Raw genomic sequence first — 47,535 nt, 5'->3', positions numbered from 1 at the left:
CGGGCCCCCCGGCCCCCCCCGGCCGGCCCGCCGTTCCCTCTAGTGAGGCGTACGCCGTAGCTCCAGCCGTTCCTTCTCCGACAGTCCGCCCCAGACGCCGAAGCGCATGTCGTTGGTCAGGGCGTAGTCGAGACAGGTGGCACGGATGGGGCACATACCGCAGATCCGTTTGGCCTCACGTACCGAGCTGCCGGGCTCGGGGAAGAAGAAGTCGCCTCCGGTCTGCGCACACAGGGCCTCTTGTTGCCAGGCGAGTTCGGGCGACGCGATGGTGTCGATGGGCATGGCCGAAAGCGTGCCGACCGTCGAAAAACGTTCGATCAACGCCGGATCAACGCGCCACGCCGACCACCGCCGACCACCGCCGACCACCGCACGAACGATGCCCGCGCGGACGCCGGAACGCACGGCGGCGCACGGAGACGTGTCACGCGGAGGCGCGGCGTACCAGCGTCGTCGGGAGGATCACACCGGCGGGGTCGCCTCCCACGGTGTCGTGCGTGCGGGCGGTGCGGTCGAGTCCGCTCAGGAGGATCCGGGCCATCAGCCGGCCCATCTCCAGGATGTCCTGGCGGACCGTGGTCAGCGGGGGGTCGGTCTGCTCGGCGAACGGCAGCATGTCGTCGAAGCCGACCACCGCCACGTCGTCCGGCACCCGCCGCCCGTGCTCGCGCAGCACCCGCAGCGCGCCCGCCGCCGTGAGGTCGTTGGCGGCGAAGACCGCGTCCAGATCGGGTCGGCGCTCCAGGAGTTCCCGCATCGCCCGCTCGCCACCGGCCACGGTGAAGTCGCCCTCCGCCACGAGCCGCGGATCGCCGTCGGCCACGGCGTCCCGGAAGCCGTCCAGCCGGTCCACCGCCGAGGTCTGGTCCAGGGCGCCGGTGATGTGCGCGACCCGGCCGCGGCCGAGGCCGAGCAGGTGCCGTACGGCGTCGCGGGCGCCGCCCCGGTTGTCGCTGTCGACGTACACGACGCCGTCCCCGCCGCCGGACCAGCCGGGCCGGCCGCCGAACACCGTCGGGACGCCCGCGCGCTGGATCAGTTCGGGCAGCGGGTCGTCGAGGTGGAGCGAGAACACCAGCGCGCCGTCGACATGGCCGCCGGCCAGGTAGCGGGCGACCCGGGCGTGGTCGGCCCGGCCCTCGGTGAGCAGCAGCACGAGCTGGTTGTCGTGTGCCGTCAGCTCCTTGCTGATGCCGCGCAGTTGGCGGGCGAAGAAGGGGTCGGCGAAGACCCGGCTCTCCGGTTCGGCGACGATGACGGCGATGGCGTCGTGGCGGTTGGTCACCAGGCTGCGGGCCGCCCGGTTGGGCACGTAGCCGAGTTCGTCCACCGCCTGCCGGACCCGCTCGGCCAGGGGCTCGGTGACGCCGTCGGCGCCGTTGACCACGCGGGAGACGGTGGCCCGCGAGACCCCGGCCCGCGCGGCCACGGCCTCCAGCGTGGGGCGCGGCACTGTCTCGGTCACGTCGGCGGCTCCTCACCTGCGGCTGCGGATCAGGATAGCCCCGGTCGCGGCAGAGGTGAGAGCGCTCTCGCGGGTGCCGCCCGTCAGTGCTCGTGCGCCTCGCCCTCCCCCGCGGCCCCGTGGCCGTGCTCGTGCGGGTCGTGGCCGGGGATCGTGCCGTCCGGCTTCTTCACCAGGAACATCCCGGTCATCCCCATGTCGGAGTGGCTCTGGACGTGGCAGTGGTACATCCAGGCGCCCGCCCCCACCCCCTCCCCCGCGATGATCTGGAAGCCGAAGGAGTCCGCCGGACCCACGATCTTGTTGTCGATGACCTGGCTCGGGTCGTCGGGGCCGGTGAGCATGCCGGTCCGGTTGTCGGCCCAGCGGTGACCGTGCATGTGGAAGGTGTGGTAGTACTCGCCGTGCGTGATCATGACGATCTCGACGCGGTCGCCGACGGTGGCCTCGAAGTCGGGGCCGGTGTGGGCGGGCCTGTTGTTGATCGTCATGTCGTTGAAGACGATCGTGTGCGTCCGGTCCGGCAGGACGTCTCCCTTGCGCCGCACGATCACCGGGCCGTACAGGCCGTTGCGGATGCCGCCGGTGCCGTGTTCCGTGCCGACGACGTGGTCGTGGTAGTGCCAGTAGCCGGCACTGCCGGACCGCCAGGTGCCGTCCGGGCGCCGTCCGGGTCTGTGGGTGCGCCAGGTGTAGGTGCGGGTGTCGCCGGGTGCGACGTCACTGCGGTTCATCTTGGTGCCGTCGCTGGAGATCTCGTAGTCCAGGCCGTGGACGTGCAGGCTCACCGGCACGTCCATGGTGTTCTCGAACTCGATGTGCAGCGTGTCGCCTTCGTTGAGCTCGATCAGGGGGCCGGGGACGGACGCCTTGCCCTTCTCCAGGCCGTAGCCCATCCCTCCGCCGTCCAGTCGCTCGGCGTACAGCTTGATGCGCCTCACCTCGCCGCCGGCGGGCGCGGTCTTCGCCGGCGTGGAGGCGCTGACCGCCTCGGACCCCAGGGACATCGATGTCGCGACGACCGCGCCGCCCAGCAGCACCCGCCGGTTGAAGTCGCGTCTTTGCATGCCGAACTCTCCCTACTGGTAAGGGACTTGGTGGTGCGGACCTGTGAGAGACGTGAGCACAATGGCTGTGATGTTGCTGTCATGAACCTGGGAAACCGTACCGGCCACCCTCGCGTTTATCCACACTCAGGACAAAGTTCGTTTCATTTCGACCATAGGTATTGGCGTGTGGCACAAAGAGGTCTAGCTTCCTTGACGCTGTCGCTGCGACCGAGGAGGGGTGGGTGGCCACATGCGGTTCACATCGCATCAAGAACCCATGCGCTTAAAGGGGTTGAGCACCAGAGGTGCCAGAAGCACGAGAAGGACCGGAGCGGGGCGACGGGCGTGGGCGGCGACCGTCACCGCCGGAGTCGTCGCCGCCGGACTGCTGTCGGGCCCCGCCGCCAGCGCGCGCCCGGACGACGACCCGGTCCTGACAACGATGTCGATCAAGTCGCCTCCGGGCGGCGCGGACGTGCGGGTGCTGCTCTTCCACGGTTCCGCCGCGGCCGGCGACGAGTCGCCGGTGGTGAACGCCGGGATCGAGGCGATCGAGAAGATCGGGCTGTCCGGCCCGGCGAACCAGCGCTTCGAGGTCACCGCGACGGACGACGCCTCGGTCTTCACCAACGACAAGAGGCTGGGCCGCTTCAACACCATCGTGTTCCTCACCGGTGGCGGGGACGTCCTCGACCCGGCCCAGGAGGCGGGCCTGGAGGCCTACATGGAGGCCGGCGGCGGATTCCTCGGCATTCATGACGCGGCCCGCGCGGAGCCGTACTCGGACTGGTTCACCGGCCTCATCGGCGCCCGCCCGGCCGCGTCCGGCCCGGCGGGCGCCCAGCGAGCGACCGTCGAGGTCGGCGACCGGCGGCATCCGGCGACCAAGAGCCTGCCACAGGAGTGGAAACGGCCCGACAAGTGGCTGAACTGGACGAAGAACCCGTCCGGCGAGGTGCACACCGTGGCCAGGGTCCGCGAGTCGACCTACCAGCCCGGAGCGAGCGCCAACGGCGCTGACCACCCGGTGAGTTGGTGCCGCGACTACGACGGCGGCCGGTCCTTCTACACCGGGATGGGCGGCACGGTGTCGTCGTACGACGAGACCGACTTCCGTGACCATCTGCGCGGCGCCCTGCTGTGGACCACGCGGCTCGTCCAGGCGGACTGCAAGGCGACGATCAACGGCAACTACGCGGCGGAGCGGCTCACCCGGCCCAACCAGCCGGGCCAGAACGACCAGATCGGCGAGCCGCACGGACTGGTCACCGCTCCCGACGGCCGAGTCTTCTACATCGGCCGCGGCGGCGCCGACTCCTCCCAGCCGGTGATCACCGACTGGAACAACCCCGACATCGGCAAGGGCAAGGGCGAGATCCACGTCTACGACCCGAAGACCGGGAAGGTGAGCCTGGCCGGCGCACTCACCGTCTTCGGGAACAAGGGCGGCGGCGACGAACTGGTCAAGGTCGAGGAGGGACTGCTGGGCATCGAACTGGACCCGGCGTTCGAGCGGAACGGGTGGGTGTATCTGCACTACACCCCTCACTCGGAGATCGACCGCGTCAAGCGCATGGCCGACCGCCGGGTCTCCCGCTTCACGTTCGACGAGTCCACCGGCAAGCTGGACCTGCGCAGCGAGAAGGTGCTGCTCGACTGGCCGGTGCAGATCCACAGTTGCTGCCATGCGGGCGGCGGGCTGGCCTGGGACTCCAAGGGCAACCTGTACATCGCCACCGGTGACAACAACTCCAGTGGCTTCAGCGACGGTTACTCGGGCAACAACCCCGAGCCGAACTTCAAGGGCGTCTCCTTCGCGGACGCGCGCCGCACGGCCGGCAACACCAACAACCTCAACGGCAAGATCCTGCGCATCCACCCGGAGCCGGACGGGACGTACACGCTCCCCGAGGGCAATCTGTTCACCGGCAAGGAGAGTGCCGAGGGCGGCGGCAAGACGCGCGGCGAGATCTATGTGATGGGTGTGCGCAACCCGGCGCGCATCTTCGTCGACCCGGTGACCGACGTGCTCCACGCCGGCTGGGTCGGCCCGGACGCGGGGCAGCCGTCGACGACCTGGGGCCCGGCCAAGTACGACACCTTCGCCGCGATCACCAAGGCGTCCAACCGCGGCTGGCCGTACTGCATGGGCGACAAGCAGCCCTACCGGGACCGCAATCTGCCCGATCCGTCCCAGCCGCTGGGCTGGTACGACTGCGACCGCCCGAAGAACGAGTCGCCGAACAACGACGGTCTGGTCAACCTGCCTCCGGTGACCGGCAACAACATCTGGTACTCGCCGCAGGGCGGCGGCCCGGTCTTCCCCCGGGACGGGAACGGCGTCCCCTCCTACAAACAGGAGGAGACCACCTACAAGCTGCCCTGGCTCAAGGGCGGCGGGCAGGCCGCGATGAACGGGCCCGTCTACCGCTTCGACGAGGCGAACGGCAGCGACACCAAGTGGCCGGCCTACTGGGACGGCAAGTGGTTCGTCGGCGACTTCTACGACGCCGACCAGCCGCGCAACGCGGTGCTCATGAACCCGAAGACCCAGGGCGACGGCGGGCTGCCGGTGCACTCGGAGTCCCTGAAGAAGATCGTGCCGATCGGAAACGACGGCATCAAGAACCTGATGGACTGGAAGTTCGGTCCGGACGGCGCGCTGTACGTCCTCGACTACGGCCGCGGCTTCTTCACCTCGGACGCCAAGTCCGCGCTGTGGCGGGTCACCTACACGGGCGGCGGCCCGACCCCGGCCGCCGGTCAGCTGGCGAGGGGAACCCAGTGATACGGCAACGCAGAATCTGGGCCGCCCTGCTGGCCGCCCTGCTCATGGCGCTCGGGCTGCAGAGCATCTCCGTGGCCGACGACACCGAGGCCCCCGGGGCCAAGGCGGCGGACCAGGTACTCACCTGGACCGCGGGCAACGACATCGACAAGTACCTCTCGGCACCGGCGACCGCGGTGGCCGGACCGGCGACGATCGTCTTCGAGAACAGCGTGGCCACCGGCAACACCACTGGTATGCCGCACACGTTGACGTTCGTCACCTCGGACCCCGAGTTCAACGACGACGTCCAGCTCAACATCCTGGCCAACCCCGACGACGCCCAGAAAGGCCGGTACACCGCCGAGGTCACGCTCACCCCGGGCCGCTACTTCTACCACTGCACGATCCCCGGCCACGGCCAGATGCAGGGCATCCTGGTGGTGTCCGAGGGCAGCGGTGAGGACACCACGGCGCCCGAGGCGACCGCGGAGGTGACCGGCGCGCAGAACGCCGAGGGCGCCTACGTCGGTTCGGCGAGTGTCGCCGTCACGGCGACCGACGGGGGCTCGGGCGTCGACCGGATCGAGTACGCGATCGGCGCCGACGGCGCCTGGCAGCCGTACACCGCGCCGGTCGTCGTCGACCAGGTCGGTACGCACACGGTGCGCTACCGCGCCCTGGACAGGGCGGGCAACGTCTCGGCGGAGCGGAGCGTCGGGTTCACCGTCGTCGCCCCGCCGACGGACGACACCACCGCACCGGAGACCTCGGCGACGGTGGACGGTGAGAAGAACGCCGACGGCGCGTACATCGACATGGCGACCGTCACCGTCACCGCCTCCGACACGGGCTCCGGTGTCAACACCATCGAGTACGCGATCGGTTCCGGCGCCTGGCGGGCGTACACCGGCCCGGTGATGGTCCATCAGGTCGGTACGCACACCGTGCGCTACCGCGCCACGGACAAGGCGGGCAACGCGGCGGCCGAGAAGAGCGTCGAGTTCACCGTCGTCCCCGCGCCCCCGCAGGACACCACCCCGCCGGTGACCGGCGTGACCGTCGCGGGCTCGAAGAACTCCGACGGGGCGTACGTCGGCAGCGCGAAGGTGACCGTCAGCGCCACCGACGGGCAAGGGTCCGGCGTCGCCGGCATCGAGTACTCGCTCGACGGCGGGCCCTACCTGGCGTACACGGCGCCCGTGGTCGTCGACCGGGTGGGCAGGCACACCCTGGCGTACCGGGCGAGCGACAAGGCGGGCAACACCTCCGCCCCGCTCACGGTGAGCTTCACGGTCGTGTCGGGCCAGGTCCCCCCGCCGCCCTGCCCGGAGTTCGACGAGCGGCTGACGGTGTTCGTCGGCGAGGTCGACTCGGGTGTGCCCAACCGGGTCACCGACAACCGGTGCCGGATCGGCGAGTTGATCGAGGACGAGAAGGAGTGGACGTCCCACGCGCTGTTCCTGAAGCACGTCGAGGGCGTGCTGGACAAGCTCGAGAAGGAAGGAGTCGTCGACCGGCGGGAGCACCGGGCGATCAACACGGCGGCCGGCCAGTCCGGGATCGGCAAGCCGGGCCAGACCGAGGGCTACCGCACGATCCTCGACGGCAGTGCGGAGTCGTTCGCCAAGTGGCAGCAGGTGGGCGGGGGTTCGTTTGGGCTGAACCCGGACGGGTCGATCACCTCCGGCACCACCAGGGCCGGACTCGGCATGCTGTGGTTCCCCGAGCGCAAGTACGGCGACTTCTCGCTGAAGCTGCAGTGGCGGGACGACGCACCGGGCACCGGCAACGCCAACTCCGGTGTGTTCGTGCGGTTCCCGCAGGTGCACGACCATCCGGAGGAGACGCGGCCGGAGTGGGTCGCCATCAAGTACGGGCACGAGGTGCAGGTGTTCGACTCCCCCACCGGCGACATGTACAAGACGGGCTCGGTCTACGGCTTCGACCGGGTGGGCCTGGCCGGTGCGGGCGTGACGCAGAAGGGCACCTGGAACGACTACGAGATCCGCGTGGTGGGCCAGCACTACTCGGTCCACCGCAACGGTGTGCTGATCAACGAGTTCGACAACACCGGTGGCCAGGACTTCACCCCGCCGCGCTCGGACGACCCGGGCACGGACGGGCGGCGGTTCGCCTCCGGCTACGTCGGGCTCCAGGTCCACGGCACCACCGACGTGGTCTCGTACCGGGACGTCCGGATCAAGGAACTGCCGTGAGACGGCACTGACCAAGGAGCCGAGCCGAGTTGAGCTGATCAACGGTCAGGAAGCCGCGGGTCCGGGCTTCCTGACCCGGTTCGGCCCGGCCCCGACCGGGTTCCCCCGGCGTCTTTCCGGCGTCTTCGGCCTCACGGCTGCATGAGCACCTTGACCGCGCCGTCCTGCTTGCGCTGGAACATCTCGTAGGCCCGGGGCGCGTCCGACAGCGGCACGCGGTGGGTGGCGAAGTCCTCGACGCCGAGGGGGTCGTCGTCCGTGAGGTGGGGGATGATCTCGTCGCTCCAGCGGCGTACGTTCGCCTGCCCCATGCGCATCTGGATCTGCTTGTCGAACAGGGTGAGCATGGGCATCGGGTCGGCCATGCCGCCGTAGACGCCGGTGATCGAGATGGTGCCGCCGCGGCGCACCATCTCGATCGCGGTGTGGAGGGCGGCGAGCCGGTCGACGCTGAAGCGTTCCGCCATGGGACCGCTCAGTTTGCGGGGCAGCAGCGCGGAGGCGTTCTGCACCATGCGGGCCGCCGCGCTGCCGTGCGCCTCGGTGCCGACGGCGTCGATCACGGCGTCGGGCCCACGCCCGTCGGTCTGGTCGCGCAGGGCCGTGACGAGTTCCTTCTCGTCGTCGAAGGAGCGCAGGTCGAAGGTCTCCACGCCCCGGTCACGCGCCCGGTGCAGGCGTTCCGGGACCAGATCCACACCGAAGACCCGGCCGGCTCCCTTGAGCCGGGCGATCCTGCAGGCCATGTCACCGATGGGACCGAGGCCGAGCACGGCGATGCTGCCGCCCTTCGGGACATCGGCGTAGGCGACCGCCTGCCAGGCGGTGGGCAGCACGTCGGAGAGGTAGACGAACCGGTCGTCGGGCGGCCCCTGGGGGACCTTGATGGGGCCGTACTGGGCCTGCGGGACCCGCAGGTACTCGGCCTGGCCGCCCGGCACCGCGCCGTAGAGGCGGGTGTAGCCGAACAGGGCCGCGCCCATGCCCTCGGCGCTGACCTGAGTGGTCTCGCACTGGGTGGGCAGGCCGGTGAGACACATCCAGCAGTTGCCGCAGGCGATCTGGAACGGCACCACGACCCGGTCGCCGACCTGGAGGTCCGGCACGGCGGCACCGACCTCCTCGACGATGCCCATCGGCTCGTGGCCGAGGATGTCGCCCGGGGTCATGAACGGGGTGAGCACCTCGTACAGATGCAGGTCGGAGCCGCACAGGCCGGTGGAGGTGATCCGGATGACGGCGTCCGTGGGTTCCTCGATCCGGGGATCGGGCACGTTCTCCACCCTGACGTCCCGCTTTCCCTGCCAGGTCACTGCCCTCATCGCCGCCCGCTCCCTTCGTGGTGGCCGGTGTGCCGTTGCCGCTGTGCTTCTTCGTGGCTTCTTCGTGCGGGGTCCCGGGTACCCGAGCGGTCCGTGTCGAACCGCGCGCCCCTGGGCCGATCGGCGGAAGCCACCGCGCGGGACCGCCATCGATCAGGCATAGCCACCGACGATCAGAAAAGCGCAAAATCAAGACAACTGATGGTTCAGGGCGGGCAGGGTGGCGACGGTGGGCATGGGACGAGGGACGCGCACACGACGCGCGGCACGTGCGCGACGCGCGGCACGTACACGGCGCACGGCAACGGCGAGAGCACTGCTGACGGTGTTCCTGGCGGCCGGTCTGGCGGCCGGCTGCACGGCCCCGGACGGACCGGTCGACGACGGGCGCGGAAAACCCGGGCCGTCGCCGCTCGAGCCGCGGCCGGACGGGACCGGCAGCCCTCCGGTGCTCGCCGTGAAGCTCGACAACGCTCCCGCGGCCCGGCCGCAGACGGGCCTGGACGCGGCGGACGTGGTGTACGTCGAGCAGGTCGAGGGCGGGCTGAGCCGGCTGATGGCGGTCTACGCCGCCCGGCTGCCCGAGTCCGTGGGGCCGGTGCGCAGCGCCCGGGAGGCCGATCTGGAGCTGCTGCGCCAGTTCGACCGGCCGATCCTGGCGTTCTCCGGGGCGCAGAGCAGACTGCTGCCGCTGATCGACGAGGCTCCGCTGGAGGCCCTGACCCCGGGGACGCCCGGCTCGAAGGCGGGTGTCTACGACCGGGCCACCGACCGGGCCTCCCCGCACAACCTCTACCTGCACCCCCGGCGGCTCCTGGACGACCCGCCCGGCCGATCCGCGCTGACCACCGGCTTCCACCACGGTCCGCCGCCCCGGGGCGGCACACCCGAGGCCACGCACACGGTGCGCTATCCGGCGGCCCGCTTCGCCTTCACCTGGTCCGACTCCCGCGACCGCTGGCTGGTCTCGATGGACGGTGATCCCGCAGTCACCCCGCGGGGCGAGCGGCTGGCGCCCGCGACCGTCGTCGTGCAGTACGTGACCGTTCGCCCCTCCGACTACCGCGACCGCCTCGGCAACAACACGCCGTACACCGAGACGGTGGGCTCCGGGGAGGCCACCGTGCTGCGCGACGGGCGCGCCCACGAGGTCCGCTGGAGCCGGCCGGACGCCACGGACGGCACCTCGTTCACGACGAACGACGGCGCTCCGGTGAACTTCGCGCGGGGGCAGGTGTGGGTGGTCTACGCGAAGGCCCCCTGATCAGTGCGGGGCCGTCACCCGGCGTCGCGACCGCGCCGCCGCCTCACCGGTCCGACGGGACGACGGGACGGCGCAGCCCCTCGGCCGCGTCCGCCACCCGGCGGATCAGCTCGAAGAAGGCGGCCTGCTCGTCGTCGCCCAGCGGGGCCAGGAAGACCTGGTTCATCCGGGCGGTGCGCACCACCAGCTTGCGGTGGGCGCGCAGGCCGTCGTCCGTGAGCCGGAGCAGGAAGCGGCGGCCGTCCTGCGGATCACGGACCTTGTCGAGCAGGTCCCGCCGGAGGAGCCGGCCGATCACCTCGGCGATGGTGGACCGGTCGAGCCCCACCCGCTCCCCCACCGTGCGCTGGTCCAGGCCGGGCTCGGCGACGAGCGCGTTGAGGACCGCGAACTGCGGCGAGGTGATCTCCTCGGAGACCATCGTGTTCCACAGCAGGTGGTGCGCCTGCTGGAGCCGCCGGGCCAGGTGCCCGGGATGGCTGGTGAGGTCCACCGCTGCCATGTACGCCCCCACTGCCTCTGTCGTTTCGTTGGTGCACTGAACAATACCTGCGCGAGGGCTGGCCTGTCTGCGCTTTCTGAAGACATCGCCTCCTGAAGACATCGTCGCTGGACAGAAGAGGGTATTGACGCCTCGGCCCAGCGATGGCAGCGTGAAGGACTGCTGCGAAAATACTCAGCGCCCTGATTATCTCGGTACCGACGACACGCGGCCGCGGACCGGTGCGCGTCCGGTCGGCCGGACTGGAAGGGATGGGGTTTCCTGATGGACAAGGTGTTGGCCTCTGCGGCGGAGGCAGTGGCGGAGGTGGTCGAGGGGATCACCGCCCCGACCGGAGCCGGACCGACCGTTGTGGAGGGACTGTCGTGACGAACGCACTCACCCAGCACGACATCGACCAGGAGATCGCGGCCGAGCACGCCGCGTACGAGAAGCGGGTGGCGGGCGGCGCCCCGGTCGAGCACCATCCGCGCCGCGACTACGCCCCGTACCGCTCCTCGGTGCTGCGCCACCCCGAGCAGCCGGCGATCGCCGTCGACGTGTCCAAGGACCCGGAGCTGGTGGAGCTGTCCTCCCCCGCCTGGGGTGAACGGGACATCACCGTGGTCGACAACGACCTCACGCGCCACCACGACGGCGAGCCCATCGGTGAGCGCATCACCGTCTCCGGGCGGCTGCTGGACCGCGACGGGCGTCCCGTGCGCGGCCAGCTGGTGGAGATCTGGCAGGCCAACTCGGCCGGGCGGTACGCCCATCAGCGGGAACAGCACGACGCCCCGCTGGATCCCAACTTCACCGGCGCCGGCCGCACCCTGACCGACGCCGACGGCTTCTACCGCTTCACGACCATCCAGCCGGGTCCGTACCCGTGGCGCAACCACGTCAACGCGTGGCGCCCGGCGCACATCCACTTCTCCGTCTTCGGGTCGGCGTTCACCCAGCGGCTGGTGACGCAGATGTACTTCCCCAACGACCCGCTCTTCCCCTACGACCCGATCCTGCAGTCGGTGACCGACGACGCGGCCCGCCGGCGGCTGGTGGCGACCTACGACCACAGCCTGTCGGTGCCGGAGTTCTCCCTCGGCTACCACTGGGACATCGTGCTCGACGGACCGCGGGCCACCTGGATGGAAGAAGGGCGCTGACCATCATGACGAAGATCGACACGAACAGCCCGGAGAACGTGCTGCCCACCCCCTCGCACACCGTCGGCCCGTTCTACGGCTACGCGCTGCCCTTCCGCGGCGGCGAGGACATCGCACCGCTCGGCCACCCGGAGACCGTCACCGTGCACGGGTACGTGTACGACGGCGAGGGCAAGCCGCTGCCGGACGCACTGCTGGAGGTGTGGGGCGCCGATCCGGAGGGCAATCTGCCGACGGCCGACGGCTCGATGCGGCGGGACCCGGCGAGCGGCGACTTCCTGGGCCGCAACGGGGTGGAGTTCACCGGCTTCGGCCGGATCCAGACCGATGCCGACGGCCACTGGTACGTGCGCACGCTGCGGCCGGGGGCGCGGGGACAGCACGCGCCGTACCTCAGTGTGTGCGTGTTCGCGCGGGGCCTGCTGAAGCATCTGTTCACCCGGATCCACCTGCCCGGCGACGAGGCCGTGCTCGCGGCGGACCCGCTGCTGTCCCGGCTCGACGCGGACCGCCGCTCCACGCTGATCGCGGTGGACGAGGGCCACGGGACGTACCGTTTCGACATCCGCCTTCAGGGCGAGGGCGAGACGGTCTTCCTGGAGTTCCAGTGACATCACCCGATACCGGTACCGGCCTACTCGCCCCCGGGTGGGCCGGTTCCCCGGCCGCCGCCGAGACCGGTGACGACGCCGTCCTGCGGGCGTTGCTGGACGCCGAGGCCGCGCTGACCCGGGCGCAGGCGGCCGCGGGGCTCGTCCCCGCCGAAGCCGCGGCGGCGGTCACGGAGGTGGCCGCCGACCCCGGGCGCTTCGACCCCGCGTCCCTCGCCGAGCGTGCGCGGGGCGGCGGGAACCCGGTGATCCCGCTGGTCGCGGACCTGACCCGGGCGGTCGGCGAGGAGCACGGTCCCTCCGTGCACCGGGGTGCGACCAGCCAGGACATCATGGACACGGCGATGATGCTGGTCGCCCACCGTGCCCTGGGCCCGCTCCTCGACGACCTCGACCGCGGCCAGCGGGCGTTGGCCGTCCTCGCCGCCGAGCACCGCGACACGGTGCTGCCGGGGCGGACGCTGACCCAGCACGCGGTGCCGACGACGTTCGGGCTGAAGGCCGCCGGGTGGCGGTCGCTGGTGCTCGACGCCCGCGACCGTGCGACGGCCGTACGCGCCTCGCTGCCGGCCCAACTCGGCGGTGCCGCCGGGACCCTGGCGGCCTTCACGGCGTACGGGGCGACGGACGCGACCGCGCTTCCCGCGCTCTACGCCCGGGAGCTCGGACTGTGCCCGCCCGCTCTCCCCTGGCACACGCTGCGCACTCCGATCGCCGATCTCGCCGGCGCCCTCGCCTTCACCGCCGGGGCGCTGGGCAAGCTCGCGACGGACGTGCTCACCTCCTCCCGCACCGAGATCGCGGAGCTCTCCGAGGGCAGCGGTGGCGGCTCCTCGGCCATGCCGCACAAGTCCAACCCGGTGCGTTCGACGCTGATCGCGGCGGCGGCCCGGCGCGCACCGCAGCTCGCGGCCACGCTGTACGGCTCGCTGGTGGCCGAGGACGAGCGGCCGGCCGGTGCCTGGCACGCCGAGTGGGAACCGCTGCGGGACCTGCTCCGCCTGACCGGTGGAGCGGCCCGGGACGCCGCCGAACTCTCCGAGGGGCTGCGGGTGCACGCGGACGTGATGCGTGGACACCTCGGCCTCACCCACGGGTTGATCGTCTCCGAGCGGCTGTCCGCGGAGCTGGCGCCCGTACTCGGTCGCGGCCGGGCGAAGGAACTGCTCACCCGCCTGGCGCGGCGCGCCTACACCGAGGGCCGCGATCTCGGTGAACTCCTCGCCGAACAGATCGAGTCGGCCGAACTGCCGGAACTGAAGGACATCGACCTCGCCGCCGCGACCGACCCCGCCCGTTACACCGGCTCTGCCGGACCTCTCACCGACCGTGCACTGGAGCGCTCGTGACCGACACCGTCCTCAACCACCTTGCCGAGGGGCCCAGTTCCGCTCCCCCGCTGCTGCTCGGCCCTTCGTTGGGCACGTCGTACGCCCTGTGGGACAAGGTGGCGCCCGAGCTGTCGATCACGCACCGGGTGGTCCGCTGGGATCTGCCGGGGCACGGCGGTTCGGCGGCCGGACTGATCGGTCCCGGCGCGACCGTCGGTGAGCTGGCGGATCTGGTGATCGGGCTCGCCGACACGCTCGGCATCGAGCGGTTCGCCTATGCGGGCGTGTCGCTGGGCGGAGCGGTGGGGCTGGAACTGGCCGTGCGTCACCCGGAGCGGGTGGCGTCGCTGGCCGTGATCTGTTCCTCGGCGCACTTCAACGGCGCGAAGGCATGGGAGGAGCGGGCGGCGCTGGTACGGAGCGAGGGGCTTTCGGGACTCGCGGAGAATGCGGACGCCCGCTGGTTCACCCCCGGCTTCACGGTGCCGGAGCTGGTCCGCGACCACCGGGACGCCGATCCCGGGGCGTATGCCGCCTGCTGCGACGCGCTGGCCGCGTTCGATCTGCGGGAGCACCTCGCACAGATCCGGGTGCCGACCCTGCTGGTGGCCGGCCGGGAGGACCCGGCGACGCCCCCGGCGCATCTGCGCGAGATCGCCGACGCGGTGCCGGGTGCGGGGCTCGTGGAGATCCCGGGCGCCTCTCATCTGGCGCCGGCGGAGCGCCCCGAGGCGGTGCTGACGGCGCTGCGGGCCCACTTCGGCGGGGACGCGCTCAGCGGGATGCGGGTACGGCGCGAGGTTCTCGGGGACGCGCACGTGGACCGGGCCCAGGCCCGGCAGACGCCGTTCACCGCGCAGTTCCAGGACTTCATCTCGCGCTACGCCTGGGGCGAGATCTGGACCGATCCGACGCTCACCCGCCGCGAACGCAGCATGATCACGCTCACCGCGCTGGTCGCGCACGGCCACTACGACGAGCTGGCCATGCACGTCCGCGCGGCACTGCGCAACGGGCTCACCCCCGAGGAGATCGGGGCGGTGCTGATGCAGACGGCGGTGTACTGCGGCGTACCGGCGGCCAACTCGGCCTTCGCGACGGCCCAGCGGGTACTGGCGGAGGAGGCCGACGGCACGTCGTGACGGGCCGGGGCCCGTGAAGGGGCGGGGCGTTACAGCCGGTTGGCCGGGCCCCGCCCGGTGGCCGGAGCCGGCGTGGCGGTCGGCGCCCGTCCGGTGACCGAGGCCAGTTCGGCCCGAGCCCGCGCGGCCAGCCCGTCCGCGCCGCAGGACCGGGCGAGCGCCAGACCGCGCTCCAGGTCGGTCTTCGAGCGGGCGAGGATGCCGTACTCGACGCGGGCGGTGGCATGTTCGTACTGGCAGGGTGAGGACTCCAGGTAGGCGACGGCCCGGGCGGCGAGCCGCACCGCTCGCTGGCCGGTCTCCAGAGCGGCGGCACAGCGCAGGGCCTCTCCCACGGCGGTGTCCGTGCCGAAGCGTTCGGCCCGCCTGCGGTACTCCACGGCGAGCCGGGCGGCACGGGTCGGGTCCGCCCCGGCGAGGGCGCGGGCGAGGTCGGCGGCCCAGAAGACGTGGACGGGGTTGTGGTGGCCGCGGGAGGCCGCCGCCTTCTCGGCGGCCTCCAGTTCGTTGACACCGTCCTCGGTGCGGCCGACCGCGAGCAGCAGTCTGCCGCGCACCGAGCGGGGGTCGGGAAGCACGATGGTGGACGGGTAGGGCGGTGCGAACCCGTGCCGTTCGGCGACCGCCCGGGCTTCGTCCACGTGCCCGCGGGCGAGCAGGGTGTCGACCAGGTTGCAGGTCGCCGTCCAGTACAGGGGCAGACCGCGGCCGACGCGTTCGGCCAGGCGCAGGGACTCGCGCAACGATTTCTCCGCCGCCGCCAGGCGGCCCCGCCTGCGGTGCCCGAGACCGACGTAGGCGTGGGCGAGGGCCAGGTGGCCGCCGCTCCAGCCCGCCGTCTCGTAGGCGCGCAAGGCCTCGTTGTAGAGGCTTTCGGCGCGGTCGAGGCGGTCGGTGTAGGCGTAGACCCCGGCCAGCATCAGCAGCAGTTCGACACCCCATTCGGAGTCGGTCCAGCCGAGGCCGGGCGCGAGGCGGCCGTTGACCAGGGCGCGGTCGCAGATCTCGGCGACCTCCTCGGCGTTCTCGCCGCGCATCATGGCGTCGAAGCCGCGCAGGATGAGCAGCGCGCGCTCGGAGTTGTCACGGCCGGTGCAGGTGGCGGCGAGGGCGGCCAGGCGTTCGCTGCGGCCGGGTGCGGTGGCCTCGCCGGCGTGGATGCCCTCCCACATGAACTGCACGGCCTGCAGCCGCATCCGGGCGGGTCCCGGCTCCAGTCGGGCGGCCTCCGCCTCGACGGTGCGGAGGGCCTCCTCCATCTGGTTGTTGTGCAGCAGCGCCTGCGAGAGCCGGACCACGGCGTCCACCCGTGCCTCGCCTTCGAGGCCTGGCATGCCGAGCGCGGTCCGCAGGTGGCCGATGGTCCGGGCGGGTGCGGTGAGGAAGGTGGCGCGGCCCAGTTCGTAGAGCACGTGCGCGTGGACCTCGGGGCGGGGCGGTTCCTCCAGTGCGCGTTCCAGGCAGCGGCGGGCCGCGTCCGGGGCGCCGGTGGCGAGGTGTTCGCGGGCGGCCTCACGCAGTTGCCACACGAGTTCCTCGTCGTCGTCCGGATGTACCTCGAGGAGGTGCCGGGAGGCGGACGCGGCGCCGCGTCCGGAATCGGTGACGATCCGGGCGGCGATGCCGTGCATGGCCCGGCGCAGGGCGTCGGGGATGGAGTTGTAGACGGCGGTGGCGATGAGCGGGTGGACGAACTCGAGGTCGGCCGCTCCGGTGCGGCCGGTGCCGGGGTCGGGGACGGTGAGGATGCGGTCGCCGCGCAGGAGTTCGGCGCAGCGGACGGCGTCGTCACGGTTCAGGGTGGCGAGCCGGGCCACCAGGTCGACGGTGATGTCGGTGCCGAGGATGGCAGCGGCCCAGGCGAACCGGGTGGAGTCTATGCCCAGGTGTTCCAGGCGGGCCACGACTCCGCCGCCGCGGGCGGAGCGGTTCAGTGCGCGCAGTTCGCCCGCGTGGGTCTCGACGGGTTCGAGTTCGCTGTCCTGGACCTTGGCGAGGAGCTCGACGGTCTCGTACGGGTTGCCGCCGGTGACGGCCCACACCTCGCGGCAGAACGCGGCGTCCGCGTTCTCGCCCAGGGTGGCGCGGGTGAGCCCGGCCGTGGCGAGCGGGGTCAGGGCGCTGAGGACGGTGACGGGGTGCTCGGCCGCCTCGGCGACGGCGTCCAGGTGGCGGGCGCTCACCCCGGAGACCTCGCCCGGCCTGCGGGCGACCACGACGAGGACGGGCACCTCCGCCAGGCGTTCGGCGAGGACGGCGAGCCAGTGCAGGGTCTCCTGGTCGGCCCAGTGGGCGTCGTCGACGGTCAGCACCAGCGGCCAGTCCCGGCGGGCCAGCCGGCGCACCGCGGCGACCAGCCCCTCGCAGACCTCCTGCGGGTCGATGTGCCGGTCGCCGGGCTCCGCGACGCCGAGGGCGGGGCCGGCGATGTCGTACCAGTCGCCGAGGTACTCACGGGTCTCCTCCGGCAGCATCGACAGCAGTGCGGGCTGGAGGAGTTGGCGTACGACGTTGAAGGGGACGGAGCGCAGGGTCTCGCCGCCGCGGGCCGACCAGACGGTGCAGCCGCGCTGTTCGGCGATGCGCCGGGTCTCGGCGAGCAGCGTGGTCTTGCCGAGCCCCGCCTCGCCCCGGAGCACCAACAGGCCGCCGGGTGAGGACCGGTCCGCGCACAGGGTGTCGACCACCGCGGTGATGGCGGCGACCTCCTCGTCCCGCTCCCAGAGGGAGGGCGAGGCCGCGACCGTGGGCCGTACCTCCGTCATCCCGCTGCCTCCCCAAGTCGCCCGAACGACGTACAGGCGTCGAGCGTAGTCCTCCGACAGCCCTGATGGAGCAGTACCGCGCCCGCTCTTGCCGTGACGGGTGACACGCGGTACAGAGGTCGACGCGTCCTGCCGCTCACCTGGGGGTCCGGAGGGCCCGAAGGTCAACACTTGTCAATGGAGGGGATGGTGACGGGGCGTCGGATCAATTCCGCAGGGGCGCTCCGGGGAAGGGAAGGCCTGCGGTGAAGCGGCGGCACGCCGGTCCTGCGTGAGGTGCACCAAGGGTGGTCGGCCGGGGCGGGGGCGGCCGACCACCGGAGGTGACGGACCTCTCTTCCCCGGTCTTCTCCGGTCTCATCCGGCTTTCATCGACGCCTCATACGGTGGGGGCATGACGCAGGCGACTCCTCCCGGGTGGTATCCCGACCCCGGGCAGACGAATGACGGACCGGCCACCGAGCGCTGGTGGGACGGCACTGCCTGGACGGACCAGGTCCGTCCGACGGGTTCGGCACCCGTCTGGGGCCCTCCGGCACCGGGCACGGCGGCCCATCCGGCGTACCCGGCCAATCCGGCGTACCCGGTGCACCCGGGATACCCCGGGGTCGTGCAGTCCGGCCCGGGTTCCGGCCGGGGGCGCGGGCTGCGGATCGGCATCGCCGTGGCGGCGGCCGTCGCGGTGCTGGCGGGCATCGGGGGCGGCGTGTACGCGCTGACCGACGACAGCGGGAGTGGTGACTCCGCGGCCTCACGGGGGCCGGGCGGACGGGACGGCGGCCCCGGTGGCTCGGAAGGCGGTCCGAAGGGTGGTCCCGACGGGGAGGGGCCCGGCCCGGACGCCTCTCAGCCGCCACGGGTCGAGAGCGGGTCGGTGACCGACGGGCTGAGCGGAATCAGCCTGCCCATCCCGGACGGCTGGTACGGCCAGGAGGGCCGGGTGGGCGCCCAGATCATGTCGGAGGACACCTACGAATGCCCCGGCAACACCTCCAGCACCTGCACCAAGGGCGGGGCCTACTCGGCACCGGCGCCGGCCCTCGGTGTCCGCGGCTCCACCGCCGAGGAGGTCGCCAAGGCGGACATCGCCGCCAACGCCGAGGAGTCGTACGGCGGCGATTCCTACGGGAGGATCACCTCGCACGAGGTCCTCGAGTCGAAGGCGGTGGACGTCGCCGGGCAGAAGGGCTACCTGGTGCGCTGGAAGGCGGTCACCAGCAAGGGCTCCGACGGGTACGTCCAGTCGCTGGCCCTTCCCTCCCCCGCGCAGCCGAAGCAGATCGTCGTGATCCGCTTCGGTCTGGACACCGACCAGAAGCAGTCGGTCCTCGACGACATCATCGAGGGCATCGAGGAAACGGAGGGCCGCGGCGGCAACGGCCAGGACATTTGACCCGCTGACGCGACGGCCGGGTGGCGCTCAAGCGGTGAGGAGCAGGATGCCGAGAACCAGGAGCGCCACTGCCTTGACGGCCTCGAACGCCCCGTGGTGCCAGTGGGCGTGGGAGCGGGGCAGTCGCTCTCCGGCAAGCACCCGGTCGGACCGGCGGTCGAGCCGGGCCGGATCACACCGAGTCGAGCTGTCGGCACCACGGCCGCCACGACGGCGGGCACGGCCACCGAGGTGCTGGGCTCACCGGCCGCCACGGCGACAAGGGTGGTCGCGACGAGGGCGAGCTCGACGAGACCGAGCGCCCGGAAGACGACACCGCCGACACCGGGGCCGATCTGGATGGTCACCCCGGTGCCCGGAGCTTCGACGGCGTCTCCAGGAAGGGGATCGCCGGCACCATGCCGAGCCGGACGAGAACGGCGGCGCCCGCGGCGGCGGCCGATACGGAGTTCACTGCCGGACTGCCCTTCCTCTACGCGGCGCGCGCATGGACGAAATGGGCGTGACAGACGTCGGGTTCGGCGAACGGCTCCAGTCGGTCGGCGGCGACGGGTGCGTCCAGTTCGGCCAACGCGCCCTTCATCAGGCCCAGATGGAGCGGGCAGACGATCTGCCGGTACTCCTCGGCGAGTTCGAGAAACGGACAGTGCCGCAGACGAATGACGTCGGGCACGTCATCGGGCACGTCGTTCACCGGGTCCACCGAGTTCACAGGGTTCACAGGGTTCACAGGGTTCACAGGATCGAAGCCGAGGTCGGCGAGGAGTCCGACCAGCCGGTCGACGACTTCACGGCCGGTCACGGTGTGGAAGGGCGGTGCCGGGTCGACCAGATGCCGCCCCCAGGCCCGGCCGGCCGCCATGGCCTCCGCCTCGGCGTCGGCGCCGGTCGACGCGAGCCGGCTGAGCAGCATCCGGGCCAGCAGTCGGTACTCACGCCGCCCTCCACGGTCCATTCCGCGACGCGGCGCATACACCGCACGGGGGCGCCCCCGCCCGGACGAAACCTCCGGAGTCCGCTCCACCACCCCGCGCGTCACCAGCGAATCCAGGTGGAAGCGCGCCGTGTTGGCGTGAACCCCCACCTGCTCCGCCACCTCGTTGACCCCGAGCGGCGCGCCGGCGGCGCGCAGCACTTCGAGCACGCTACGGCGGCGCGGGGTCATCGGATCGTTTCCCCCGGCGCGTTCCCCGGAGGTCACGTCGCGCCGTCCTGCGGCGGCAGCGCGGCGATCAGCGGGTGGTCCCGCTCGATCAGCCCCAGCTTGGAGGCGCCGCCGGGCGAGCCGAGGTCGTCGAAGAACTCGACGTTCGCCTTGTAGTAGTCCTTCCACTCCTCGGGAGTGTCGTCCTCGTAGAAGATGGCCTCGACCGGGCAGACCGGTTCACAGGCGCCGCAGTCGACGCATTCGTCCGGGTGGATGTACAAGGACCGCCGGCCCTCGTAGATGCAGTCGACCGGGCACTCCTCGATGCACGCCTTGTCCTTCACGTCGACACAAGGCTGCGCGATGACGTAGGTCACGACGTCCTCCTCCCCGAATTTTCACGAATCTCACTTGTAAGAATAGTTCCTCACGGCATCGGCCCACCACCGGTGACGGCCGGGAATTACAGGGACCAGGGCCCTGCCCGGACGAAGCAGCCGGTTCGCCCCGGGACCGGACGGTCAGCGCGTGTCGCGCGTCATCTCGTCCACGACGAATCCGAGACCGGTGCCGAGCATCCAGGCGTCCTCGGCCGACGCGGCGCCACGCGCCCGAGCTCGACGGGCAGACGCACGGGGACTCCCGGTGGGGGTGTGAAGCGCGATCGCGCAGGCCCGTCCGGCGCACCGCGAGCGGGCACACCGGGCGCCCTCGCCTTTCGACCTTCCCTTGAGAGGGATACCGTTCAAGGGCAAAAGGGTCCATATCCTGACATTTGCATATACGCGGCACCCTGGAGGAGCTGTGGAACTCTTTCCCCCGCTGCCCTACGCCGAATGGCGGGCGACCAAGGAGACGCTGCACCGGTTCGCGCAGGTGGTCGGAAAGGTGCGGCTCGCGGCGTCGCCGCGCCGCAACCACTGGTGGAACGTTCCCTACCATCTCACCGGACGTGGCATCACCACTCGCCCGATGGGACTGGACGACCAGGGCCGCTTCTTCTGCGTCGACTTCGACTTCGTCGACCACAGGCTCCTCGTCACGACCGGCTCGGGTCGCGAGGTCTCGTTCCCGCTGCCCGGCCTCTCGGTGGCCGACTTCTACCGGCGGTTGCAGTCCGCGCTCACCGAACTCGACGTCTCCGTGCGCATCGGGCTGCCGCACCCCTTCGACCTGCCGGATTCCGACCGCCCCTTCGACGAGGACACGGAACACCGCGCCTACGACCAGGAGTCGGTGAACCGCTACTGGGTCATCCTGTCCCAGGTCAACCTGGTCCTGGAGGAGTACGCCGCCGAGTGGTGCGGGAAGACGAGTCCGGTGCACCACTTCTGGCACACCTTCGACATCGCGGTGACCAGGTTCTCCGACACCGTCGTCCCCCACTCCGAATCCGTCGATCCGGTCACCAGGGAGGCGTACTCCCGCGAGGTGATCAGTGCGGGTTTCTGGTTCGGCGACCCGGCCTTCCCCCGGGCGGCGTTCTACTCCTACACCGCGCCCGAACCGACCGGCCTGGCACGCCGTCCTCTGCAGCCCGCGGCCGCTTCGTGGGTCGAACGCGGCACCGGCAGCAGTCTGGCGGTCCTCGAGTACGAGAAGGCCAGGACCGCGTCCTCGCCGCGCGCCGACGTACTCGCCTTCCTGCGGAGTGCCTACCGGGCCGGCGCGGAGACGGCGGGCTGGGACATCGAACGGAACGCCTGCCCGGGAGGCGTGACCGACCCCGTCGCCGCACAGCGGGCCTGAGCCGGGTCGGCCCCGCGCTTCGCCGGACCGCGGACCCGTGTGTACGAGCAGATCCGGGCGGCGAAGCGCGGGGCGGCCGAGGCCGTGCGGAAGGACGTCAGGAGAGATATGCCTCCACTTCGCTGAACTGGGCTGCCGGCCAGCCGGTGTTGCCGGTGACGTGCAGTCGGAGGTGGCGCAGGTCGGTGCCGTCCGGCAGTGTCACGGTGACCGTGTTGCCGGTGGCCGGGTCGAAGCGGTACTCCTTCGCGGCGAGGACCGTCGTGTACGCGGAGCCGTCGGTGCTGCCCTGGACGGCGAGGGTCTGGGTGCGGGTCTGCCACACGGGCTGCGGGGGCAGTTTCAGCACCAGTCGCCGGACGGCCCGGCTGGAGCCGAGGTCCACGGTCAGGGACTGCGGGAAGGCGTGGTTGGCGGACTCCCAGTAGGTGTTCGCGTCGCCGTCGACCGCCTTGGTCGGCGTGTAGACGTCCTGGGAGCCGGTGGCGGTCGCGGGGCGGCCCTGGGCGAGGTTGCGGTCCGGGTCGGGGTCGGGGTTGCCCCCGCCGGGCTTCGGCCAGGTGGAGCAGTCCGACCAGGTGCTGTCCCAGCCGGAGTTGCCGCCGCCGTCGGTGAGGGTGAAGGTGCCCGAACCGGCCGGATAGGGGCAGTTGTAGATGCCGGCCGAACCGATGCCGGTGGCGGTGACGTTCCGGAAGGTGGCGGCGCCCGGTGTCTCGGCCTGGACGACGACCGTACCGGCCCCGTCGACGGTGGCGCCGTCGACGGTGATGTTCTTCGCGGCGTGTCCGCGCCCGCTGCCGGAGACGAACTCGAAGGCGCTGTACGGGCTGTCGGTGATGGTGGTGCCGGTGATCCTGACCTGTGCCTCGATGGCGCTGTCGTAGGAGTCGACTCGTAGGGCGCCCATGGGGTGGTTCCAGTTGGGGTTCATGGCACCGGTGCGGACCAGGGTGTTGCCGTCGACGGTGATCGTCCCGGCCAGCGGGTGGAACGGATCGAGGAACTTCTGGTTGGAGATCGCGATACCGCTGCCCAGCGCGTTGGTGTCGGCGATCAGGTTGCCCCTGACGGTGATGTCGGTGCCGCCGTAGATCGCGATGCCGTTGGCGAGGTTCGGCTGCGAGATGGTGTTGTTCTCGAAACTGCTGTTGCTGTTGGGCCCGTACAGCGACCACATGGCGAGCGAGTCGTCGCCCTGGTTGCGCAGGAAGTTGCCGCGGACCTTCACCCCGCGTGCGTTGCCGTTGAGGTTGAGGCCGTCCGCCGTCATGTCGAGGAAGCGGCTGTCCTGCACGACCAGGTTGTCGTTGTTGCCGGTCAGCCAGAGGCCCACCTTGAGGTGCTGGAGCCACATGCCGGATACGGACGAGTTCGGGCCGAGCGAGCCGTTGACGAAGTTGTCGGGGGCGGAGTCGACCCGCTCGGTGACCTCACCGATGACGGCGAAGTCCTTGATGTGGACGTTGCCGGCGGAATTCGACTGGTCGATGAAGCGGGAGGAGCGCACGACGGAGTGCCAGTGGCCCGCGCCCTGGAGGGTGACGTTCTGGACGCCGCCCAGTGCGGAGGTGAGCCGGTACTCGCCCTGCGGTATCCAGACCACCCCACCCTGAGCCGCGGAGACGGCCTCCCGGAAGGCCTGCGTGGAATCGCCCCGGCCGCTGGGGTCGGCGCCCTTGTCGATGACGGAGACCGAACCGGCCGGTCTGGCGGCGGGCGCGGCCACCTGCTCGAAGTCGGCCACGTCGACGGTGACCTGGACACCCGTGGCCTGAAGGGCGACGGTGTCACCGGCCCGGATGTTCCGGTCGAGCAGCAGGCGCGCGTTGTCGAAGAAGTGGTGGGTCTCGGAGCCTGCGATCCAACCGGTGTCGACGTAGGAGTACTTGGAGGTCACCGGCAGGGTCTTGGCCAGCTTCTCGCCGTTGACGTAGACGTCGAGCGAGCCGGACTGCCCGTCGGGGACGCTGTAGGCGACGTTCACGGCGTTGGCCGCGCGCGGCACCGTGAACTCGACCCGCTGACCGGTGTCGAGCCGGACGGCCCGGCGGCCCGAGGCCTCGGAGGCGAGGGTGCCCTGGGTGTGGTCGGGACCGATCCTGGTCCCGGTGGTCGTGACGGACTCGGCCTCGACCGAGGCGAAGGGGAGGGTGGCGCCCGCGGCGGCGTGGGCGGGCGCGGGCGCGAGGGCGACGAGCATGCCGGCGGTGACGGCGACGACCGCACCAATGGATGACATGCCCCTGACAGTAGGTCTGAACGTGTGCATGGCTGGTCCCTTCGTGGTGGGGGGTGCGGGAACAAGCGGGTGCGGTCTCAGGCGCGCAGCCAGACCGCCGTGTCCTTCGGCAGGCGTCCGTCGGGGTCGAGGGGACCGCTGCCGAGGAGCAGTCCGGTGTGGGCCGGGAGGGCGGCGGGCGCGTCCACGAGGTTCACCACGCAGATGGCGCCGCCGCCCGCGCGGGTGAAGGCGAGTACGCCCTCGGTGGTGGGCAGCCAGGTGAACGGGCCGTCGCCGAAGGCCGGGCGCAGGCGGATCGCCTCGCGGTACAGGGCGAGCATGGAGCCGGGGTCCCGGGCCTGCCGGTCGGCGGCGTACGAGGCCCAGCCGGCGGGCTGTGGCAGCCACGGTTCGCCGCCGAAACCGGCGTGCGGCGCGTCGGCCGTCCACGGCAGCGGCACCCTGCATCCGTCACGTCCGGGGTCGGTGCCCCCGGAGCGGGCGTGCATGGGGTCCTCGATGCGGTCGAGCGGGATGTCGGCCTCGGGCAGGCCGAGTTCCTCGCCCTGGTAGACGTAGACCGCGCCCGGCAGCGCCAGCGACAGCAGGGCGGCGGCGCGGGCCCGGCGGGTGCCCAGGGACAGGTCGGTCGGGGTGCCGAAGGCCTTGGTGGCGAAGTCGAAGCCGGTGTCGGAGCGGCCGTAGCGGGTGACCGTGCGGGTCACGTCGTGGTTGCACAGCACCCAGGTGGCGGGCGCGCCGACGGGGGCGTGCTCGGCGAGCGTCTCGTCGATGGAGGTGCGCAGCCGACCGGCGTCCCAGGGGCAGGTCATGAAGGAGAAGTTGAACGCGGTGTGCAGTTCGTCGGGGCGCAGGTAGCGGGCGAAGCGTTCGGTGTCCGGGAGCCAGACCTCGCCGACGAAGACGGCCCCGTACTCGTCGGCGACGGCCCGCCAGCCGCGGTAGATGTCGTGGAGCTCGTCACGGTCCACGTACGGGTGCGGGTCGAGGCCCTCGGTGAGGTCGGGCAGCAGGGGGTCCTTCGCCGGCAGCGCGGCGGAGTCGATGCGCACGCCGGCCACGCCCCGCTCGAACCAGAACCGCAGGATGTCCTCGTGCTCCTCACGGACGGCGGGGTGCGCCCAGTTGAGGTCGGGCTGCTCGGGGGCGAACAGGTGGAGGTACCAGTCGCCGTCGGAATCAGTGGGGCCCGTAGGGCCTTCCTTGGAAGGGTGGCGGTGGGAGGCGGGGACAACAGGGCCCGTAGGGCCTTCCTTGGAAGGGCGGTGGTGGGAGGCGGGCGGGCGGGTCCAGGCGGGGCCGCCGAACTCCGACCGCCAGTCGTTGGGAGGCAGTTCGCCGCGCTCCCCGCGGCCCCGGCGGAAGTGGAACAGTTCGCGCTCGGGGCCGCCGGCGAGGGCGGCGCGGAACCAGGGGTGCTGGTCGGAGACATGGTTCGGCACGATGTCGACGATCGTGCGGATTCCCATTCCCCGCGCCTCGGTGATGAGTTTCTCCGCCTCGGCGAGGGTGCCGAAGGCCGGGTCGATCGCCCGGTAGTCGGCGACGTCGTAGCCGCCGTCCTTCATCGGGGACAGGTACCAGGGGGTGAACCACAGGGCGTCCACGCCGAGTTCTGCGAGGTAGGGCAGCTTAGCGCGGACTCCGGCCAGGTCGCCGGTGCCGTCGCCGTCGCCGTCGGCGAAGCTGCGGACGTACACCTGGTAGATGACGGCGGAGCGCCACCAGTCGTCGTCGTTTCGGGCAGGGGTGGGCTGTCCCACGGTGCGTGCCTTTCTTCTGGGTGGACGGATTCGGCGTCAGCCCTTGGTGCCGCCCGCGCTGATCCCGGCGACGATGTGCCGCTGGAAGACGAGGAACAGCGCGACCATGGGGATGCTGGCGATCACCATCGCAGCGATGAGTACGGTCAGTTGGACGTTCTGCGACAACTGCACGAGGGCCACGCTGATCGGCTGTTTCCCGGTGTCGGAGAAGACCATCAGCGGCCACAGGAAGTCCTGCCACACGGCGACCAGCGCGAAGATCGACACCACGCCGAGCACCGGGCGCGACAGGGGCAGGACGATCGACCACAGGGTGCGCAGTTTCCCGGCACCGTCGATTGCGGCGGCCTCCAGCACGTCCCGGGGCAGTTGATCGAAGAACCGCTTGAGCAGATAGAGGTTGAAGGCGTTGGCGACGGCCGGCAGCCAGACGGCGAGGGGGTCGTTGAGGAGGCCGAGGTCCGCCACGGTCAGGTACTTCGGTACGACGAGGGCCTGCGCGGGGACCATCAGGGTGGCGAGGATGCCGCCGAGGATCACCCTGCCGAAGGCGGGCCGGAGCTTGGACAGCGCGTAGGCGGCGGCCGTGCAGAACACCAGCTGGAACAGCCAGGCACCGGCCGCCTGCACCACCGTGTTCCACAGGTGGGTCGGCAGTCGCATCAGGTCCCAGGCGTCGGTGTACCCGCTCGTGCCCCACTGCTCCGGGAGGAGGGTGGGCGGGGTGCGTGCCACCTCGTCCGGTGACTTCGCCGCGCCGCTCACCATCCAGTAGACGGGGAAGAGGAAGGCGAGCGCGAACAGGACGACGACGCCGGTGAACACGGTCCAGTAGACGGCCCTGCCGGGCTGCCGGGCCAGGACGGCCGGGGAGACGAGGGTGCGGGTGCCGCTCACGTCGCCTCCTTCGGGGAGCCGGTGAGTCGGAGGTAGAGGGCGGAGAACAGACCGAGCAGGGCGAGGAGCATCACGCTCAGCGCGCAGGCGCCGCCGAAGTCGTTGTAGAGGAAGGCGTACTTGTAGATGAGGTAGAGGACGGTGACGGTGGCGTTCTCCGGTCCGCCGCCGGTGATCACGAAGGGTTCGGTGAACACCTGCATGGTGGCGATGACCTGAAGCAGCATCAGCATGAGAATGACGAACCTGGTCTGCGGGATCGTCACGTGTCGGATGCGCTGGAGCAGGCTCGCGCCGTCGAGTTCGGCGGCCTCGTACAGTTCGCCGGGGATGGACTGGAGGGCGGCGAGGTAGACGAGGACGGTGCCGCCCATGTTGGCCCAGGTGGCGACGATGACCAGGGACACCAGGGCGGTGTCGGCACCGTTGGACCAGTTCGAGGTGGGCAGGTGCAGGAACCGCAGCGCCTCGTTGGCGAGGCCGGTGCCGGGGTCGTAGAACCATTTCCACAACAGGGCGCTGACCACCGGCGGGATCATCACCGGCAGGTAGACGACGACGCGGAAGAACGCCTTGGCGTGCCGGAGTTCGTTCAGCACCAGGGCCAGGACGAACGGGACGGCGAAGCCGATGAGCAGGGCGAGCAGGGTGAAGCCGAGGGTGTTGCGCCAGGCCGCGCCGAACTCGGGGTCGTCCAGGACGCGGGTGAAGTTGGCGGTGCCGACCCATTCGGACGGTGAGCCCGGTGTGTATCTCTGGAACGCGATCACGACCGCGCGGATCGCCGGGTACCAGGAGAACAGGGCGAAGCAGACGAGGCCGCCGAGGAGGAAGCCGTAGGCGTGCAGTTGGTCGGTGAGGCGGCGCCCTCTCCGGCTCCCGGCCGGGAACCGCACCCGCACCGGGTGGAGCTCGGCGGCCTCGGCGGGCTGGCGTACGACCGTCTTCATCGTCGGTCAGCCCCGGGCCAGGATGCCGTCGATCTTGCCGGAGGCGTCCTTCAGGAGCCGGTCGATGTCGGCGTCCTCCTTGGTGAGCACCGCGGAGACGACGCCGTCGAGGACGGAGTAGAGCTGTTGTGCCCGCGGCGGCTCGATCTTCATCTCCAGGCTCTGGTTGCCGTCGAGGAAGGCCCGGTAGTTCCCCACCGGGACGTTGGCGTTGGCCTTCTTGACCTGCTGGTCCTTTGCGTCGGCGGCGCCGGTGAACAGCCGGGGCTCGGGCAGGCCGACCGGCGCGTCGTTCTTCCTGGCGCGGGCGTAGTCGCCGAGGAAGCCGTCGCCGGGGGTGAGGAACATGTGGTCGAGCCACTTGAGGCCGGCCCTGATCTGCTCGGGTGAGGCCTTCTTGTTGACCATGTAGCCGTCGCCGCCGATGAGGGTGGCCTTGCCGCCGGGCATGGGGGCGAGGGCGAGGTCCTTGTACTCGGCCCCCTTCTCCTTCACCAGGATCGGGATGTTGTCGGGGGCGGCGAGATACATGCCGAGCCTGCCGGCGCCCATCATCTGCTGGACGTCGTTGATCACGAGCAGTTGCTTGCTGCCCATGGAGTCGTCCTTCCACCGCATGTCGTGCAGGGTCCGCAGCACGGCGCGGCCTTCGGGCGAGTCGACGGCCGCCTTCTCACCGTCGGGGGTGACGACGTCCCCGCCCTGGGAGTAGAGCTCTGCGGTGAAGTGCCAGCCGCCCTGGTTCTGGGCGCTGTAGTCGGCGTAGCCGACGGTGCCGTCGCCGAGTGCGGCGATACGCTTCGCGGCGGCTCGGACCTCGGCCCAGGTGGTGGGCGGCCGGTCGGGATCGAGGCCGGCCTTCTCGAAGAGCGCCCGGTTGTAGACCAGCCCCATGGAGTAGCCGGTGCGGGGTACGCCGTAGACCTTGCCGTCGACGGTGTAGATGTCCCGCAACTGCTGCTGGATCGTCCCGTAGCTCTTCAACTCCTTGAGGTACGGGGTGAGATCGGCTGCCTGGTTGATGTCGACGACATGCCCGGCGTCGGTGAAGTAGGTGTAGAACACGTCCTCCATCTGCCCCCCGGCGAGCTTGGCGTCGAAGGTCTTCGGGTCCTGGCAGGGGAACGCGTCGTGCGGGACGACGTCGATGTCCGGGTTCTCCTTCTCGAAGGCGGCGATGTCCTCCTCGAAGAACCGGCGGTCGACCTTCGCGCTCTTGGGCGGCATGCAGTTGACCGTGATGCGGGTCTTGCCGTCGGCCGCCTGGTCGTCGTTCGAGCCGCAGGCGGTGAGGGTGAGGGCGCCGACGCCTAGCGCGACGAGGGTACGGCGGATCCCGGTGCTTCTCATCGGTGGACCCCTCTGGGACAGGAGCGGGTGAACCCCTCGGACAGGAGCGGTGGGCGGGGCACACTCAAGCACCGACGACAGGGGTCCGCAAGATGTCGCGCAAATTTTGAAATTATTCGACAGCAGTCCGGAAACAGGGATGGAGGAGGCCGACCGCGTCCAGGCCGAGCCGGCCTCGGCCGAGCGGGAACGGCAGGAGTGCGGGAACGGCAGGAGCGGGTGATCGCCCGCGGACGGGTCGATACGGTGCCGGCCCCGGAGGGCGACGGCACCGCCGGGGCGAAGGCCGTCACGGATCCGCCGGATGCGGACGCGCGGTCGGCGCCCCGGGACGCGGCGAGGCCGAAGTCACCGGTTCCGGTGTGGCGCCAGGGGCCGGCCCGGTCGGCGCTGTCGGTGGACGACCGGCGCATCGTGCGGGTGGGGCCGGCCGGGCCCGCCTCGGGCAGGGGCCGGTCCCCTGCCAGGAGATGGCCGCCGTCTTCGGCATGGGGACGTGGTACCGGCACGGGTGGTGGCACTGCGGTCGAAGTCCCCGGAGGGGCCGACCCCAGAAACGCCCGGTCGCGCGCGGCCGGCCGAGCCGACGCCGGGCCGGTTCACCCTCGCTGCGGGCGTGGCCGGGCCGGGCGGCGGGTCACGAGCAGCGTCATCGACCAGTGGACCATCACCTCGGCCCCGCCGATGCGGCGTTCGACGTCGCGCACCAGGCGGCGACTTCGCATCAGGCGGGCGAAGAGGTGCTCGACGATCCCCCGTCGGGGCGGCATCACGAAGCCGCGCCTGTCGTCGCTGCGTTTGACGATCGCCAGGACCAGGGCGAACGTGGACAGGCGGCAACCGACGAGGCTGCCGTGCAGCCGCCGTCGGCCCACACCAGCTCCAGCCGGTGGTGCGCGTCGGCCACCCGCGCCGACAGGACCCGGGCAGCGGAGCGCTTCCCCGGCGGCGGGCGGTGCTGTCCACCGCCATGACCAACAGCTCGGCACCGACCTCCGGAGTGCCTCCCGAACCGCTGCAGAGACACTGCTCCTCGGCGCATCCAGAGCCACCCGTGCAGATCAATGAAACGGTCATGCCTAAAAGGAAGTGATATGCATCGAATGGACATGCATGCACATGAGACCCGTCACCAGTCCAGCGAGATGGTTCACGAGAGGTTTCCACCATGAGCCATATGCGTGACATCAGGTGCAGGAATTCGCGGTGCACCGGGTTCAGGGCCTTCCCCGGATGCGCGGCCACAACCCATCGGCTGCTCCAGAGGGGGCATGCCCGGTGACCACTCTGCGAATCTCCACCATGGCGCCCTGCTTCAATGGGTCCGAAGCCATCGAAACGTCCCACGCCGCACTGCTCTCGGCCATTGAACCCACCCGGCAGGCGTTCGAGGTCTGCTGTGTGGATGACCGCAGCAGCGACGACACGCGCTCCCTGCTGAGGGGGAGCCGCCGTCGTCGACCCGCGCATTCGCCGCACGGCCTTCAGCCGGAACTCCGGCAAGGAAGCCGCCCTGCTCGCCGGTCCACGCATGGCTCAGGGGCGCGGTCGTGATGATGGACGCCGACCTCCAGCACCCACCGGAACTCCTTCCCCGCGTGTTCGAGCTGCGTCGGCAGGGCTTCGACCACGTGGTCGTCCAACGCGACCGTGCAGCTGAGGGCGTCGTACGGGCTGCCCTCAGCCGTGCCTGCCACAGACCGGTGCGCCACCGCACGGACGTCGACGTGGTCGACGGGCCAGGGGACGTCGGACGCCGTCACCCCGGACGGTGGCCGGCCTGCCCGACCGATCGATGAAAGGCAGTACCGCGCATGATCTTCGGCGGGTCCGGAACGACGGACCCAGAGCAGTCGGACAAGGCCGGTGAGCCCATCCGGAGACAACGCACCCGATCCGGACGCCCGTGGGCGCAGCACTGGGCTGCGGTCTTCTCCCTGGTGCCCCTCGGGGTGCTCGCCGCGGCCATGTGGTTCGGGCGCTGGGTCAGGCCCAGTGGGGACGAGTGGTGCTTCCTGCCCGTGGTGCGCGACAGCGGCCTCACAGGCATGCTCGAGAAGTTCTACGTCCATGACAACGGGCGGGTCGCGAATGCCCTGCTCGTCTGGGCCTATGCGCGTTTCGGCGTTCCCGGACACCAGTGGTTCGCGCTGATCAGCGGTCTCGTGGTGGTGGGCGTCCTCTGGGCCGTGACCCTCGCGGCCGTGCGCCGGGCCGGCGTGACCGTGCCCCGGGGGGTGCCGCTCCTGGTGGCGTCCATGGTGACGGTCGTCTTCCTGTTCGCGTCCCCCAACACCTACAAGACCTTCTACTGGCCGGCGGCCTCGGTCTCGCACACCCTGGCCCCCGTACTGGCCGGCGCGGCGGTGACCCCGTTGCTCCGAGCGCGCTCACGCACGGCGGAGATCACTGCGCTGGTCGTCGTCTTCCTGGCCGGCGTCTTCATCGGCACCCTCTCGGAGCAGAGTTCCCTCTGCGTGCTGGTCCTCCTGAGCGGCGTGCTGCTCCTCGGCCGCTGGATCGTCACCGGGCCCCGGCGAAGCCACGTACGGCTCTGGTGTCTCGTGGGAACCGCGGGAACGGTGATCGGTACCTTGGTGCTCGTCACGTCTCCGGGATCACGCAACCGACGTCATGGGCGCGATGCGGGGGTGGCATCCATGCTCGCTCCCGAATCCCTGATCGGGGCCGCCAAGGGCTTCGTCCGGATCCTCGGAACCCTCCTCACCACCTGGCCGTACGCGGGGGCGGTCGCGGCCGGCGTCCTGCTGGGCGCGCTCGCCACGAGGGCGGACGGCGGCACAGCCCCGTCGGTGAAACCCCTCTTGCCGATGAACGCCGCCATCCTCGCGTTCCTGCTCTCCGGCTACCTCTGCACCCTCGCTGCCTATCCCGTCTTCGGCCCGGGGGTGGTGGCCTCCACCCGGTTGTGGAACGACTTCCGGTTCCTCTACATCATGCTGCTCCTCGGCTTCGGCGTGTTCCTGGGGCACCGGCTGCGACGACGCGCCCCGCACCCGGTGGCTCCGGTGGTGGTCGGCACAGCCGTCTGCGGCCTGGTGTGCGTCGTGCTCGCCCTCTCCCTCCACCAGCTCGAACACAGCATGCAGGTGCGGGCCCGTCAATGGGACCGCCAGGACCAGTGGCTCCGCACACAGGCGGAGGGTGGTGCCCGGGAACTGCCGTACCGGTCCACACCGATCAGCAAGATGACGGAGCCCGTCGACGGGGCCTGGCCCAGCGGCTGCGTCGCGAGGTACTACCACCTGGATCGCATCACCCCCGCACGGGTGTTCCCCTGGCAGTGACGCCTCCCTCGCCCCGCCCCGCACGGGGCACAGGCCGAACCGGAGCGGAGTACCGTGACGAGGGGAAGACGGGCGACGGGGACCGCCCGGTCTCCCGGGCGACGTGCGTGCGCCCCTGGGGACGCCGGTGGAGGTGTCCGTCTCGACTGCTCGTTGCCCGCTCACACGGCGCCCCGAACGGATCTGAGTGTCGAAGAGGTGTGGGTACGGAACTGACGGATCCTCGCAGAGCCCGTGGGATCCGTGGGAAAGATGACGGTACCGATCCCACCGGACGGGCCCGGCGAGGTGCGGGTGGCCGTGCGGGGCGGATCGGAGTCCTGCGCGGCGTGGTCGGCCGTGGCGATCGACGGGGGGCGCGCGTTCTGGTCGTCGACTCCCCGCCGGCGCGCCCGGTCCTCGTGGAGGCGCTGCCGTCCTGATCCACTGCGTCTGACGGACCCGAGGTGGGCCCCATGTTGTTCTGGCAGGACCCCGCGCCCGACGGAGCGATGCCCACCTCCGGTTCCTCTCGGAACAAAGCCGGACGGAAGAGCCGGTGGGACGGATCTTCGCCGGGCACCTGCGCTCGATCGTCGGCGGACTCACGGTGGAGCAGATCATCCGTGAGCGCAGCGGGGTCGCCCGGGGGGCCCTGAGTCCCGGCCGCGTAGGAGGTGCATTCGACATGGATGCGGAACGTGCCCGCCGCATGGTGGAACTGCTGCGTGCCCGTGGTGTGATGGCCCATCTCGTGGAGGCAGGAGTCTACGAGTTCGGAATCCGCGTGGTCCTCGATGGCGGAATCAGGCGTGCACACGCCCGCGGGTGACCCGTTCGGCCCCGCCGGGCAACCCGACGGACATGGCGTCACCCTCCACAGGGCACCATGCGCGTCAGACGGGGTTCGAGGCAGCGACGGGACTGGAGGGGCCACTGGTCCCGGCAGCGGGTGTCAGCAGGACGAAACAGTACGAGTGGTGAGGGTGGACGGAGGGTGGAACACAAGGATGCTTCCCGAAAGGGGAAAAACGGGCGCCGATGGCCCCATCAGGCAGCTCTCTTCGCTCTGTGCGGGGCGTTGACCCTCGCGCCGGCGAGCAGCCTGCCTTCGCCCCTCGTCCCCTCCGGGGCCGAGAACCCGGTCACCACGGGCCTCGACGGCATCGCCGGACGGACGGATTGCCCCCGCACCCTGGTCGGAGTGGCCCACGAGGACGATGACCTCCTGTTCACCAGCCCGCGCGTCGCGCAGTCGGTGGAACGGATGTGCCCGGTGCATGTGGTCTACCTGACCGCCGGCAACAAAGGGCATCCTGCCGGTACCGGCAGTTTCGCCGCCCGCCGCGAGGCGGGTGTACAACGTGCGTACGCGCGGCTGGCGCGAGCGGTGAAGAGCTGGACGCCGGACCCCCTGCGGGCGGGCGCGGAACGGATCCCCTCCTATGTCCTCCGCAGCCGCGGCGGAGAGATCCGCCTCACCTTCTTCCGGTTGCCGGACGGCTTCCCCATGGGCGGCGGATCCGCGCTGGACAGACACCAAAGCCTGCTCCGTCTGTTCCAAGGGAAGGTCACTTTTATCGATGCTCTGGACTCTTCACGCCGCTACAGCGAAAAGCAGCTGGTGGCTGAATTGTCGACCATCATGAAACAGTGGAGAGCAGACGATTTATTGACACTCGATTTTGACAATGTGAAATTCGGCAGGCCGAAGGTGAAGGGTGCGGACCACAGCGATCACGGCATTTCGGCACGCTATTTCCGTAGTGCCGCGTACGCGCTGCCGGTCAGACCCCATATCACTCCGTATCTCGGTTACGGAATCTCTCTTCTACCGGCCAATCTTGACGCCGCCGAGCGCAGATCCAAGAAGATCGGGCTCGGCGCCTACACCGAGACGGTGGGATGTGTGACACACCACTGTCTGCGCCCGGACGTCATCTCCCCCACCTATCGGACCTGGCTCGCTCGGCAGTACCCCCGGAGGCACCGCGCCCCGAAACAGGGGGAGATCCTCTCGGACATCGGCAAGGCACCCGCAGCCGGGGCCACCGAGCTGTGCCTGGCCGCCCGGGAGACCTCCAGGGCGAGTACACGCCCGTGCGACGGTTCACCGTCTCAGACCTGGGAGTTCGTGCCGGACGGGACCGTCCGGTCGGCCCACTCCACGGGATGCCTCACCAGCGGCCCCGAGGTCGGACTTCGCCCCTGCTCCGGCAGGCCGGAGCAGATCTGGCGGCGGGACGGGCACGGCCGCCTGGAAGCCGGAGGCCGCTGTCTGACTCAGGACGACATGGCCCGGATCGCGCCCCGCCTGCACATGGATGACTGTGCTCCGTACCGACCGGAGGTCACTTGGCGGTGGTGAGCCCCGCAGGGGCCGCCCGCAGTCCGCCCCGCGACCCCGAAGGCGATCCGCGACCAACCGGACCGGGGCGGGGTCGAATGGGTCGGCCGAGACGGGCCGCTCGGCTCCGGTCGTGGAAGACGAGACCGGTCCCACCGGGACTGCTGCGAGCAGCACAGCGGTCAGCAGCCGCGCGAAGCGCGGGATGCCGCCGCGATCGCCACCGAGTGCCCCCTACCGAGTGCTCCCTGCTCGCGAGACCGGGTTGGACGACCGCTTCCACCGATTTCTCGTGTCGGAGTCAGACTCAGGGGCGGGGCGCCTGCGCGGTCGACCCCCGTACCACCAGCTCGGGCTCGAACAACAACTCCTCGGCGGTCACCGAACGCCCGTTGATCTGCGCGTTCAGCAGTTCCACCACGGCCTTGCCCATGGCCTCGATGGGCTGGCGGACGGTGGTGAGCGGTGGCTCGGTGCAGTTCATCAGGGCCGAGTCGTCGTACCCCACGACCGAGATCTGCGAGGGGACGTCCAGCCCCTTGCGGCGGGCGGCCCGAACGGCGCCGAGGGCGAGGGGGTCGCTGGCGCAGATGAAGCCGGTGACGCCCCGGTCGATGAGCCGGGCGGCGGCGGCGTGCCCGCCCTCGATGGAGAACATGGCGCGGGCGACGTGCGCGTCGGGCACCTCCGCGGCGACCGCGCGGGCGGCGGCCAGTTTGCGGGCCGACGGCACGTGGTCGGCGGGACCGAGCACCAGGCCGATCCGCTCGTGACCGAGCGAGGCCAGATGCCGCCACGCCTGCTCCACGGCCACGGCGTCATCACAGGAGACGCCCGGAAAACCCAGGTGCTCTATGGCCGCGTTGACGAGGACGACGGGGATGTTCCGCTCGGCGAGCTGCCGGTAGTGGTCGTGGGGAGCGTCCGCCTGGGCGTAGAGCCCGCCGGCGAAGACGACGCCGGACACCTGCTGCTGGAGCAGCAGCGTCACGTAGTCCGCCTCGGAGACACCGCCCCGGGTCTGGGTGCACAGCACCGGCGTCAGCCCCAGCTGGGCCAGCGCGCCACCGATGACCTCGGCGAAGGCGGGGAAGATCGGGTTCTGCAACTCGGGCAGCACCAGGCCGACCAGCCGGGCGCGCTCACCGCGCAGCTGGGTGGGCCGCTCGTAGCCGAGCACATCCAGCGCGGACAGCACCGCCTGCCGGGTGGCCTCGGAAACTCCCGGCTTGCCGTTGAGCACCCGACTGACCGTGGCCTCACTGACCCCGACCTTCTTCGCCACCACAGCAAGCCGTCGCGTCATGAACGCAAGAATAGCGCAAGCCCTGCAAGCCACTTGCGTGGCTTGCGGGAAGTGCTCGCGTCATGGCGGTGCCGTCACGGCAGGAGTCAGTCGGCCGCCGACACGACGCTGAGGTGGGAGGCGGCACGACGGTGCCCGCGGCGGCGGGACGGGGCGCGGCGCGTCTCGCGCAGGACCAGCGTGAGCCGGGTGCAGTCCATGCCCTCGAGGATTCTGGTCGTCTCCACGACGAGACGGCAGTCGGTGACTCCCCAACGCGGATCGGGGTGGCGCAACGGCCTTACCGCGCCGTCGTGTTCGGCGGCCTGCTCGCCGACGGCACGGAGCCAGTGCGGCAGTCCCTGCCGGTAGGCCGCCTCCATGATGGGGTCCTGGGCGATGTCCCGGCGGATGGCCTGCAGCCCGTGGTCGTGGCCGTCCCGCTCCACCGTCTTGGCGAAGTGGGCCAGCATCGGCAGGCACCAGCTCGACTCGTGTTCGCCCAGCACCGTGGAGGCGTCCGGGTGGAAGAGGACGAACCGGAGGAAGTTGTCGCCGGGCATGGCCGTCGGATGCGGTTCGACATCCCGGAAAAGTGTCTGGAAAGCAGCGTTCGCCAGCAGTACGTCCCAGCGGTGGTCGACCACCAGGGAGGGAAAGGGGACCGCGTTCAGGAACACGGCGTAGTCCTCCAGATAGGCCTGCGCCTCGGGAGTCTCGAAGACGGGCAGCCGCGGTGTCGGCCGCTGCCCTCCTGCCTGATGTGCCATCGGGAGGTCACCCCTCTTGCCTGTGCGGCCTTGACGCGGCGCCCCGATCCTGCTGCCCTGATGTGAGGCGTGTCAACTATCGTGGCATTCCATGTCCGTTGACGGCTGAAATTGGACACAGTTGTGGCGAGACCTGGATGTGAGTTCGAGACACGGGCTAGTCTCCGTGAAGTTCATGGCAAACGCTCGTGAGAAGCCTGTGAGAGACGTAGGAGATCTGTCGGTGACGGGTGGCTTCGAGGGTCCGGACACCGCGCCGACGACCGCGCTGTCGGCCGTCGTCGCCCGCGTCACCGTACTCGCCGACCGGCTCGAGGTGCCGCACGCCGAGATCTTCGACGTCGGCCGGCTGTCCGCGGCGTCCGGCGTTCCGGAACCGGTGGTCAAGGCTCTGCTGAGCGGCAGGCCCGCGGGCGAGCCCGAGGTGCAGACCCGGTTCGTGCAGCGTCTGGACCTGCTGCGCCGTACCCGGCTCAAGCCGAACGGCCGCAAGTACACGCAGCAGGAGATCGCGGACGGCGCGGGCATGTCCCGCCAGCAGGCCGGCGCCCTGATCAACGGCGACCGGCGTCCCACCATGGAACACTGCGACGCCATCCAGCGGTTCTTCCGGGTGCACGCCGGATTCCTCACCGCCGAGGACCCCGAAGCACTCGCGGACGCCCTCCGGCACACCGAGCAGGAACTGCTGCAGACCCTCGCGGACCGTGAGCGGCGGGCCGCCGCCGCGGCCGACGACCCGCTGGAGCGGCTGCTGCGGGACCACGGCGTGCGCGGAATCGCGTGGCGGGCCGCACAACTCCCCACCGACCAGCACCGCGACAAGGTCGCGGAGTGGCTGGACATGCTCCTGGAGAGCGTCCAGCGACCCCCCTCCTGACCTGGGGAACGCCGGTGGGACGCTGCTCCGCCGGACGGGCGGAGCGGCGGGCGGCACAGCCCGACTGTCAGTGGTGGACGGCAGGCTGGAGGCGTGCCCGCACCGGGCGGGACGCCTGATGCCGGATCACGACCTGGGGAGAGCCGAGCGATGCCCACCACCGTACTGACCGACCACGAGCGCACCGCCGTCCGGGCCTATCTGCGGCTGCTGCACACGGTGCGCGCCGCCTACGACGCGGAGAGCGGCCCGCCGGACACCCGCAGGCCCCCGGTCGTCGCGCCCTCGGTCCTCGCGGAGGCGGAGACCGCCCTGGCCCGAGCCGGGCTGAGCGGCAACGAGGAGGCCTTCTTCCGGATGCTCCGCGACTGGCATCCGGGGCGGTGACCGGGAGAGCAGGGCCGGGCCGACGCCCGTGCCGCGCGACGGCGGGGCGCCGCGTCGCCCCCGTCAGCCGTGGGGTACGGCGACCGCCGTCGCGACCAGGCCGCTCTCGGCGGTCCAGCGGCCCGCGAAGTGGTCGAGGCGACGGTCGCCCACCCACGGGCCGGGGACCAGGAGCGCCGCCCGGAAACCGCCGCGCGTCCGTTCGCCGGGATCGGTGAACAGCTCGATGTCGGCCTCCATGAAGTCCAGCCACTTCCCCGTGAGCGGGAACCACGCCTTGTAGACGGCCTCCTTGGCGCTGAACAGCAGCCGGTCCCAGTGCACCTCGGGCCGCTCCACGGCCAGTCGGCCGATCCGCTCCGCCTCCCCGGGCAGGGCGACGGAGGACAGCACCCCCTCGGGCAGCGGCCCCTGGACCTCCGCGTCGATGCCGAGGGAGGCCAGGTCGTCGGCCCGGACGAGGGCGGCGGCGCAGTAGCCCGTGCAGTGGGTCATGCTGCCGACCAGCCCGGCCGGCCAGCCCGGTGCGCCGCGCTCGCCGGGCAGCACGGGCTGCGGGGGCACTCCGAGCTTCTCCATGGCCCGGCGGGCGCAGGAGCGTACCGCCCGGAACTCCCGGCGGCGCTTCTCGACCGCCCGCTCCATGAGCGCCGCCTCCTCCGGGTAGAGCGGAGCGTCGGCGCCCTCGTCGCCGCGGGCCTCCACGACGACGACCGTGGCCGGCAGCAGTTCCTCGATCACCGGGTCCCTCCCTCGGGCTCGCCCTTGCTTCCGTCCGCGTGCCCACCCGGCACGATCCGGTGCAGCCGTCCCGGTGGCGCCGCCCGCCTGCGCCATTCGCGGGGGTAGCCCACGGACACCTCCTCGAAGGGGACGCCGTCCTGGCGGGTGCTGCGCGGGATGTGGAGGTGGCCGTAGACCATCGTGTGGACGTTGAACCTGCGGTGCCAGTCGTCGGTCAGCTCGGTGCCGCACCACATGGCGAACTCGGGGTACCACAGGACGTCCGTGGGGTGCCGGTGCAGCGGGTAGTGGTTGACGAGGACGACGGGCAGGTCGTCCGGCAGTGCGGCGAGCCGGCGTTCGGTCTCCTCGACCCGGGCCCGGCACCAGGCCTCCCGGCTCGGGTACGGGTCGGGGTGCAGCAGGTGCTCGTCGGTGCAGACGACGCCGGTGCCGTGCGCGTACGCCAGTCCTTCGTCCTTGGTGGCGCAACCGGTGGGCAGGAACGTGTAGTCGTACAGCAGGAACAGCGGGGCCACGGCCACCGGACCGCCGGGGCCGTCCCAGACCGGGTAGGGGTCCTCGGGGGTGGTCACACCGAGCTCTCGGCACTGTTCGACGAGGTGGTCGTAGCGGGCGACGCCGCGCAGGGTGACGGTGTCTCTCGGGTGGGTCCACAGTTCGTGGTTTCCGGGCGCCCAGACGACCTTCCGGAACCGGCCGGCGAGTGTCTTGAGCGCCCAGCGGATGTCGTCCACCGTCTCCGCGACGTCCCCGGCCACGAGGAGCCAGTCCTCGTCCGACTCGGGGTGCATCCGCTCGACCAGCGCACGGTTCTCCTCGTAACCGATGTGCAGGTCGCTGATCCCCCACATCTGTCCGTCGCCGCCGGCCGTGGACGCCACTCGTCGCCTCCTGGAGATGAACGAACAACCCGTACGGACAGCATGCACTCCCCGAGCGCTTCGAGCAGGGGGACCCCGGCGTCCGCGAACACTCCCAAGGGATCACATCCGTGTCGCCCGGACAAGGGCGGTTCCCCCCGGAGTCTCCCGGGAAACCGTGACACGCCCGTGGTTCGGCCCCGGGCGCCGAAGCCGTATGATCGGCCCCGACACCACCGCATGGAAGAGCCCTTCGCACAGGGCCGTTCGGTGACCCTCCACACCCTCTGCCCGGGCACGGGCCGCTGAGGCCTGCCCGCACACCGTGAAAGGCGGCCTGCATGGCCTCATGCGTACGAGTATGGCTCAACCGCACGTACGCGGAGAACGTGTTCTTCATCGATCAGGTGAGAAGGAATCCCGACGACCGGGCCGTCGAGATCCATGCCACGCACGGCGACCCCGACTCCCCCGTACTGGCCGCGGCCGACACCGCCGAGCTGGAACCCGAGAACCTGTCCCCGGCGGCGTACGTCGAGTACGCGCTCGCCCAGTGCGCGCGGCGCGGCGTCGACGTGTTCGTGCCCCGGCTGCACCAGGGGGCGATCGTCGCGCACCGCGCGGAGTTCGAGGCGGCCGGTACGGCGCTGCTGGCGCCGCCGCCCGAGGCCGTGGCCGTCTTCCGCGACAAGGTGATCGCCTACGAGGCCGTGCAGGCGATCGGGGTGCCCGTGCCGCCGTGGTGGCGGGTGCGGTCGGCGGACGAGCTGGTCCGTGCCGTGGAGGAGCTGGAGGCGCTGGGGCACCGGGCGTGCTTCAAGCCCGCCTCCGGTGCGGGCGGTGTGGGCTTCCGGGTGATCACCCGTGCCCCCTTCGCCCTCGGGCAGCTGAGCGGTTTCCCCAGCCCGCGGGTGCCGCTCGATCTGGTGCTGGCGGCGGTGCGGCAGGCGGAGGAGCCGGTGGACTGGCTGGTGATGCCGGTGCTCGAGCAGCCGGAGGTGTCGGTGGACTGTCTCACCGGGCCGGACAACCGGGTCCGGCTGGCCGTCGGCCGCACCAAGAACGGCCGTCGCAGGGGGTTCACCCTGCACGAGCGGTGGCTGGAGCCGGCCCGGCGGATCGCGGAGGGTTTCGGCCTGCGCCATCTGTCCAACATCCAGTTCCGGATGTTCGGCGAACAGCCGGTGCTGATGGACGTCAACACCCGCCCCGCCGGTGGCCTGCACCAGCTGTCGCTGTGCGGGGTGAACGCGCCGTGGGCCGCCGTGCGGCTGGCGCTCGGCGAGGACCCTGGTGAGATCTCCCCGCCCTTCCTGGGCCAGGACTACTCGGTGGTGTCCGGCCCGCGTCCGCTGCGCCCCGTGTCGGCGCCACAGCTGCGCCCCGACCTGCCCGCGGAGCTGCCCGCGCCCGCGCTGAGCGGCGTACCGGCCGCGGCGGTGGCCGGGGACGCCGTGGCCGGTGGCCCGGCCTGGGGCCCGGGCCACCGGTAGGGGCGGTCGGCCGCTGTCAGGGGGCCGGCCGACCCGGTGCACACGGTGCGCGGGCGGTCAGTCCCGGTTCCGGTCCACCGTCAGCCGCAGGGTCAGCACCTGGAACGGACGCAGGGCCACGGGCACGCTGTCGCCGTCGGTGTCCGCCGGTTCCAGCGGCCGCTCCAGGAGGTCGGTCACCCGGGCCCCGCCGAGGGGGAAGCCGGTGCGCAGGGTGCCGGTGGCACGTCCGCCGCGGGATTCGTAGAGGCGGACGACGACATCGCCGGAGGCGTCGTCGGCGAGCTTGACCGCCTCGACGGTCACGCCCCGGCCGTCCACCGAGACGACCGGGGCCGGTGCGCCCGCCGCCCGGGCCACACGCAGCGGCAGGTTGAGCGCGTAGCCCTCCGCGACGGCGTCCTCGATGCCCGCGCCGGGCAGCAGCGCGTAGGTGAAGCGGTGCGGGCCCTGGTCGGCCTCGGGGTCCGGGATCCGCGGGGCGCGCACCAGGCTGAGGCGGACCGTCGTGGTCGTGCCCCCGTCGTCGCGGACCGTGCGGGTCACGTCGTGGCCGTACGTCGAGTCGTTGAGGACGGCGACGCCGTAGCCGGGTTCGCCGATGTGCACCCAGCGGTGACCGGAGACCTCGAAGCGGGCCGCCTCCCAACTGGTGTTGGTGTGGGTGGGGCGCTGAACGTGACCGAACTGGATCTCCGCGGAGGAGTGCGGGGCCCGGATGTCGAACGGGAAACCGGCCTTGAGGATCTTCTCGGCCTCGTGCCAGTCGATCTCGGTCTCGAAGTCGATCCGGGGGCTGCCGGCGCGCAGGGTGATCGTCTGGGCGATCCGTGAGCCGTTGCCGAAGGCACGCTCCACCCGCACCGCGCCGACCAGCGGATCCTGTGCGACGACGGTGACGGACTCGGCGGCGGACAGCTCGGTGGACCGGTTCCGGTAGTGCTGGTCGATGTCCCAGGCGTCCCAGTGGTTGGGGAGGTCCGTGTGCAGCCGGAGCAGGTTGCCCGGACCGGCCAGCACCTCGCGGTCGGAGCGGAGGTCGTGGACGGACGCCAGCGTGCCGTCGTCCGCCAGTCGCACCCGCACCATCCCGTTGTCGAGCACCCGCTCCGTGACGGTCACCGGCCGGGGGCGGGGGGAGTCGGCCGGCGCCTCCAGGGGTGCGCTGCCGTTCGCGGGCGCGGTCGTCCACACCGGCGCTCCCCCGGGTGTCCGGATCACCTCGGCGCGGTCGTACGGACTGGTGTTGAACACCCGGAGGCCCGAGCCCTCGCCCAGGGCGGCGATCGCCTCCCCCGTCAGCGCCTCCAGTTCCCGTGCGACCCTGGCGTACTCCGCCTCCGCCTCCCGGTGCACCCAGGCGATGGACGAGCCGGGCAGGATGTCGTGGAACTGGTGCAGCAGGACCGTCTTCCACAGCCGGTCGAGTGTCTCGTACGGGTAGGCGTGGTCCGGCGTGTGCAGTGCCGCCGTGGTGGCCCACAACTCGGCCTCGCGCAGGAGGTGTTCGCTGCGCCGGTTGCCCTGCTTGGTGCGGGCCTGGCTGGTGTAGGTGGCGCGGTGCAGTTCCAGGTAGAGCTCGCCGTTCCAGACCGGGGCGTCGGGATACTCCTCGCGCGCCTTGGCGAAGAAGGCGTCGGGGTGCTCGACGACGACCTTCGGGGATCCCTCCAGATCGGCCAGCCGGCGGGCCCGTTCCATGTGTTCGCGGGTGGGACCGCCGCCGCCGTCGCCCCAGCCGAACGGTGCGAGCGAGCGGGTACCGCCGCCCTTCTCACGGTAGTTGCGCACGGCGCGGGCCATCTCCTCGCCGGTGAGGGCGGCGTTGTAGGTGTCGACCGGCGGGAAGTGCGTGAAGATGCGGGTGCCGTCGATGCCCTCCCACCAGAAGGTGTGGTGCGGGAACCTGTTGGTCTGGTTCCAGGAGATCTTCTGGGTGAGGAACCACTCGTTGCCGGCGAGCTTGGCGAGTTGCGGGTAGGCGGCGGTGTAGCCGAAGGAGTCGGGCAGCCAGACGCCCTTGGTCTCGATGCCGAAGTGCTCGATGAAGAACCGTTTGCCGTGGACCAGTTGACGGACCAGGGCCTCGCCGCCGGGCAGGTTGCCGTCGGCCTCCACCCACATGCCGCCGACCGGCGCCCACTGGCCCTTGTCGACGGCTTTCCTGATCCCCTCCCACACCTGCGGGTAGTGGTCGCGCACCCACGCGTACTGCTGGGCCTGCGAGCAGGCGAAGACGAAGTCGTCGTACTCGCCGGCGAGCGCGGTGACGTTGGAGAAGGTGCGGGACGTCTTGCGCCGGGTCTCGCGCAGCGGCCACAGCCAGGCGGAGTCGATGTGGGCGTGCCCGACGCCGGACACGGTGTGCGCGCTGGCGTGCGCGGGCTTCGCGAGGACGGGGGCGAGGACCTCGCGGGCGGCGGGGGCGCTGCCGGAGACGTCGTCGAGGTCGAGGGCGTCCACGGCCCGGTCGAGGGCGTGCGCGATCTCGTGCCGGCGTGGCTCGTGTTCGCCCAGTTCGGCCATGAGTTCACGCAGCACGCACAGGTCCAGGTCGAGGTGCCAGACCGGTTCGTCGAGGACGGCGAGATCAGCGCCGCGGAACACGTACAGCGGTGTGTCGCCCGCCGTGCGCCGGTCGCCGAGCGGGGTCGGGCGGGCGAAGCCGTCGGCCAGGATGTCGGGGTTGGAGGCCGCCTCGACCAGGTAGTCGATCTCCTCGCCGCCCGCGGCCCGGCGGGCGACCGGAACATACCGGTTGAGCGGGTTGACCGCCTTCAGCGGGGTGCCGTCGGTCAGGTGCACCAGGGCTTCGGCCTGGAAGCCCGGCCCGGCGCCGGTGAAGCCGAGGTCGATGACCGCCTCGACGCGCCGACCGGCCCATGCGGCGGGGACCTGCCCGCGCATCCGGAACCAGGTGGTGCCCCAGGGCGGACCCCACGGGGTGTTCCTGGCGAAGGGCTCGTAGGGGGCGGCTGCGGCCTGCGCGAAGGGGACCGGCTCGCCCGGCACGTGCCAGGCCTCGACGGTGAGCGGGACGGTGGTGGCGTAGAGCGCGGGCTTGACGCGCTGGGTGTGGACGCGCTCGACGCGGCCCTCGATCCGATGGCGTTCGTCATGCATGAAGTGCTCTCCTCACGGGGCTACTTGAGGTGGGCGAGGCCGGGATGGACAGCCGTGTAGCCGTCGACGAGGCGACGGGCCACGTTCACGGAGTCGACGAGCGGGTGCAGCGCGAAGGCCTTGACCGCCCGGGCGCGGGAGCCGGACTCGGCGGCCTGGAGCACCTCGCGCTCGACCGCCTTGACCGCGCAGACCAGGCCGGTGGCGTGGCCCGGCAGCGGGTCGACGGAGACCGGGTGCGCGCCGCCGGCGTCGACGAGGCACGGGACTTCGATGACGGCTTCCGCGTCGAGTGCCGAAAGGGTGCTGCGGTTGCGGACGTTGAGGATCAGGGTGGTCCGTTCGTCGCGGGCGACGGCCCGCATCAGCGCGAGAGCCACCTTCTCGTAGCCGCCGGACAGGTCGTCCTCGTCGCGGTCACCGGCGCCGGCGGTTTCGCGGTTCTCCGCCATGTAGGTGGCCTCGCGTTCGGCGCGGGTGCGGTTCCAGGTGTCCAGAGCGGGGGTGCCGGGGGTGCCGGGGGTGCCGGGGGTGCCGGTGGCGTCGGGGCCGCCCACCTGCGCGTAGAACCGGGCCTGCTGGTCGTGGAGGAAGGCGCCGCGGGTCTTCTCCGCCTGTCGGTGGGCGCGTACGGTCTCCCGGTTGAAGTAGTAGTAGTGCAGGTACTCGTTGGGGATCGCGCCGAGGGACTGGAGCCAGTCGGCGCCGAAGAGCCGGCCCTCCTCGAAGGAGCCGAGCAGGTGGCGGTCGGCGAGCAGGCGCGGGAGTTCGTCGCGGCCCTTGACGCGCAGGCCGCGCACCCAGCCGAGGTGGTTGAGGCCGACGTAGTCGATCCACGCCTCCCGCGGGTTCGCGCCGAGCACCCGGGCGACGCGGCGGCCGAGGCCGACCGGCGAGTCGCAGATGCCGATGACGCGGTCGCCGAGGTGGCGGGACATGGCCTCGGTGACCAGGCCCGCCGGGTTGGTGAAGTTGATGACCCAGGCGTCGGGGGCGAGGCGGGCCACCCGGGCGGCGATGTCGACGGCGACGGGGACGGTGCGCAGTCCGTAGGCGATGCCGCCCGCGCCGACCGTCTCCTGCCCGAGGACGCCCTCGGCGAGCGCGACCCGTTCGTCGTTCGCACGGCCCTCGAGGCCGCCGACGCGGATCGCGGAGAAGACGAAGTCGGCGCCGCGCAGGGCGTCGTCCAGATCGGTGGTGGTGGTCACCTCGGGAGCGTCGGGCACGCCGGCCGCCTGCTCGGCCAGCACGCGGGCGATCGCATACAGTCGACGATCGTCCACGTCATGGAGGACGACCCGGGTCACCCGCCCCTCGGCGTGGTCCTCGAGGAGCGCGCCGTACACCAGCGGTACCCGGAATCCTCCGCCGCCCAGAATCGTCAGTTTCACGTCTGCACCCTTCCCTTCTCGACGGCACCGATGCCGTCGACGCCGTTGACGGCATCGACACCAGCATGTCCGGCCGACCCGAGCGGGGCGGAGGCCGGAGCGAGCTCTGAGGTACGGGGCGTCCGTACGCCGTCGTTGTGGCGCGGTTGCACCCGTTCGCGTCGATTCACGGGATGAACTCTGCCCGCGCAGAAAGACTTTCTCGGTTACACCTCTTGACGGCCACGGGGCCGCAGAGCACATTGGCGACGCTCTGAGAGCGCTCTCAGAACCATCGAGCCGAGCTCTTCGAGCACTCCCCGCACGCACCTGTGCACCCCCATCCGTTCTCGCGTCCGCATCCGCATCCGAGAGGCAGCCCCCACATGAGTGACACCTCCGGCACCCCCCGCAGATCCCGGTCCCTCCGCAGACCCCGCCCGCTGCGGCGGGCGCTGCTCGCCGTCGTCGGCACGCTCGGGCTCACCGCGGCCGCCGCCACGGCCGCCGTCCCGTCGGCGAGCGCCGCCGCCCCGCCCCCGCCGTCGGGCTGGAACCAGGTCTTCGTGGACGACTTCAACGGCGCCGCGGGCAGCGGTGCCAACACCTCCAACTGGCAGTACGCGACCGGCAAGGGCTACCCGGGCGGCCCCGCCAACTGGGGCACCGGCGAGATCGAGACGATGACGTCGAGCCCGGAGAACGTCTCCCTCGACGGCAACGGCAACCTCCGTATCACCCCGCGACGGGACGCCTCCGGCAACTGGACCTCGGGCCGCATCGAGACCAACCGTTCCGACTTCCAGCCGCCCGCCGGGGGCACGCTGCGCGTCGAGAGCCGCATCCAGGTGCCGAACGTGACCGGCGCCGCCGCCAAGGGCTACTGGCCGGCGTTCTGGATGCTGGGCGCGCCGTACCGGGGCAACTACTGGAACTGGCCGTCCGTCGGCGAGCTCGACATCATGGAGAACACGCAGGGCAACAACACCGTCTTCGCCACGATGCACTGCGGCACCGCACCCGGCGGGCCGTGCAACGAGAACAGCGGCATCGGCGGTTCGACCACCTGTCAGGGCACGACCTGCCAGGCCGGCTTCCACACCTACCGGCTGGAGTGGGACCGCTCGTCGAGCGTGGAGGAGATCCGCTTCTCCCTCGACGGAAACAACTTCCACACCGTGCGGGAGAACCAGGTCGACGCGACGACCTGGAGGAACGCCACCGCCCACGGCTTCTTCATCATCCTCAACGTGGCGATGGGCGGCGGCTTCCCCGACGCCTTCGGCGGCGGCCCGGACGGCGGTACCCAGCCCGGCCACTCGATGCTCGTCGACTACGTCCAGGTGCTGAGCTCCGGCGGCGGTGGCACCACGCCCCCGCCGACCGGCAACCGGGACGCCTACGGCACCATCCAGGCCGAGTCCTTCGACGCCCAGTCCGGCACGATGACGGAGCCCACCTCGGACTCCGGCGGCGGCCAGAACGTGGGTGCGCTGGCCAACGGTGACTGGCTGCAGTACAAGGGCGTCAACTTCGGCTCCTCCGCGGCCCGGCAGTTCTCCGCCCGGGTGGCGAGCGGTGCGCCGAGCGGGGTCAGCGGCCTGGTCGAGGTACGCCTGGACAGCCGCGACAACGCGCCCGTCGGGAGTTTCGCGGTGGGCAACACGGGCGGCTGGCAGTCGTGGCGGACGGTCCCGGCGAACATCACCTCCGTGACGGGCACGCACGACGTGTATCTGACCTTCACCAGCGGCCAGCCGCAGGACTTCGTGAACGTCAACTGGTTCACCTTCGGCCGCTGACCACCGGCACCGGCGGTGACGGTCTCTCCCCGGGCCATCGCCACGGAACTCACCGCTGCCGCCGTCTCCGTCCCCACGGCCGCCCCCGCGTCGGCGTCC

At 71.2% G+C, this 47,535-nt stretch carries 38 protein-coding genes; 17 read left to right on the top strand and 21 right to left on the bottom strand.

The features are described 5' to 3' along the window. Nucleotides 1-39: 39 nt before the first annotated feature. From AB0I73_RS22325 to AB0I73_RS22315, 3 genes are all read right to left on the bottom strand, one after another. Complete coding sequence (locus AB0I73_RS22325) at nucleotides 40-285, bottom strand: WhiB family transcriptional regulator (protein ID WP_363039925.1); 246 nt, start codon at nucleotides 283-285, stop codon at nucleotides 40-42. 142 nt (nucleotides 286-427) lie between these two features. Continuing rightward, entirely contained in the window at nucleotides 428-1,468 is a 1,041-nt protein-coding gene (locus AB0I73_RS22320; protein WP_363039923.1) for a LacI family DNA-binding transcriptional regulator, read from the bottom strand. Between the two features lie 83 nt (nucleotides 1,469-1,551). Further along, complete coding sequence (locus AB0I73_RS22315; RefSeq protein ID WP_363039921.1) at nucleotides 1,552-2,535, bottom strand: multicopper oxidase domain-containing protein; 984 nt, start codon at nucleotides 2,533-2,535, stop codon at nucleotides 1,552-1,554. A 259-nt stretch (nucleotides 2,536-2,794) separates the two neighbouring features. Between AB0I73_RS22315 and AB0I73_RS22310 the strand changes: the two genes are divergently transcribed. Both AB0I73_RS22310 and AB0I73_RS22305 read left to right on the top strand, forming a co-directional pair. Continuing rightward, nucleotides 2,795-5,305, top strand: a complete 2,511-nt coding sequence (locus AB0I73_RS22310) for a ThuA domain-containing protein (RefSeq protein ID WP_363039919.1) — start codon at nucleotides 2,795-2,797, stop codon at nucleotides 5,303-5,305. A gap of 14 nt (nucleotides 5,306-5,319) precedes the next feature. Further along, on the top strand, nucleotides 5,320-7,503 hold the full coding sequence (locus AB0I73_RS22305) for a family 16 glycoside hydrolase (protein WP_363039976.1): 2,184 nt from the start codon (nucleotides 5,320-5,322) through the stop codon (nucleotides 7,501-7,503). Between the two features lie 131 nt (nucleotides 7,504-7,634). Here the strand turns inward: AB0I73_RS22305 and AB0I73_RS22300 are convergent, their stop codons facing one another. Then, complete coding sequence (locus AB0I73_RS22300; RefSeq protein WP_363039917.1) at nucleotides 7,635-8,825, bottom strand: zinc-dependent alcohol dehydrogenase; 1,191 nt, start codon at nucleotides 8,823-8,825, stop codon at nucleotides 7,635-7,637. Between the two features lie 235 nt (nucleotides 8,826-9,060). On the opposite strand from AB0I73_RS22300, the gene AB0I73_RS22295 reads away from it, so the two are divergent. Continuing rightward, the gene (locus AB0I73_RS22295; protein ID WP_363039915.1) at nucleotides 9,061-10,089 is read left to right on the top strand and encodes a DUF3048 domain-containing protein; all 1,029 of its coding nucleotides are present in this window, start codon (nucleotides 9,061-9,063) and stop codon (nucleotides 10,087-10,089) included. Between the two features lie 43 nt (nucleotides 10,090-10,132). On the opposite strand, the gene AB0I73_RS22290 is transcribed toward AB0I73_RS22295, so the two are convergent. Then, nucleotides 10,133-10,591, bottom strand: coding sequence for a MarR family transcriptional regulator (locus AB0I73_RS22290; RefSeq protein ID WP_363039913.1), 459 nt, complete (start codon nucleotides 10,589-10,591; stop codon nucleotides 10,133-10,135). Nucleotides 10,592-10,956: 365 nt separating this feature from the next. On the opposite strand from AB0I73_RS22290, the gene pcaH reads away from it, so the two are divergent. Genes pcaH through pcaD form a run of 4 tightly spaced genes read left to right on the top strand, consistent with a single transcriptional unit; the run spans nucleotide 10,957 to nucleotide 14,820 of the window. After that, the gene (pcaH, locus tag AB0I73_RS22285; RefSeq protein WP_363039911.1) at nucleotides 10,957-11,736 is read left to right on the top strand and encodes a protocatechuate 3,4-dioxygenase subunit beta; all 780 of its coding nucleotides are present in this window, start codon (nucleotides 10,957-10,959) and stop codon (nucleotides 11,734-11,736) included. A 5-nt stretch (nucleotides 11,737-11,741) separates the two neighbouring features. Beyond that, a complete protein-coding gene (pcaG, locus tag AB0I73_RS22280; RefSeq protein ID WP_363039909.1) occupies nucleotides 11,742-12,347 on the top strand; it encodes a protocatechuate 3,4-dioxygenase subunit alpha in 606 nt (201 codons plus the stop codon). Further along, a complete protein-coding gene (gene pcaB / locus AB0I73_RS22275; RefSeq protein ID WP_363039907.1) occupies nucleotides 12,344-13,696 on the top strand; it encodes a 3-carboxy-cis,cis-muconate cycloisomerase in 1,353 nt (450 codons plus the stop codon). Before pcaG ends, pcaB begins: the two co-directional genes overlap by 4 nt. After that, complete coding sequence (gene pcaD / locus AB0I73_RS22270; protein WP_363039905.1) at nucleotides 13,693-14,820, top strand: 3-oxoadipate enol-lactonase; 1,128 nt, start codon at nucleotides 13,693-13,695, stop codon at nucleotides 14,818-14,820. Before pcaB ends, pcaD begins: the two co-directional genes overlap by 4 nt. A 29-nt stretch (nucleotides 14,821-14,849) precedes the next feature. Here the strand turns inward: pcaD and AB0I73_RS22265 are convergent, their stop codons facing one another. Further along, nucleotides 14,850-17,585 carry an AAA family ATPase gene (locus AB0I73_RS22265; RefSeq protein WP_363039903.1) on the bottom strand — a complete coding sequence of 912 codons (2,736 nt, stop codon included), beginning with the start codon at nucleotides 17,583-17,585 and terminating at the stop codon, nucleotides 14,850-14,852. A 394-nt stretch (nucleotides 17,586-17,979) separates the two neighbouring features. On the opposite strand from AB0I73_RS22265, the gene AB0I73_RS22260 reads away from it, so the two are divergent. Beyond that, the gene (locus AB0I73_RS22260) at nucleotides 17,980-18,978 is read left to right on the top strand and encodes a DUF2510 domain-containing protein (protein ID WP_363039901.1); all 999 of its coding nucleotides are present in this window, start codon (nucleotides 17,980-17,982) and stop codon (nucleotides 18,976-18,978) included. Between the two features lie 472 nt (nucleotides 18,979-19,450). Here the strand turns inward: AB0I73_RS22260 and AB0I73_RS22255 are convergent, their stop codons facing one another. Together AB0I73_RS22255 and fdxA are read right to left on the bottom strand one after the other, a co-directional pair. After that, the gene (locus AB0I73_RS22255; protein WP_363039899.1) at nucleotides 19,451-20,143 is read right to left on the bottom strand and encodes a helix-turn-helix domain-containing protein; all 693 of its coding nucleotides are present in this window, start codon (nucleotides 20,141-20,143) and stop codon (nucleotides 19,451-19,453) included. A gap of 32 nt (nucleotides 20,144-20,175) precedes the next feature. Then, the gene (fdxA, locus tag AB0I73_RS22250; RefSeq protein ID WP_363039897.1) at nucleotides 20,176-20,502 is read right to left on the bottom strand and encodes a ferredoxin; all 327 of its coding nucleotides are present in this window, start codon (nucleotides 20,500-20,502) and stop codon (nucleotides 20,176-20,178) included. 427 nt (nucleotides 20,503-20,929) lie between these two features. On the opposite strand from fdxA, the gene AB0I73_RS22245 reads away from it, so the two are divergent. Next, nucleotides 20,930-21,874: a DUF5996 family protein gene (locus AB0I73_RS22245; protein WP_363039895.1), complete on the top strand. Its 945-nt coding sequence runs from the start codon at nucleotides 20,930-20,932 to the stop codon at nucleotides 21,872-21,874. Between the two features lie 97 nt (nucleotides 21,875-21,971). Here AB0I73_RS22245 and AB0I73_RS22240 read toward each other — a convergent pair whose 3' ends face one another. From AB0I73_RS22240 to AB0I73_RS22215, 6 genes are all read right to left on the bottom strand, one after another. After that, nucleotides 21,972-24,116, bottom strand: a complete 2,145-nt coding sequence (locus AB0I73_RS22240) for a discoidin domain-containing protein (protein WP_363039893.1) — start codon at nucleotides 24,114-24,116, stop codon at nucleotides 21,972-21,974. Between the two features lie 77 nt (nucleotides 24,117-24,193). Continuing rightward, complete coding sequence (locus tag AB0I73_RS22235) at nucleotides 24,194-25,882, bottom strand: alpha-amylase family glycosyl hydrolase (RefSeq protein ID WP_363039891.1); 1,689 nt, start codon at nucleotides 25,880-25,882, stop codon at nucleotides 24,194-24,196. 36 nt (nucleotides 25,883-25,918) lie between these two features. Then, on the bottom strand, nucleotides 25,919-26,782 hold the full coding sequence (locus AB0I73_RS22230; RefSeq protein ID WP_363039889.1) for a carbohydrate ABC transporter permease: 864 nt from the start codon (nucleotides 26,780-26,782) through the stop codon (nucleotides 25,919-25,921). Beyond that, a complete protein-coding gene (locus tag AB0I73_RS22225) occupies nucleotides 26,779-27,732 on the bottom strand; it encodes a sugar ABC transporter permease (protein WP_363039887.1) in 954 nt (317 codons plus the stop codon). Before AB0I73_RS22225 ends, AB0I73_RS22230 begins: the two co-directional genes overlap by 4 nt. Before the next feature lie 6 nt (nucleotides 27,733-27,738). Next, nucleotides 27,739-29,082, bottom strand: coding sequence for a sugar ABC transporter substrate-binding protein (locus AB0I73_RS22220; RefSeq protein WP_363039885.1), 1,344 nt, complete (start codon nucleotides 29,080-29,082; stop codon nucleotides 27,739-27,741). A gap of 599 nt (nucleotides 29,083-29,681) precedes the next feature. Then, the gene (locus AB0I73_RS22215; RefSeq protein WP_363039883.1) at nucleotides 29,682-29,957 is read right to left on the bottom strand and encodes a hypothetical protein; all 276 of its coding nucleotides are present in this window, start codon (nucleotides 29,955-29,957) and stop codon (nucleotides 29,682-29,684) included. A 358-nt stretch (nucleotides 29,958-30,315) separates the two neighbouring features. On the opposite strand from AB0I73_RS22215, the gene AB0I73_RS22210 reads away from it, so the two are divergent. From AB0I73_RS22210 to AB0I73_RS22195, 4 genes are all read left to right on the top strand, one after another. Further along, a complete protein-coding gene (locus AB0I73_RS22210; RefSeq protein WP_363039974.1) occupies nucleotides 30,316-30,636 on the top strand; it encodes a glycosyltransferase in 321 nt (106 codons plus the stop codon). A gap of 260 nt (nucleotides 30,637-30,896) precedes the next feature. Next, on the top strand, nucleotides 30,897-32,390 hold the full coding sequence (locus AB0I73_RS22205) for a DUF6056 family protein (RefSeq protein WP_363039881.1): 1,494 nt from the start codon (nucleotides 30,897-30,899) through the stop codon (nucleotides 32,388-32,390). A 538-nt stretch (nucleotides 32,391-32,928) separates the two neighbouring features. Then, on the top strand, nucleotides 32,929-33,201 hold the full coding sequence (locus AB0I73_RS22200) for a hypothetical protein (protein WP_363039879.1): 273 nt from the start codon (nucleotides 32,929-32,931) through the stop codon (nucleotides 33,199-33,201). 372 nt (nucleotides 33,202-33,573) lie between these two features. Continuing rightward, entirely contained in the window at nucleotides 33,574-34,737 is a 1,164-nt protein-coding gene (locus AB0I73_RS22195; RefSeq protein WP_363039877.1) for a ricin-type beta-trefoil lectin domain protein, read from the top strand. A 286-nt stretch (nucleotides 34,738-35,023) separates the two neighbouring features. Here AB0I73_RS22195 and AB0I73_RS22190 read toward each other — a convergent pair whose 3' ends face one another. Together AB0I73_RS22190 and AB0I73_RS22185 are read right to left on the bottom strand one after the other, a co-directional pair. Then, nucleotides 35,024-36,022, bottom strand: coding sequence for a LacI family DNA-binding transcriptional regulator (locus tag AB0I73_RS22190; RefSeq protein WP_363039874.1), 999 nt, complete (start codon nucleotides 36,020-36,022; stop codon nucleotides 35,024-35,026). A gap of 86 nt (nucleotides 36,023-36,108) precedes the next feature. Beyond that, complete coding sequence (locus tag AB0I73_RS22185) at nucleotides 36,109-36,771, bottom strand: hypothetical protein (protein WP_363039872.1); 663 nt, start codon at nucleotides 36,769-36,771, stop codon at nucleotides 36,109-36,111. 223 nt (nucleotides 36,772-36,994) lie between these two features. On the opposite strand from AB0I73_RS22185, the gene AB0I73_RS22180 reads away from it, so the two are divergent. Next, nucleotides 36,995-37,651: a helix-turn-helix transcriptional regulator gene (locus AB0I73_RS22180; RefSeq protein WP_363039871.1), complete on the top strand. Its 657-nt coding sequence runs from the start codon at nucleotides 36,995-36,997 to the stop codon at nucleotides 37,649-37,651. 150 nt (nucleotides 37,652-37,801) lie between these two features. Continuing rightward, nucleotides 37,802-38,038, top strand: coding sequence for a hypothetical protein (locus AB0I73_RS22175; protein WP_363039869.1), 237 nt, complete (start codon nucleotides 37,802-37,804; stop codon nucleotides 38,036-38,038). A 63-nt stretch (nucleotides 38,039-38,101) separates the two neighbouring features. Here the strand turns inward: AB0I73_RS22175 and AB0I73_RS22170 are convergent, their stop codons facing one another. Further along, on the bottom strand, nucleotides 38,102-38,779 hold the full coding sequence (locus tag AB0I73_RS22170; RefSeq protein WP_363039867.1) for a 4'-phosphopantetheinyl transferase superfamily protein: 678 nt from the start codon (nucleotides 38,777-38,779) through the stop codon (nucleotides 38,102-38,104). Beyond that, nucleotides 38,776-39,666 carry a metallophosphoesterase gene (locus tag AB0I73_RS22165; RefSeq protein ID WP_363039865.1) on the bottom strand — a complete coding sequence of 297 codons (891 nt, stop codon included), beginning with the start codon at nucleotides 39,664-39,666 and terminating at the stop codon, nucleotides 38,776-38,778. Before AB0I73_RS22165 ends, AB0I73_RS22170 begins: the two co-directional genes overlap by 4 nt. A 320-nt stretch (nucleotides 39,667-39,986) precedes the next feature. Here AB0I73_RS22165 and AB0I73_RS22160 point away from each other — a divergent pair, with 320 nt between their 5' ends. Further along, nucleotides 39,987-41,138: an ATP-grasp domain-containing protein gene (locus tag AB0I73_RS22160; RefSeq protein ID WP_363039863.1), complete on the top strand. Its 1,152-nt coding sequence runs from the start codon at nucleotides 39,987-39,989 to the stop codon at nucleotides 41,136-41,138. 57 nt (nucleotides 41,139-41,195) lie between these two features. Here AB0I73_RS22160 and AB0I73_RS22155 read toward each other — a convergent pair whose 3' ends face one another. From AB0I73_RS22155 to AB0I73_RS22145, 3 genes are read right to left on the bottom strand one after another with little or no spacing between them, the layout of a single operon-like run. Then, nucleotides 41,196-44,261 carry a glycoside hydrolase family 38 C-terminal domain-containing protein gene (locus AB0I73_RS22155; RefSeq protein WP_363039861.1) on the bottom strand — a complete coding sequence of 1,022 codons (3,066 nt, stop codon included), beginning with the start codon at nucleotides 44,259-44,261 and terminating at the stop codon, nucleotides 41,196-41,198. Nucleotides 44,262-44,281: 20 nt separating this feature from the next. Beyond that, complete coding sequence (locus tag AB0I73_RS22150; RefSeq protein ID WP_363039859.1) at nucleotides 44,282-45,655, bottom strand: 6-phospho-beta-glucosidase; 1,374 nt, start codon at nucleotides 45,653-45,655, stop codon at nucleotides 44,282-44,284. Continuing rightward, nucleotides 45,652-45,825 (bottom strand): hypothetical protein, encoded by a 174-nt coding sequence (locus AB0I73_RS22145; protein WP_363039857.1) that lies wholly within the window; start codon nucleotides 45,823-45,825, stop codon nucleotides 45,652-45,654. Before AB0I73_RS22145 ends, AB0I73_RS22150 begins: the two co-directional genes overlap by 4 nt. 195 nt (nucleotides 45,826-46,020) lie before the next feature. On the opposite strand from AB0I73_RS22145, the gene AB0I73_RS22140 reads away from it, so the two are divergent. Continuing rightward, nucleotides 46,021-47,436, top strand: a complete 1,416-nt coding sequence (locus AB0I73_RS22140; RefSeq protein ID WP_363039855.1) for a glycoside hydrolase family 16 protein — start codon at nucleotides 46,021-46,023, stop codon at nucleotides 47,434-47,436. The last annotated feature ends 99 nt before the right edge of the window (nucleotides 47,437-47,535 follow it).

Origin of the sequence: Streptomyces sp. NPDC050388 (assembly GCF_040655635.1) — a bacterium.
Classification (GTDB): Bacteria; Actinomycetota; Actinomycetes; order Streptomycetales; family Streptomycetaceae; genus Streptomyces.
This window is presented reverse-complemented; position numbering and strand designations above follow the sequence as displayed.

What these genes read in the sequence shown, in the direction of transcription:
- AB0I73_RS22325 (WP_363039925.1), bottom strand. Translation starts at nt 285, where the DNA reads ATGCCCATCGACACCATCGCGTCGCCCGAACTCGCCTGGCAACAAGAG.
- AB0I73_RS22300 (WP_363039917.1), bottom strand. Translation starts at nt 8,825, where the DNA reads ATGAGGGCAGTGACCTGGCAGGGAAAGCGGGACGTCAGGGTGGAGAAC.
- AB0I73_RS22310 (WP_363039919.1), top strand. Translation starts at nt 2,795, where the DNA reads ATGCGCTTAAAGGGGTTGAGCACCAGAGGTGCCAGAAGCACGAGAAGG.
- AB0I73_RS22240 (WP_363039893.1), bottom strand. Translation starts at nt 24,116, where the DNA reads ATGTCATCCATTGGTGCGGTCGTCGCCGTCACCGCCGGCATGCTCGTC.
- AB0I73_RS22315 (WP_363039921.1), bottom strand. Translation starts at nt 2,535, where the DNA reads ATGCAAAGACGCGACTTCAACCGGCGGGTGCTGCTGGGCGGCGCGGTC.
- AB0I73_RS22155 (WP_363039861.1), bottom strand. Translation starts at nt 44,261, where the DNA reads ATGCATGACGAACGCCATCGGATCGAGGGCCGCGTCGAGCGCGTCCAC.
- AB0I73_RS22140 (WP_363039855.1), top strand. Translation starts at nt 46,021, where the DNA reads ATGAGTGACACCTCCGGCACCCCCCGCAGATCCCGGTCCCTCCGCAGA.
- AB0I73_RS22225 (WP_363039887.1), bottom strand. Translation starts at nt 27,732, where the DNA reads ATGAAGACGGTCGTACGCCAGCCCGCCGAGGCCGCCGAGCTCCACCCG.
- AB0I73_RS22255 (WP_363039899.1), bottom strand. Translation starts at nt 20,143, where the DNA reads ATGACCCCGCGCCGCCGTAGCGTGCTCGAAGTGCTGCGCGCCGCCGGC.
- AB0I73_RS22220 (WP_363039885.1), bottom strand. Translation starts at nt 29,082, where the DNA reads ATGAGAAGCACCGGGATCCGCCGTACCCTCGTCGCGCTAGGCGTCGGC.
- AB0I73_RS22185 (WP_363039872.1), bottom strand. Translation starts at nt 36,771, where the DNA reads ATGGCACATCAGGCAGGAGGGCAGCGGCCGACACCGCGGCTGCCCGTC.
- AB0I73_RS22160 (WP_363039863.1), top strand. Translation starts at nt 39,987, where the DNA reads ATGGCCTCATGCGTACGAGTATGGCTCAACCGCACGTACGCGGAGAAC.
- AB0I73_RS22295 (WP_363039915.1), top strand. Translation starts at nt 9,061, where the DNA reads ATGGGACGAGGGACGCGCACACGACGCGCGGCACGTGCGCGACGCGCG.
- AB0I73_RS22265 (WP_363039903.1), bottom strand. Translation starts at nt 17,585, where the DNA reads ATGACGGAGGTACGGCCCACGGTCGCGGCCTCGCCCTCCCTCTGGGAG.
- pcaG (WP_363039909.1), top strand. Translation starts at nt 11,742, where the DNA reads ATGACGAAGATCGACACGAACAGCCCGGAGAACGTGCTGCCCACCCCC.
- AB0I73_RS22290 (WP_363039913.1), bottom strand. Translation starts at nt 10,591, where the DNA reads ATGGCAGCGGTGGACCTCACCAGCCATCCCGGGCACCTGGCCCGGCGG.
- AB0I73_RS22210 (WP_363039974.1), top strand. Translation starts at nt 30,316, where the DNA reads ATGCGCGGCCACAACCCATCGGCTGCTCCAGAGGGGGCATGCCCGGTG.
- AB0I73_RS22260 (WP_363039901.1), top strand. Translation starts at nt 17,980, where the DNA reads ATGACGCAGGCGACTCCTCCCGGGTGGTATCCCGACCCCGGGCAGACG.
- AB0I73_RS22175 (WP_363039869.1), top strand. Translation starts at nt 37,802, where the DNA reads ATGCCCACCACCGTACTGACCGACCACGAGCGCACCGCCGTCCGGGCC.
- AB0I73_RS22190 (WP_363039874.1), bottom strand. Translation starts at nt 36,022, where the DNA reads ATGACGCGACGGCTTGCTGTGGTGGCGAAGAAGGTCGGGGTCAGTGAG.
- AB0I73_RS22205 (WP_363039881.1), top strand. Translation starts at nt 30,897, where the DNA reads ATGATCTTCGGCGGGTCCGGAACGACGGACCCAGAGCAGTCGGACAAG.